Genomic DNA, 57671 nt, shown 5'->3' with positions numbered 1-57671 from the left:
GATAGATCAAAACTTACAATGAAATAATAAATTACTTAATCAGGACTAAAGTCTACATTATGAAGGTAAAATAAAAGTTAATGTTAAATTATTAAGTATTTTTTAGTAAAAACTACGCATTAGTATTCTATAAAAATGTTTCAATATCATATTGATTTATACACTTTTTTATTATGACATTGTGAAATGTCTTAGGGTATATGTTAAGAAATAATACTGCGCTTTATGTCGTATATGATCAACTAATTTTATCTGAAAACCTCATATAGTAGCTCTTGATTGTATTTAAATAATCTATACTGAGTCATATTTATTTTTTGACATTATAGTTTTGGGTAGCGTAATGTTTGTTTTTTAATAAATTGATTTAAAATAGTTTAGGTTATTTTTGAATGTAAAATCGATACCTTTTTAGTTTGTTTGTAAATACAATGTTAAGATTGTTATGTAGTAATTAATAATGGTGTATTGTTGTAATTTTATCAATGCTAGTATGTGAAAATCTAAAATATTTATTTACGTTTTATATAAAGAGTGAGTTAATATTTCATCAAAATAGTAAGCTAAATGTTTTTAATAAATTTTAACTAATAAAAAGAAGATCTGTGAAAGCTTTTAAACAATGGAATGTAAGGAATGTTAATTTAATAATGATTGCAGGGCTTTTTTTTATGTTGCCTGGGTTTAGTTTTGCTCAAAATACGGGAAGTAAAAAATCATCTGACAATATTGAGAAGAAAGTTGATTCTGTACTTTCTTTAATGACACTTAAAGAAAAAATTGGGCAGCTTGTATTATATAATGGAAGTTGGGATGTGACCGGACCCCCTTCTGATGTTGGTAATAAAGAGAAGTATCAAAAGTTGAAGAATGGTGAAGTTGGCGCTATGCTCAATGCAACCTCGGTAGCAGGAACTAAAGAATTACAAAAAACGGTAATCGAAAATTCAAGATTAAAAATACCATTGCTTTTTGGTTATGATGTTATACATGGTTTTAAAACTATTTTTCCTATTCCGCTAGGTGAAAGTGCAAGTTGGGATTTGGAAGCAATAAAAAAGTCTTCATCTATAGCGGCAAAAGAGGCGACCGCTTCGGGTATTAATTGGGCATTTGGACCGATGGTGGATATTTCAAGAGATGCTCGTTGGGGTAGAATCATGGAAGGAGCAGGAGAAGATCCTTTTCTGGCGTCAAAAATTGCGGTGGCAAGAATACATGGTTTTCAAGGAGATGACTTGTCCAAAAATAACACTTTAGCAGCATGTGCAAAGCATTTTGCAGCATATGGTTTTGCTGAAGGAGGGCGAGATTATAATACTGTAAGTATAGGTGAATATGAGTTGCATAATACTGTATTGCCTCCATTCAAGGCAGCGGTAGACGCAGGTGTAGCTTCTATGATGAGTGCTTTTAATGAGATTGATGGAATACCGGCTACCGGACATAAAGGATTACAAAGGGATATTCTGAAAAACACTTGGAATTGGGATGGTTTTGTAGTTTCAGATTGGGCATCTATTGCAGAAATGATATTTCATGGATATGCAAAGGATAAAACACAGGCTGCAGAATTAGCAATGAACGCGGGTAATGACATGGATATGGAAGGAAGAGCTTATGAAACCGGTTTAGAGCAGTTGGTAAAGGACGGAAAAGTAGATGAAAAATTAATAGACGAAGCAGCGAAGCGAATACTTCGTGTAAAATTTAAGTTAGGACTATTTGATGATCCTTTTAAATATTGTGATGAAGAGCGAGAGAAAAAAGATATATATACAAAAGAGAATTTAGAAGCTTCCAGAGATGTAGCAAAAAAGTCAATCGTTTTGCTGAAAAATGATAATAATGTATTACCTCTTAAAAAGGATGTAAAAAGCATTGCGGTAATTGGCCCGTTAGCGGATGATAAAGATACGCCAATCGGAAGCTGGAGAGGAATGGCAACACCCAATTCTGCAGTTTCACTTTTAGAAGGAATTAAAACAGCTGTTAATCAAAGTGTAAAAATATCGCACGCAAAAGGAGTGGAACTTGGAGTTGGCGAAAGAAGTTTTGTTCGTGATTTAAAGGTGAATAGAGAAGATTTTAAAGGTATTGAAGAAGCAGTAAAGATTGCAAAAGATGCAGAAGTTGTGGTTTTGGCAATTGGAGAAGAAGCTTTTCAATCTGGAGAGGCTAGAAGTCAGGTAAGCATAGAGCTAACAAAGCCTCAACAAAAGCTATTCGAAGCTGTGTATGCTGTTAATAAAAATATTGTGGTTGTTTTGATGAATGGTCGTCCAATGGCAATTAGTGATATAGCAGAAAAAGTACCTTCTATAGTTGAAACCTGGCATTTGGGATCGGCATCAGGTAATGCAATAGCAGATGTTTTATTTGGGGATTATAATCCTTCTGGTAAACTACCGGTTTCTTTTCCAAGACATGTTGGTCAGTTACCTTTATATTATAATGTAAAAAATACTGGAAGGCCTACAAATGCTGATGGAATGGTATTTTGGTCGCATTATACTGATGAGAAAAATGATGCTTTATTTCCATTTGGACATGGATTAAGTTATACAGAATTTGAATATAAAGATTTAAAGATAAGTGCACCATCTTTTAGTTCTGGAGGAAACATATCAGTTTCAGTTAAACTTACAAATAAAGGTAAGAGAAAAGGAAAAGAAGTGGTACAGTTATATATTCGAGATTTAATAGGAAGTCTGACTCGTCCGGTAAAGGAATTAAAAGGGTTTGAGTTAGTCGAGTTAGCACCTAATGAGAGCAAAACAATCACTTTTGAGATCAATGAGGAGACTATCCAATTTTATACAGCAAATAAAAAATGGGAAGCAGAACCAGGCGATTTTAAAGCGTTTGTAGGGGGAAGTTCAAATACAGATCTTGAAATTGATTTTACTTTTAAAAAATAAATAATGCGAAAATTATATATAGTTTTATTGATTCTAATTGTAGTAAGTTGCACATCAGAATCTAATAATGAGAATAAAAAATCCATGTCAGAAGTACCAGCAGTAAGCACAGAAGTAGATAAAAAAGTAGCGGCTTTGATTTCTGAAATGACCTTAGAAGAGAAGGTAGGTCAAATGACGCAGATTACCCTTGATGTTATAACCAAAGGTGATAATCAATATAGTTCATCACAACCTTATCAATTAGACTCTGCATTGGTTCATAAGGCTATCCACACTTATAAAGTTGGATCTATACTCAATACTCCGGGAGTGCCTTTGTCAAGACAAGATTGGTACAGCACAATTAAAACTTTTCAGGATGAGGCGGCAAAAACACCCAGACAGATTCCAATAATTTATGGGATCGATGCGATACACGGAGTAAACTACACAATCGGAGCGACATTATTTCCGCAGCAAATAGGATTAGCGGCAACTTTTAATAAAGACTTGGTAAAAGAGGCGGCAAAAATTTCTGCTTACGAAACCAGAGCATCTTCAATTCCCTGGAATTTTTCTCCGGTTTTAGGTTTAGGAAGAAATCCATTATGGCCACGATTATGGGAGACATTTGGAGAGGATGTGTATTTAGGAAAAACTATGGGCGTTGCCATGGTAGAAGGGTATCAAGGGACTTTGGGTGATCCAAATACAGTAGCCTCCTGTATGAAGCATTACCTAGGTTATAGTGTTCCACTTTCCGGAAAAGATCGTACACCCGCTTGGATACCAGAAAGAGAATTAAGACAATATTTTTTGCCGGCGTTTAAGGAAGCAGTAGATGCAGGATCGATTACATTAATGATTAATTCAGGAGAAATTAACGGAGTACCGGTACATGCCAGTAAGTTTTTACTAACCGATGTATTGAGAGGTGAATTAGGTTTTGAAGGCGTAGCGGTTACAGATTGGGCGGACATCAATTACCTTCATACGAGACATAAAGTGGCGGAAACGATAAAAGATGCTATCAAAATGTCTGTCAATGCAGGAATAGACATGAGTATGGTGCCACATGATTTTGAATTTGCTGAATTATTGGTGGAACTTGTAAAAGAAGGAAGTGTTTCAGAAGAAAGAATCAATAGTGCTGTGTCTCGTATACTAAAGGTTAAAATGCAATTAGGATTATTCGAAAACCCTGTGACAAATCCAAAAGATTATCCGGATTTTGGGTCTGATAAATTTGCAGCAGTAAGCAAAAGGGCCGCTTTAGAATCTTTTACCTTATTAAAAAATAAAGATAATATACTTCCTCTGGAAAAAGGAACCAAAATATTAGTAACCGGTCCAACAGCAAACACCATGAGATCGCTTAATGGAGGGTGGTCTTATAATTGGCAAGGAAGTGAGGCGGATAACTATGCAAAAGATATGAATACAATTTCGGAAGCTTTTACAAATTTTGGTAATGCTACATTTAAACAAGGAGTTTCTTTTGAAGGTGAAAATAATATTAATGCAGCGGTCAAAGCCGCAAAAGAAAGCGATGTAATATTATTATGCTTAGGCGAAAACTCATATACAGAAACACCTGGTAATACAAATTCTATTTTAATGCCTAAGGATCAAATAGAATTGGCAAAAGCACTCTCTAAAACAGGGAAGAAAATAGTTCTTGTCTTGTTAGAAGGACGACCAATTATTTTTAATGAAATAGAACCTTTAGTTGATGCGGTTTTTATGGGGTACTTACCAGGTAATTATGGAGCAGATGCTCTGGTTGATTTGTTATACGGAATAGAAAACCCGTCGGGAAGGTTGCCGATAAATTATCCGAAACATCCTCACGCGTTTGTAAATTATAATCATAAACATTCTGATAATATTGCTGTTCCTAATTATTATGAATCAGACTATGATCAACAGTATGAATTTGGAGACGGGATGTCCTATACCAATTTTGAATATTCGGATTTATCACTAAGTGCTGATGAAATGGATGAGGATGGATCCATTACAGTTTCTGTAAAGGTCACCAATACAGGTAAAAGAAAAGGAAAAGAAGCGGTGCTACTTTTTATTAGTGATTTATACGCTAGCATCACACCAGAAGTTCGTGCGCTCAAAGGATATGAAAAGATTCTATTGGAAGCGGGAGCGTCGAGAAAGGTTTCGTTTACCATCACAAAAGATGAACTATCCTTTGTGAATGAAAAATTAGAAACAGTTGCGGAGCCTGGTGATTTCGAAATTACGATTAGAGATTTAAAGAAAAAAATTAAGCTTAAATAATTATCAAGATTTAATAACTGAATTTTTAAATGTATTAGTATTGATTACTTATTAATATGTTGTAAACCACTTATCTGTAAAATTTGTTAAGATTTTAATGGTATATTTGATAAGCTTACTTATGTAAAAACTCATCCGATGTATCGTCTTTTTGTTATATTTTATTGTTTTTCCTTATCAATTTTTTCACAATCTATAAGGAATAAAACGCTACCTAGAATTACCCATTACGATACCAAAAACATGGGCTTTAACGCTCAATCATGGGATATTAAGCAAGATGAAAATGGCTTGATTTATATTGCTAATGGTCAGCAGGTCTTAATATTTGATGGTACGGATTGGATTTCGGTAGCTACCAATCCTGAAATGGTTAATAGAAGTTTATTTGTTAAGAATAAAGACACTATTTATTTTGGTGCAGATGGACATCACGGAATATTAATTAAGGATGATGATGATTATACTGTAGAACCGTTAAGAAATAATAAAAAAGATGTTGCTGCGGATATAGAAGAATACTGGAGAACACATTACATTAATAATGAGATTGTTTTTCAGACATTCAGAAATTTATATGTTAATCAAGGAAATATAATTACTAAAATTCCTGCTCCATATCGTTTTAAATGGAGTTATAAAGTAGACGATCAGATCTATGTTAATGATCTTAAATATGGAGTGTTTAAACTACAAGAGACTAATTTAATACCTGTTGTAAGTGATGCTAACCTAAACGAGAATATAATTGGAGTTACAAAAATTGATGGTGAATTAATTGTTATTACAGATACAAAAGGACTTTATAAGCTTTCTAATAACAGCCTTATTCCAGTTCGTTTTTCAACATCCGATGAAGTGCAAAAGGCACAGATTTTTTCCTTCCTTAAACTTAACGATAATAGGATCGCTCTGGGTACCGTTTCTAATGGCCTTTACATTTTGGATCTCAAATTAGGAAAAACAGAGAATATTAATAAAAAAAACGGATTACAGAATAATACAATTCTTTCGATATATCAGGATGATGAGGATAATCTTTGGTTAGCATTAGATTATGGAGTTGATCACATAAAATTAAACTCCCCTCTTACATATTATTATGATTATTACGGAGAACTAGGAACTACCTATGCTGTTGTAAAAAAAGGAAGTCTTTCTTATTTAGGAACCAATCAAGGGCTTTATATAACAGATAATAACTCTTTAAATCCTGATAATGAGTTTGAATTATTAATAAACGGACAGGTATGGAATATCGAAGAAGTTGACAGTAAAATTTATGTTGGACACGATAAAGGCGCATATGCTTTAGAAGGAAAGACTTTAACCAGAATGGGAGAGGATTTAGGAGCCTGGAATTTTAGAAGTTATTCCCTTCCTGGTCATAATGATGTTCTTGTTTCTGGAAATTATAATGGTATTTCCGTTTATGAAAAGATTGATGAACAATGGAAAGGATATAAACTAAAGGGTTTCGAAAAATCAGGAAGATATTTGGAAGTGGATGAGGACAATAATCTTTGGGTAGCTCTTGGAACAGATGGTGTTTTTAGGTTTAGTCTGGATTTTGATGCCAAAGAATTAATAAATCAGGCTTTTTATCCGGTAAGTGATTTTGATGGAGAAAGAATATCACTTTCGAAAGTCGGGAATAAGATTGTTGTAACCTCAAATTACCATTCATATACTTATAATGCCAGGGAAAGTAATTTTGTAAAATCTGAAATAGGTACAAATCGAGGATATGCTCCGCGAATATTTAAAAAAGAAGATGAAACCTGGTATTTGGATAACGATAAAGTAGTTGTAGAGGATAAAGACGATCTAATAGAACTTCATGAGCTCAAAGATCAGCTTGTGCCGGATGTACTTAATGTTTTTCCTTTAAATGGAGAACATAAAATCATTCCTGTTTTTAATGGTTTTGCTATGTATTCTAAAAAGAGAAAAGCAAATTCAGAAAGAATTAGAAGCGATATTCTTATTCGGGATTTTATTTCTGTAAATAGTGGAAAATCATATGTTTCGGGTTCCAAAATACCATTTTCTGAAAATGATCTTAAGATTAACTATGCACTGCCTATTTATGGCCAGCAAATAGAATATCAAACCAGTCTTAATGAACAAGAATGGAGTGAAAAAACTATAGCTACCGAGAAGACCTTGTTTAATCTTATAGAAGGAGATTATACGTTTAGGATAAGAGCAAAATATAATGGAGATTTTAGAGAAAGTAGTTTTGATTTTAGTATAAAACCGCCTATTTACAGAACTCCTTTAGCATATGTGTTATACTTGCTTTTGTTCTTGTTGTTGATTATTTCGGTAATCGGAATTAATCGATATAAAATGAAGAAGCAAGAAAGGGTTTTGTTGGAGGAAAAAGCAAAAAAACTTCAGAAGCAGGAAGAAGAGCACAAAGCACAGAAATTAGAACAGGAGCATAAAATTATTGAATTAAATAACTCTAAACTTCAAGATGAAATAAAAGCAAAAAGTAGAGAACTTACTCAGATTGCATATGTAAACCTAAACAAAAATAAAATCCTGAAGAAAATAAGGGATAAAATTATTAAGGTACAAGATGCTGCACCGCAGAAACTACCAACCAATAGCTATAATGAATTAATAAGGCTGGTAGATTATTACATAACGGATAAAGAAAGTAAGCTGTTTGAAATTAATTTTGATAAATCACATCAGGAGTTTTATGAAAAACTTTCTAAGAATTATCCGAACCTCACTTCCAAAGATTTACGGCTGTGCGCATACTTGAAAATGAATCTTTCTTCTAAAGAAATTGCGCCACTATTAGGAATAAGTTCACAAAGTGTTGATGTTAGCAGGCATAGATTAAGAAAAAAGCTTAATTTAGGCTCCAAAGATAATTTGACTAATATTCTTATAAGTCTTAAGTAAGAAATTTCTAATAGTAAGGTCATGAGGAAAAAGGTTACCCTAAAACAGCTTGCCAAAGAATTGAATTTATCCATCTCAACAGTTTCAAAATCCTTAAAAAATGATTCTGAAATAAGTGAGAAAACAATTAACAGAGTTCATGAATTAGCTAATTTTTACAATTATAAACCTAATGCACTAGCCGTAAGTTTAAAAAGTAATAAGACAAATACAATTGGAGTATTACTACCAGAAATTTTGAATCATTTTTATGCCAAAGTTTTATATGGAATTGAGCAGGAAGCATCCAAAAATGGATACAAGATTGTGACCTGCATAACAAATGAATCTTATGAAAAAGAAGTTGAATATGTAGAAATGCTGAATTATAGTAGTGTTGATGGTTTTATTTTGGCTCTAAGCAAAGAAACACAAATGCTTAATAAACTAGATCATTTTAAAGATTTGAAAAGAGACAATGTCCCATTGATCATGTTTGATCGGGTAAGTAATGAAGTAGACTGTGATAAGGTGATAGTAGATGATAAGGACGCATCAAAAACAGCAGTTCGGCATTTAATAAAAACAGGATGCAAAAAAATTGCGGTGATCTCTACCATCTTCGATTTAAGTGTTGGAAAACTAAGATTAGAAGGAGCTCGCGAAGAAGTATCTGCTAATCGTGGAGTATCATTAGTAGAGTTACCGATCAATAATATAGAAACAGAAGAAAAAGAAATAGAATCATTTCTTAAAAATAACGAGATAGATGCAGTACTTGGACTAGATGAGACGGCAGCCGCGATAGCGATAAACATGTCTCATAAATTGGGGTATAAAATACCAGAAAAAATTTCGGTAATTGGCTTCACTGACGGGTTGTTGGCTAAACACTCGTATCCAAAACTCACAATTATATCTCAACACGCAGAGGATTTAGGTGCAAAAGCTGCAAGAATATTACTTGAGCGATTATCTAATACTTCAGAGAATAGTTACAAAACAAAAACAGAAATTGTCAAGACTTCATTAATTCTTAGAGATTCTACCATTTAATTTTATTAGTAAAACTCTGTTTTGAAAAGTTGCATAGCAATGCATTCAAAATAGATAGTTGAATTAATCCCGCTTTTTCAGCGGGATCTCAGGGCCTTCTGCCGAGCCGGGTAGACTAATACCTCGAAGCTTGCTTCGGAACTTTAAAAACTATTTTCCATTGAATACCTCGTATGCTGGTAATGAGGTAGTTTATTCAATTACATACGTTTTCTTTTGAGGTCCAACTCCAGTAATAGTTAATTTTTTCCAGGTTTTTGGTAGTATTGGTTTTTTTTGAATAATTCCTTCGTCGGTAAGATGTAATCCACCAAAACCAAATATTACGGTTTGTAACATTCCTCCGGCTCCTGTTGCAAAATAGGGGTTGTTACTTGTAGCAGCTTCTGCCAATGCTCCGAAAGGAGGTCTTTTGTTAGGTTCATAACTTCTTTTAAAAAGCCTGAAAGCATTTTCTGCATCACCTAATCGAGCATAAATTACGGCAAATACACTTTGTGCCATGGCAGGACCTTCTTCTGCAAGTTTAGGTTCATAATAGGATAGGTCTTTTAATATTGTTTCTTGATCAGAGATAATATCTAGAGGATAAGCCAACAAATTTACATCTGCTTGTTTTATACGATCCCCATTATATGTACTATGTTCTTTGGTTGTTCCATCTTCAAATTTATGTATGGTAATATTTTCTGCAACCTCGATCCAGATATTTTCTGGTGTTAATCCTATTTCTTTTGCAGCAAGCGAAGCATATCGTAAACAAGTAATGGCTGAGCCATTGGTAAAAGCATTATCATCAACATTGGGAGCAAATTCATTGGCGCCTACCACATTTTTAATGGAATAAGACCCATTAGTATTTTTGGTAGCTCTGCTAACCCAGTAATCTGCTACTTCTTTAAGTAAAGGATACCCACGCTCTCGAAGCCATTTTTTATCTTTGGTTACTCGGTAATAATTCCAGAAAGCAATACCTATATCCGCGGTTATATGATGTTCAAAGGTTCCTGTTAATGCCCAGGCAGGTGTTGCCTCTTCTCCTGTATCATCACTTTCCCAAGGAAACATCGCACCTTTATACCCAAAATTAGTGGCTTTTCTTTTTGCAACATCAAGTCGGTCTGATCTATAGTTAACCAATGAACGTGCAATATCTTGATTTAATACTAATAACGGAGGATACATCCATAATTCGGTGTCCCAAAAAATATGTCCGTTATAGTTTTGAGAACTTAATCCCATTGGAGCAATACTGAGATTCGAGTCGCCTCTGGAGAATGCATACAGATGATACAGTGCAAGTCTTACATCTAATTGAGATTGTAAATCCCCTTCTATTATTATATCTCCTTCCCAAAGACCTTTCCATAAATCTTTATGTTGAGATAATAAATCTTTTCTAGGTGTAAGCAAATTGAATATTACAAACCGTTCACTCTCACTTTGTGGGTCAAAAAAATCCTGTGTAGAACATTGAGAAGCGGTCCAAGCAAATGAATAGTTTTCTGCTTTACTTATTTTCTTTCGAAATGAGAGCTGATTATTATATTCTGAAACTTTATTATGAGTCAGTTCTGGTCGCTGGTTCTCCCTTGTAGAATTAATATTGTGCCATATAAAAGTGGCAGATGTTCCTACGGTATGTCTGCCTAGTCTGCTTTTTGCAACGGTCTGTAGAATTGGCATGGTAGTCTCTGCATCTCTTAATACTCTGAAAGTACTCAATGGGTTTTGGTATTCTTCAGGAGTTGTGATTTTCCCAATGACCCTGATATCAATATCTTTTAATGCTTTGATTTCAAAATCTATGTATGCAGAGTAGGGTACATTTCTAAGAGCATATATAGTATAAGAAATTTCAGCTATTGAATTATAGTTAAATGAAGTAGTAAAGCTGGCTTCTTTCATATTCAATGTTTGTCGCCAATCACTAATATTACCATTGTTTAATTTGGTGTTGTTAATATATACATCGAGATTTCCAAAGTTCATTCCCAAAAGGATTCTACTTACACCAAGCGGAGACTCTTTGTCATATACATTGTTAAGAATGATTTTATCGGTTTCTAAAATTTTCGCAGAAGGAAGAATACCAATTCTTCCATTAGCAGATACAATGCCGGTATAATTTTGATTGTCAGTTGTGGTTAAAGTCCAACCATTTTTTTGTGCTATTCCTGGAATAGAAGCAAACAACAAGATGAAAGCAAATACAAAAAGAGTTTTAGTAATCTTAAACAACATAATAAAATGATTTTGTGAAGTGAAAATGTATTTGTCTATTAGTAAATACATTACACAATGTACTAAACAAATTTTGAAAATTGAAAACGAATAAGTGGATTAACTAATACAACCGTTTGTATTATGTTTTATTAAAGAAGGCTGATATTTTTTTTGAGGCCTAGAGATTTTTTTAAGTGCTTTCTCGTTCGGTAAGTTTGGTCTTAAGGTGAATAATTCTTTTCTGATGATCTACCTCATCGGATTCATTTAGTTGATTTATTAAAAGCTCTGCCGCTTTTTGTCCCATCTCAAAACTGGGTTGAGAGATGCACGTTAAAGTAGGGACGAATACTTCACCAAGTCCAAGATCTCCAAAGCCTATAACTGCTACTTCTTCAGGTATTTTTTTTCCAGTTTTTAATAGCGTTTTCATCGCTAATAAACCATAGTTATCTGTACAGGCAAAAACTGCATCAGGAGTTATGGATAGGTGTTTAAAAAAATCTAAGATTTCTTTATCTTCAAATTCTCGATCAAGAGAGTTGCAGTGTAAAACTAATTCATCGTATACAGGTATTTTGTATTTTGTTAATGCAGAAATAAATCCTTTATATCGGTCCTGAAAGACTTTTTTCTGCTTTATTCCACCAATAAATGCAATTTTTTTCTTTCCTTTTTTAATTAAGAATTCTACTGCAGAGAATGAGGCTTTTTCATCGTCGATCATTACGTGATCAGCACCAGAAACTTCTTCTCTTATATTATCAAATAATACCATTGGGATTCCTTTGTTGACCAAATTATTTAGATGAGCAACATTTTCGGTTTCATGAGTGGGGGATAAAATAATACCATCTACTAGACCTTTTTCAAAAGAAATAAGGTTTTCTTTTTCAAACTCATAAGAATTTCTTGATGAACTAATAAGTATTTTATAATTGTGCTTTCTGGCATATTGATCTATTCCCCTGCATACTTCAATAAAAAAAGGTTCATCGTATCGTGGGATCAAAACACCGATGATATTAGTTTTTCCCGAACTCAGGCTTTTGGCAATTTGATTAGGCATATACCCCATCAACTTCGCCATGTGAAATACTTTTTCTCTGGTGCTTTGTTTTACTCTGGGATTTTCATCTAACGCGCGAGATACTGTTGCAATAGAAATATTTAATTTTCTTGCGATATCTTCAAGTTTTACCCTTCTTTTTTTAAAACCCATTAAGATTAATATTAAAAAATTATCAATGAATCTTTAATTTTACTAAAAAAACAATAATACAAACGTTTGTATTTTTTTTAGTATAAGATTTGCTTTCCTGAGATGCTATTTGTTATGTAATTTGTAATAACATTAATTGTCAAGTAATTAAATAGTAACAAAATGTATAAAACAATACGTTTTATAAAACCTTTCCCAAAATTAATAATTCAAATTTCCCATTTGAAACACCTACGCTAATTTATGACAAATAATGTTAAAATATTTATTTTTTTAAGAAATTGAAATCTAGTTTGATAAGAAGTTTATAGGTTCTTTTTTAATGAAGGTATAGAAAAATGTTAAGCATATGTCTATATAAAATCTATACTTAATCGATTAAGTTTATTTGTTGTTACTTTTTCTTAGACTTGGGTTTTTTAAATTAAAATATTGGTATTCAGTTGTTTAAATTGATTTAAAAGTTGTTTACATTAAGATGTATAGGTAATGTTAAGATTTAGTTATTTAAAATTCTATATGAATAATATTGTAGATTTGTTAAAAAATCAGCTCAAAATACATTAATACAGATTTATTTTAACTGTTTTTTTGCGAAATCATTTTTGCAATACTGTCCCAAAAGAATGTTTGATAATAACCGATGTAAGATTATCTAAACCTATATAAAAGTTAAAATAAAATATTGTTAAAAGCTAAAATTATATTGAGTGAAACTTACTTGGTTTAGAAAAGGAACTATTTATCAAATATACCCTCGCAGTTTTAATGATAGTAACAATGATGGTGTCGGAGACTTAAGAGGGATAATCGAAAAATTAGATTATTTAAAAAGTTTACATATTGATATTATTTGGTTAAGTCCAATCTTTAGTTCACCGAACGATGATAATGGATATGATATCAGCGATTATTGCTCTATTATGCCAGAGTTTGGTACTATGGAGGATTTTGACGAATTATTAAGAGAAACGCATAAAAGGGGTATTAGGTTAATATTGGATTTGGTAGCTAATCATTGTTCTGATGAGCATAAGTGGTTCGAAGAAGCTAAAAAATCTAAGAACAACCCTTACAGAGATTATTTTCATTGGAGAAAACCAGCTTCTGATGGCGGACCTCCTAATAATTGGAAATCGTTCTTTGGAGGAAGCGCGTGGGAGTTTGATGAAGCTTCTGGAGAGTATTATTTGCATCTTTTTACCAGAAAACAACCCGATCTTAATTGGGAAAATCCTAAGGTTAGAGAGGAAATTTATGATGCAATGCGCTTTTGGTTAGATAAAGGGGTGGATGGATTTAGGATGGATGTTATTCCTTTGATATCAAAGCCAGTTGGGTATCCTGATGCACCTGATGTTGGATTCAGGAAGATCATTGAAGATGTATATGCAAACGGTCCGACTGTTCATCAATATTTAAAAGAGATGAATGAAAAAGTAATAAGTAAGTATGATGCTTTTTCTTTAGCAGAAGGAGTTGGGATTAATGAATCGATTGCGGGACTTTATGTGAATGAAGATAGAAAGGAATTAGATATGTTGTATCATTTCGATATTCTGGAATGTACCATCGTCAATGGAAAGTTTGAAGAGGTTTCTCCGTTTGATCTCGTTAATATGAAGAATATCTTTAAAAAATGGAGAGATGCCGTTCATGAAACTGGTTGGATAGCGAATGCTATGGGAAACCACGATTTTGCACGTATGGTATCCAGATTTGGAGACGATAAGAAGTATCATTCAGAGTCTGCAAAGATGTTGATAACAATGTTGTCTACTCAAAACGGTACTTTGAACATATATCAAGGCGATGAGATTGGTATGACCAATGTTTCACTACAACATATAGATGAAGTAAGAGATATACAGTCTTTAAATTTTTATAAAGAAAATAAAGTAACAAAGAGGTACTCAGAGGAATTAGCTTTGGAAATGATTAATAGAGAAGGAAGAGATAATGCTAGAACGCCTGTACAGTGGAATGATGAAATAAATGGAGGGTTTTCTGCCAAAGAACCTTGGTTAAAAGCAAATCCTAATTATGTCAATATTAATGTGGAAAATCAGGATAAAGACCCGGATTCTATATTAAATTTCTATAGAGGGTTGTTAAGTACAAGAAAAAAACATGATGTTTTTGTACACGGTAATTTCGAAGAGATAGCGTTTAATAACCCGAATCTCTATGTTTATAAGAAAACCCTTGATCAAAACACAATTATGGTAATACTCAATTTCAATAATACAGAAGAATTGTTTGATTCAGGGTATGACTTGAAAGGGATTGAAATTCTTGTAAATAATTATAAAAATCTTGAAATAGATAATGCCAGTATGACTCTAAAACCATATCAGGGAGTAGTACTGGATTTAAAATAAAATTAACGTATAGCAAATATGAATCGAGTAGAAAGTGAAATTAGTTTTTGTTTGTTAGCGAAGGAGTTTTTCTGATAGGACTCCTTTATAAGAGGTAACATAGGGGCATCTTAAAATTGTAACTTTTATTTTTTTAAATATATATAAGATGTTACTAATGAGTCAATTGTTCTAGTAAGACTGAGGCGCCCCTGTTACTTGTTTTTTTAAAGAAATATTAAAATTTTTAACGGTAAAAGTAACAATAATTCACAACTAATTATTTAAATTTAATCAAACTCTAAATTATGAAAAGTATGATACTTAAAAAACTCATGTTTCTTTTAGTATTTATCTCGGGGAATATGATGTTTGCACAAATCACGGTTACAGGGGTGATTTCTGATGCAAATGGTCCAGTACCAGGGGTAAATGTCCTTGTAAGGGGGACTCAAAATGGGGCGGTTTCTGATTTTGATGGAAACTATACACTAAACAATGTACCGGAAGACGCTACATTGATTTTTAGTTATGTTGGGTTTCAAACAAAGGCTATTGATGTTAATGGCCAAACAGTCATTAACATTACCATGACAGAAGATGCAGCCGAATTAGAAGCTGTAGTGGTAATTGGTTATGGAACACAATCCATCAAAGACGCTACCGGTTCGGTAGCTGTTGTTACCTCCGAAGATTTTAACAGAGGAGCCATTGTTTCTCCAGAAGAGCTAATCCAAGGTAAAACTGCAGGGGTGCAGATTACTCAAGCAAGTGGAGAGCCTGGGGCAGGAGTAGCTCTTAGAATTAGGGGAACAACTTCGGTTCGTTCTAATAACAATCCTCTTTTCGTGGTAGATGGAGTTCCTTTGGCAGGTGATGATACCGCAGCTGGAGGTGCTGATTTAGGATTAGGAACCAGTTCTGCAAGAAATCCGTTAAATTTCTTAAATCCTAATGACATAGAAAGTGTAAGTATTCTTAAAGACGCGTCTGCTACAGCGATATACGGATCCAGAGGGGCGAATGGTGTTGTTATAATTACTACAAAGACTGGTAGGGGAGCTCCAAAAGGAGTTTTTGAGTATTCTTCTTCTATTAGTATTGCAAAACCTGCACAGGAGTTTGATTTATTAAATAGACAGCAATATCTGGCAGCCATTGATCAGTTTGGTGGTAATGTTTCTGCACAGGATTTTGGAGCAAGTACAGATTGGCAAGATGTAATTACACGACAAGCCGAATCTACAATAAATAGTTTGTCATATTCTAATAATTACGATACCGGAAACGTTAGAGCTTCATTTGGATATAGTAAGCAATTCGGGGTTATAAAAAAGAGTTCATTAGAAAGAATTACAGGTAGGATCAATGCGACTCACAGATTTTTCAACGATAAGTTAAAATTAAATTTACAAGGTACGTTGTCAAGAGTAAACGATGAGGCACCACCTATAACAAACAATGCAGGATTTCAAGGAGATTTATTAGGAGCAGCTTATTCTGCTAACCCTACTTGGCCTGCTGAGACTGGTTTTGTGCCCGGAGGATCAAACATTAACCCTTTGGCATTGCTAAATTTTAGTCAAAACGAAACAAAGACGAATAGATATTTAATTAATTTTTCGGCAGAATATAATATTACATCCGAGTTAAGTGCAAAAGTGACTCTGGGGTATGACGATTCTGAGTCTACTGCGATAAATGTGTTATCTGGCGAAATTACAGGGTTTAACAACGGAGCCCCAGAAAATGGAAGAGGAGTTCTTAATGATATTGACGTAGAAAACAGACTTTTAGAAGTAACCTTAAACTACGAGAAGGAGTTTGGCAACTCTAAACTTTCTGCGTTAGCTGGGTTCTCATATCAGGATTTTGCTAGAAGCGGTAGAACCGTACAGGGTTTTGGATTCGGTACTACAAATTTAGATCGAATGGGCGATAGTTTGGAAGCAGCAGCTAATTTAATTGAAAGCTCAATTGAGGGGTCATACCAACAATATGGAGTAGCTCCAAATGGCTCTTTTGTAAATAGATTGTTTCCAGAGATAGTACAGGGCGAAGCTTTAAATGCACCTGCAATTCCTTTAACATCAGTGTTGGGTGATACCTTTGATTTTACGGATGAGTTACAATCATTTTTTGTAAGGGGTACGTATACCATTGCAGATAAGTATATTTTGACTGCAACGGTGCGTGCGGATGGTTCTTCTCGATTCGGGCCAAATAAAACTTATGGATATTTTCCATCTGGTGCATTTGCCTGGAAGTTAGACCAGGAAGATTTTATAGGAGATGCTTTTTCTACGTTAAAACTGAGACTTGGATATGGTGTTACAGGTAATCAGGACGGACTTGGTTTTGGTAATTTTACAATTAGACGTAGGTTTAATCCTGGAGGTATTGCGCAAGATGGTGTGATCAATGCTCCAGGAACAAGTCGTGTTTCTTTTCAGGATGATGATTTGCAGTGGGAATCAACAAGCCAGGCAAATGTTGGTATTGATTTTGGTTTCTTTGGAGATCGTTTATCAGGTACTATTGATTTTTATCATAAAGACACTCAGGAATTATTACTGAGTATTCCAAACGCACAACCGACTCCGCAACCATTTAATTTTACTAATATAGATGCAAATGTTATCAACCAAGGAGTAGAATTTGCAATTAATTATGATATTCTCCGACAAGAAGATCTAAATTGGAATTTTGGTTTTAATATAGCATATAATAAAAATGAACTCCAAAATTTTGATGGGCAGATTCCATCAGGACAAATAAGCGGGCAAGGATTGACAGGTGCTTTTGCTCAACTATTAGCAGAAGATCAACCGCTGTTTTCTTATTATTTGAGAGAATTTGCTGGATTTGATGCTAATGGACAATCCATTTACCCTAATGGAGATGTACAGGAGTTTGTAGGTAAAAGTGCTTTACCAGATATTAACTTAGGAATCTCTACTACATTTGATTATAAAAACTGGGATGCATCGTTATTCTTTGCAGGGCAGTTTGGTCACTACATTTATAATAATACGGCCAATGCATTTTTTACCGCTGGTAGTATCAATGGAGGTAGGAATGTTACTGTAGATGTTTTAACGAATGGAGAATCTGCTGCTAACGCTCCTGATGTATCTACTCGTTTTCTTGAAAAAGGAGATTTCTTAAGATTACAAACGGCTTCCTTGGGATATAATTGGCCACTATCTGGCGAAGGAGTTTTTAAAAGTCTTCGTATTTTTGCTACAGGTCAAAACCTTTTCGTAATAACTGACTATAGTGGTTTGGATCCTGAGGTAAACGTAAGTGCACCTCTAAATGGAGTGCCCACAGCAGGTATTGATTATACAGCCTTTCCAAGACCGAGAACCTATACATTTGGATTAAATGCAACGTTTTAAAAAATTAAGATTATGAAAGAAAAGAAATTTAAATTTGGATTATCGGCTTTAATGTCAATAATACTATTGATCTCCTGTACAGATCTGGAGATTGAACCTACGGATTCAGTTATTGAAAACCTTACCGGAGAATTTACAGGAGTTGGAGACGTAGATGCGGCTATAAGTAACGTGTACAACGCGGTGTATGGTCAGATTGGAAATCAAGCAGATTTATATGCATTGAATGAAGTAACTACTGATGAGCTATTAGTGCCAACAAGAGGTACAGACTGGGGGGATAATGGATTATGGAGAAATTTACACGAACATACGTGGACTGCCATTCACCCATTTGTATTGAATAACTGGAATAACTTAAATACCAATGTTTTCAATACCACAGAAATCATCGATCCAATAAGTGGAGCTGACGCTTCACAATTGGCAGAAGCAAAATTTCTAAGAGCATTTAGTATGTTTTGGATATTGGATATGTATGGACAAGTTCCATTTAGAGAAGCCGATGAGGGACCTGAAGTGGATCCAATAGTTCTTACTAGAACTGAAGCGGTTGATTTTGTAATTACAGATCTAAACGAAGCAATTCCAGATCTACCGACGGTAGGGCCAAGTGCATCAACCAATAAAGCATCCAGAGCAGCAGCAAATTATTTGTTGGCTAAAGTACTTTTAAACAAGCATATTTATAATGGAACGGGAACCCCGGATGCGGCAGATATGACAGCGGTTGTGAATGCCGTGGATGCGATTGCAGCAGATGGCTATTCATTACAAGCAGGTTATTTTGATATTTTTGAAGAAAGTGTAGATAATGAAACTATTTGGTTCGCAGAAACAGGTGTGGGAAACAGAATCTGGAATGGATTACACTATAATCAAAATGCACCGGGTAATGACGGTGGAGGATGGAACGGTTGGTCTACCTTGGCAGAGTTCTATGACTTATTTGAAGGAGATCCTAATACGAATGTACCAGGAAGTGGACAAGAAGAGCGAAGAGGTTTTGTTCCAACTGATGGGTCGAATCTTGGTATTGGATATGGATTCTTAATTGGGCAACAATATGATGAAACTGGAGCTGCGATGACAGATAGACCTGGACAACCATTAATATTTACTAAAGAATTCCCTGGATTATTAGGTAATGATGAACGTACAGGAATCCGTACAATAAAATATCACCCAGAAAATGGTTCTTTTACCAATCACGAGATTGTTTTTAGATATGCTGATGCTCATTTAATGAAAGCAGAAGCGATTTTTAGAGGAGGCACCTCTGGTGATGACGCATTAACTATGATTAATGATCTTAGAGCTATTAGAAATACCTCTACCAGTTTGACTGCTTTGACAGATCAAGATATACTGGATGAAAGAGGAAGGGAATTATATAAAGAATTCTGGAGACGTAATGACCAAATCCGTTTTGGAAAATTTGCAGAACCTTGGGGTCTAAAAAGTAGTACAGAGGATTTTAGGGTGTTGTTTCCTATTCCTGCAACGGCGTTGTTGTCAAACCCTAATTTAACACAAAACCCTGGTTACTAACATATTAAATTGCTAAGATTTGTTAGATCAGAGCCCTTCAAAAATTGAAGGGCTCTGCTAATTAAGGCATTTCAAACTAAAGGTTACGGTTGATCATTTCTTTTAAAAATATTGGTATTTACACGCTACTGTTACTTCTTTTTATATGTTGTAAAAGGGAGGAGAGGATATATCATTTTCAATTATTATCAGAGGAAAAAACTGGGATCAATTTTCAAAACAAACTAGAAGATACTCCAGAATTAAATATATTAACATATCTGTATTATTATAATGGAGCTGGTGTTGGAGTTGGGGATTTCAATAACGATGGTTGGGAGGATTTATATTTTGTTTCTAACCAAAATGAAAATCAATTATATATAAATCAAAAGAATTTTACATTTTCTGAAACAACTTCAGATCTTCTTAAGGATAATGAAGGATGGTCTACGGGCGTTACTATAGTAGATATTAATAATGACGGATTATTGGATATTTATGTATGTAAAGTTGGAAATTATAGAGGAATAAAAGGAAAGAATAAACTCTTTGTAAACCAAGGATTGGATACTAAAGGTGTCCCATATTTTAAGGAACAAGCAGAAGACTATAATCTGGATATATCTAGTTTTTCTACACAGGCTAGTTTTTTTGATTATGATCGTGATGGAGATTTGGATATGTATCTTCTAAATCACTCAGTTCATCCTAATCGCACCTATGGAAGAGGAGTTAAGAGAAATCAAGTAGATTCTCTATCCGGTGATCGATTATATCGTAATGATAATAATCTATTTGTAGATGTTTCTAAAGAAGCAGGGATTTTTCAAGGAGCTATAGGATATGGTTTAGGTATTGCCACCAGTGATATGAATAATGATGGATATCCTGATATATATATTGGGAATGATTTTTTTGAAAATGACTACTTCTATATCAACCAAAAGAACGGTACTTTCAAAGAAGTGATAACATCAGATTTGAATAAAATTCAGCATACCTCTCACTTCTCCATGGGAACAGATATTGCGGATATTAATAATGATGGATTTTCGGATATTTTATCATTGGATATGCTGCCGGAAGATTTAGCAACCTATAAATCATCCGGAACCGAGTATGGTTTTACAATTTATAATCAATATCTCAAAAACGGTTACCAACCTCAATACATGCAGAATGCTTTACAGATAAACAGAGGAAATGAAAACTTTAGTGAAGTTGCATTTTTTTCTGGGATTGCAGCTACAGAATGGAGTTGGGCACCATTACTGGCAGATTATGATAATGACGGGTTCAAAGATATTTTTATTTCTAATGGAATTAAAGGAGCAACTAACGATATGGACTTCATAAGCTTTATTGCCAATGATAATATCCAGAAACGAATCGATGCAGGAATGACTAAAGAAGATTTAGCTTTGATTAATGAGTTGCCCGATAAGAAAACTGCCAATTATTTCTATCGCAATAAAGGAGGTTTGACTTTTGATAATGTTTCTAACACTTGGTCAGATAATGTGCCATCTTATAGTAATGGAGCAGTATATGCAGATTTAGATAATGACGGTGATTTAGATATCGTAACCAATAACATTAATGAAAAGGCCTTTATTTACCAAAACCAGACAGATCAGTTAGAAAAGAATAACTATCTAAAAATACGATTGGATGGAACGGCGCAAAACCTACATGCGATTGGTGCCAAAGTAACTATTTTTACTGATAAGGGTTTGCAAACTTCAGAAGTGTATACCACCAGAGGATATTTATCTTCAGTCTCTTCTTCAGTACATTTTGGATTAGGAAATAGTTCTACTATAGACTCAATTAGCATACAGTGGCCGGATGGGGATACTTCTTTACATAAAAAGATACAAATAAACACAATAATGACTCTAAAGCAGGATAAGGTAAATAATACTTTAGATACTGCTAAAAAACCTTCCGATTTGTTTGAAAGTGATTCATTAGGCATAAAATTCAAACATCAGGATTACGAGACAAAAGATTTTAGTATAGAGCCTTTAGCTCCTTACGCTATTTCTAATGAAGGACCTCACATTTCGGTACAAGATATAAATAACGACGGGTTAGAGGATGTTTTTATACCTGGAGGAAGGTTTAAACCTGGAACATTGTTTTTACAAGAGAAATCAGGAAAATTTCATAAAACAGAGCAACCTGATTTAGAGCTCTATAAAAAGTACGAAGATGTTGATCAACACTTTTTTGATGCAGATTCGGATGGAGATTTGGATTTGATTACTATTTATGGAGGGAATGAAAATTATACCGGATATGAGACGGCTCCTGTAATATTCATGAACGAAAACGGTGAGTTTAAGGCTAAACCCGACACTTTTCCCAAAATAATAATAAATGCCTCTGTAGTGATCAGTTCAGATATAGATCAAGATGGTGATATGGATATTTTTATTGGTAGTAATAGTGTTGCAGGTTCTTATGGGGAGTCGCCAAAAAATTACCTTTTCGAAAATAATGGGGAAGGTATTTTCAAGGAGATAACGACAACAAGTGCCTCAGAGTTGTATACTACTGGTCAGGTATTCGATGCAAAATTTGAGGACGTTAATAACGATAATTTTCCCGATCTGATACTGGTAGGACATTATATTCCGATAACAATAATGGTTAATGACGGAAGAGGAAATTTTAGAAAAAAAGAGATACCTTCTTTAAAAAACACCAATGGTTGGTGGAATTGCATTGTGGTTCAGGATATGGACAAAGATGGTGATCTAGACATCATAGCTGGTAATTGGGGGCTAAACAGTCGCTTAAAAGCTTCGTTTGAAGAACCAATACAGTTATATCTGAATGATTTTGATGATAATGGAAAAGTAGATCCGATAGTGACCTATTTCTATCAGGGAAAAGAAACTCCAATTGCTACTAAGGATGAGCTAACAAAACAAATCCCTCAGCTTAATAAAAAGTTTCTCTCATATAAAGCTTTCGCAGAAGCAGATTTTAAAGATTATTTTTCAAAAGAAAAGATAAGTCAAGCTGAAAAAAAACAGGTATCCACGCTTGCTACCTTATATTTTGAAAACAAAGGCGATCTTGAATTTATAGAACATCAATTACCTTGGGAAGCGCAGATTTCCTCTGTACATGATATCTTAGTCCAGGATCTAAATGATGATCAATATCCTGATATCATTCTTGGGGGTAATACCTATGAGATAAACACCCAATTGAGTAGATTAGATGCCTCTTACGCAGAGGTGTTTCTAAATGATACTAAAGGGAACTTTAACAGTGTTAAAAATTCAGGCTTAAGCGTGAAAGGAGCAGTAAGATCTATAAAATCAATAATGGTTAAGGATTCAATGTATTTTCTATTTGGTGTCAATAATGATAGTATCCAAGTATTTAAAAAATTAAAAAAAGAACATGAATAAGCTTTTGTACATTGCTTTTGTAATATTCGTATGTATTTCTTGCGGAGAGGATAAACCTGTGGAAAAATTAATTAAAAAAAAGGATGTTTTATTTACTAAGTTAAATCCCGAAAAGACACATATTGATTTTATCAATCAAGTAAATAACGAAAAGGATTTTAATATTTTCACCTATAGAAATTTCTATAATGGTGGAGGAGTGGCTATTGGGGATATAAATAATGATGGATTACCTGATATATATTTAACAGCTAATAGAAAAGAAAATAAGCTCTATCTTAATAGAGGAGATTTTACATTCGAAGACATTTCTGAATCTTCTGGTACAACCGGCAAAAATTCCTGGTCCACAGGAGTTGTGATGGTAGACATTAACGCAGATGGATTATTAGATATTTATGTATGTAATGCAGGTAATGTAGAAGGCGATGATCAAAAGAATGAACTTTTTATTAATAATGGCCCATCAGCAGACTCTGGAACCATCACATTTACCGAAAAAGCAGAAGAATACAATCTTGCTGATAGCGGTTTTACCACACATGCCGCATTTTTTGACTATGATAAAGATGGTGATTTAGATGTATATATATTGAACAATAGTTTTATTCCGGTAAGTAGCTTAGGGTATGTAAATAAGCGAAATCTGAGAGCAAAGGATTGGGATATTCCTGAAATCTTAAAAGGAGGCGGAGACAAGTTGTTGAGAAATGATGATGGAGTCTTTATCGATGTTAGTGAAGAAGCAGGGATATTTGGAAGTTTGATTGGTTTTGGATTAGGAGTTACCATAGGAGATGTCAATAAGGATTTATTGCCGGATATATACGTGTCTAATGATTTCTATGAAAGAGATTATTTGTATATCAACAAAGGTGATGGAACATTCAGCGAAGAAATTAAGGATTGGGTAAAACACCTGAGTATCTCTTCGATGGGAGCGGATATGGCAGATGTTAATAATGACGGATATCCCGAGATTTTTGTTACCGATATGCTTCCCGAAGGAGATCAACGATTAAAAGAAACCAGTTCTTTTGAAAGTTATGATGTTTATCAATTAAAGAAAAGCAGGGATTTTTATAATCAATATATGCAAAATTCATTACAGCTAAATAATCAAGATGATACGTTTTCAGAAATTGCTTTTTATAGTGGTGTAGCAAAAACAGATTGGAGCTGGGGAGCTTTATTATTTGATATGGATAACGATGGGTATCGTGACATTTATGTTAGCAACGGAATTTACCACGATCTGACGGATCAGGATTTTATGAACTTTTTTGCCAACGATATCATACAGAAAATGACATTAACAGGTAAAAAAGAAGAAGTAGATTCGATTATTAATAAAATGCCCTCCACTCCCATTTCAAACTACGCATTTAAGAATAATGGAGACCTAAGTTTTGTGGATACCACAAAAGATTGGGGTTTTGAAGAACCTACATTTTCGAATGGATCCGCTTATGGAGATTTGGATAATGATGGTGATTTAGATTTGGTGGTTAATAATCTAAATATGCCAGTCGCTATTTATAAAAATAATAGCGAAAAGAACGGTAATAACTTTTTGAAAATCAAAATCAATGGGGACGTTAAAAATACCTTTGCGATCGGTAGTGTAGTCGAGGCATATATTGACGATACTATAATTAGACAAGAATTGATTCCTACTAGAGGTTTCCAATCTTCCGTTGAATACATCATGACCCTTGGTTTGGGTAACAATAACAAGATAGACTCTTTACGGGTTATTTATCCGGATGGAAAATCTCAACTAATGCAGGAGGTAGCATTAAATAAACAATTAGAATTTAGTTATCAAAATGCCGATCTGGATTTTACATACGCTCAGAAAAAAGAAGACAGATATTTTGAAGAAATCCCGCATACCTTGTTCCAACATAAAGAAGATGCATATGTAGATTTTGATTATGAAGGATTAATCTATAAAATGCAGTCCAAAGAAGGTCCTGCCCTGGCAATTGCAGATGTAAATAATGATGGTAATGATGACATTTTTATAGGTGGAGCATTTAATCAGACCGGAAAATTATATGTGCAGGATGATACAGGCAAATTGAAAGCGACCTCATTCGAAACTGAAGATATTTTTGAAGATGTAACAGCTGTTTTTGAAGATATCGATGGAGATCAGGATATGGATTTGGTTATTGGTTCCGGAGGAAATTTTAAAGGTGCCAGAACGGGTGTTAGAAGTTATTTGAATGATGGTAAAGGAAATTTCTCAAGAGGAAGCGTTATAAAACCAACCAATACCAATATTTCTGTATTAGCAGCTTATGATTATGATCAGGATGGAGATGTCGATATTTTTGCAGGAAGCCATAGTATTATAGGAACCTACGGAGTTTCACCACAAAGCTATCTTTTAGAAAATGATGGTAAGGGAAACTTTATAGATGTAACAGCAGCAAAGGGAAATGAAATTAAAACTGTCGGAATGGTTACGGATGCCACTTGGAACGATATAAATTCAGATGGTAAGAAAGATCTTATTATCGTTGGAGAATGGATGTCTCCTAAGATATTTATAAATGATGGGAATACACTAACTCTTGCCAAGACAAATCTGGATAAGACTTCAGGTTGGTTCAATACGGTAGAAGCAACTGATTTAGATGGTGATGGAGATATAGATTTAGTTCTTGGAAATCGAGGGTTGAATTCGATATATCAATGTAGTGCAGACGCTCCAACCAAAATGTATATCAATGATTTTGACAATAACGGTACAGTAGAGCAAATTGTTACGCAAACTATAAATGGAAAAGATGTTCCAATACATTTAAAGAAGGAAATAACAGCTCAAATTAATGTGTTGAAGAAACAAAATCTCAAATTTTCTGAATACGCAACTAAATCTATAGATGAATTATTTTCTAAAGAAACTATAGACAATACGACAATTAAAGAGGTAAACAATTTCGCCAATTTAATAGCTTTGAATAACGGGGATATGACTTTCGAGATTGGAGAACTTCCTAAAGAAACTCAACTATCTTGTATCTGCGATATTGAAACAGAAGATGTCAATAACGATGGTCATTTAGATTTAATCGTAGCAGGAAACAATTATAATTTTAAACCGCAGTTCTCCAGACTGGATGCCAGTCGTGGAAATGTTTTATTAGGTGATGGCAAAGGAAACTACACAGATCAAAAGTTTTCAGGATTTTTGGTAGAAAATGAAGTTAGGGCGATGCGTTGGGTGAAAAACAGAGCAGGAGAGAAATATTTACTGGTGGCGATTAATAATCAGACTCCAAAAATATTTAAAAAGAATAAATAGCAGAAGTTTAGATTTCGACAGAATGATCAAGCATATAACCATAGTAACTTTTGGGCTTTTACTCTTATCCGGATGTAAGGAAGAAAAACCATACCAAGGAGAAGTGTTTAATAAAGTTACTTCTGAGATTACGAATATAACTTTTCAGAATACCCTTAACCCTACCGAAGAACTCAATATTTTAGATTATCTGTATTACTATAATGGTGCTGGAGTTGCGGTAGGTGATATTAATCGAGATGATTTAGTTGATGTGTTTTTTACTTCTAATCAAGGTAAAAATAAATTGTACCTCAATAAAGGAAACTTTCAATTCGAAGATATTACAGAAAAAGCAGGAATAGCAGGAAATGCTGACTGGAATACGGGAACCGTAATGGCAGATATTAATGGAGATGGTTATTTGGATATCTATGTATGTGCAGTCGTTGGTCTTCAGGGCTTAAAAGGCAAAAATGAATTATTCATCAATAACGGTGATAACACATTTACAGAAAAAGCAGCTGATTATGGGTTAGATTTTAGAAATTATTCAACTTCTGCAGCCTTCTTTGATTATGATAATGATGGGGATTTGGATATGTATTTATTAAATCACGCAATTCATACTCAAAATTCTTTTGGTAGAGCATCACTCAGAAATCAAAGAAGCTCTGAGAGCGGTGATAAATTACTACGTAATGATGGTGATAAATTTACAGATATCAGTGCCACGGCAGGAATTTATGGTGGTGGAAATGGGTACGGTTTGGGATTAGCAACATCAGATTTTAATAACGATGGCTTTACAGATATTTATGTTAGTAACGATTTTCACGAAGATGATTATTACTATATCAATAATGGTGATGGAACGTTTAGTGAGTCTCTTAAAGAATATTTTGCTCATACCAGCCGTTTTTCAATGGGGAATGATGTAGCCGATATCAATCACGATGGATATACGGATATGCTGACCTTGGATATGACTCCAGGGGATGAAACTGTTCTTAAAGCCTCAGCAGGAGACGAGACGGTAGATATGTTACAAATGCGTATCAATCGTTTGGGATATCATTATCAATACGCTCGCAATATGCTTCAGATCAATCAAGGAGACTATTTTTCTGAAACAGCCTTATTGAGTGGTGTCGCAGCCACAGATTGGAGCTGGTCTGCGTTGTTTGCAGATTATGATCAAGATGGTGAACAAGATGTATTTATCTCTAATGGAATTCCAAAAAGGCCTAATGATCTGGATTATATAAAGTATATTTCTAACGAAAAAATCCAGAAAAAACTAAATAGTTCTAAGTTAGTAGACAATGAGGCGTTAAACATCATGCCTTCAGGAGAAGTACAGAATTATGTTTTCAAAGGAACTAGTGGAATAAACTTTATCGATATGTCTTCAGCCTGGCTTCCTGCAGAAAATACCGCTTCAACAGGAAGTGCATATGCAGATTTTGATAATGACGGGGATTTAGATATTGTAACCAATAACATCAATGCACCTGCCTCTTTTTATCAGAATAAGACAAACGAAAAAGGTAATTTTTTAAAACTGAAGTTTAGTTTTAAAGATCAAAACAAATACGGGATTGGAACCAAAGTAATCTCCTATCATCAAGGGATTGCACAATACAAGCAGTTATTTACTTCCAAAGGTTTTCAATCCTCTTCAGAACCTGTGATTCATTTTGGGTACGATACCATAGCAACGATCGATTCATTAAAAATTATATGGCCAGATAATACCATTCAGATTGCAGAAAATATCGTAACCAATCAAACGTTGACCATCAAATTATTGCACAAAAGGAACGCTGTTGATTATGAAAAGCTATTCCCAAAAAAGAAAGGTTGGTTTAAAAAAATGGACTCTATTCCTGGATTGCAGTATATTCATAAAGAGAATAACTATACTGATTTTAATCGTCAAAAGTTAATTCCATATAAAATTTCTGATCGAGGACCAGCTACTGCAATTGGTGATTTAAATAATGATGGGAAAGATGATGTTTTCTTCGGAAGTTCAAAGCTGGAGGCATCTAAAATATATATTCAAACTGCTACTGGTTTCGAAGAGCTGTTATCTGAGGTTTTAATAATGGATAAAAAGAAAGAAGATGTTGTGGCGATTATTGAAGATCTAAATAACGATTCAAAAAACGATCTGCTAGTGGCATCTGCTGGAGGAGAATTTTTTGGCACATCTAAAGAATTGGTAGATAGATTGTATCTTAATTCTGATAAAGGTTTATCTTCAGCTGATTTTCCGGAATTATATGAACATGAATCAGTAGTGAAACCTTATGATATGGATGGTGATGGAGACCTCGATCTTTTTGTTGGGGGTTATGCTGTTTCCAATGATTTTGGCAAAACGCCCAATTCATATCTTCTGATCAATGATAATGGAAGCTTTAGCGTTAAAGAACACCAAGGCTTACAGCAAATAGGAATGGTAACAGATGCTCTTTGGACTGATTTTAATGGTGATGGTGTAAAAGATTTAATCGTTGTGGGGGAATGGATGGCACCTCATTTTTTTAAAAATGAAAACGGTAATTTAACTGATGTTACCAAAGAGATTTCTAAAGAAAAATTAAAAGGACTTTGGCAATCAATCATAGATTTTGATATTGATAATGATGGCGATCCAGATTATCTATTAGGTAATTTTGGGCTCAATTCTAAACTTTCAGCATCATCAGACTTTCCATTAAGATTATATTATGCAGATTTTGATAATAATAAGAAAACGGAAACAATTTTAGCATTACCAAACAATGATAAGTACTATACCGCCCTAGGATTAGATGAACTTTCTGGTCAATTAAATTATCTAAAGAAAAAATTCACCACCTATAACAGCTTTGCTGGTAAAACGGTGGAAGAGATTTTTGGTCAAAAAGCATTAGAAAAGGCAGCGTTGTTGGAGGTACACCAGCTGGCTTCAGGATATTTAAAGAATGATAACGGAACATTTACGTTTGTTCCTTTTAAAAACTCACTTCAAATAGCACCAATAACCTCGATGCTTCGATATGATTTTGATAAAGATGATAAGGATGAAGTGCTACTGGCGGGTAATTATTTTGGAGTGATTCCTTATCACGGTAGATTTGATGGATTTGCAGGAGCGGTGTTAGAAGGAGACGCTTTTGTCATGGAAGCTCGAGAATTAGGTATTAACCTAAGTAAGAAGTCGGTTAGAGGTTTAAATATTATTAATTTTGTAAACAAGGATTATTTACTAGTCACTATAAACAATGGAAAAGCAGAAATTTATGAAATGCTTCAGTAAATCAGAAAATAAAACATTAGTTGCTATCAGTAAAGCTATGCCTATACTAGTGTTGCTTTTAGTATTATCTGTTTCTTGCCAAAAGGAAGTAAAAGAAATCGAGATTACCTCTGATGATTATCACAAAGCGGTGGATAAAGTAACAGAAGTGATGGTGCATGATATATTTTCTCCACCCGTTGCAAGTCGGATATACAACTATGCTAATATCGCAGCGTATGAAGTGATACGACAAGAAGGGAACAATTACAAAACTTTAGCTAGTCAATTACACGAGTTAAGACCCGTGCCGAAAGCAGATACCACAAAAAATATCAACTATAAACTTTCTGCGCTGGTAGCGTATTTAGAAGTAGGAAAATCATTACTTTTTTCTGAAGATCGTGTAGAGGCGTATCGAGATAGTTTATACAATTCCTGGAAGTTGCAGAATGAGGAAACGTTTAATGATTCTAAAACATATGGTTTACAAGTAGCAGAACATATCAAAAACTGGTATGCTACCGACAATTATGCCCAGACCAGAACCATGCCTAAGTTTTCTGTAAATACAGATGATCCTTCCAGATGGCAACCAACTCCACCGGATTATATGGATGGTATTGAACCTCATTGGAAAGAAATAAGACCTTCAATAATCGATTCTTCATCACAGTTTAAACCAGCTAGATATCCTGATTTTTCACTCGAAAAAGACACTCCATTCTACAAAGAACTGATGGAGACTTATGAGGTTGGTCAGAAAATTAAAGAAGAAGGAGAAGATTCAGAAAAACTGGAAATAGCGCAATTTTGGGATTGTAATCCTTATGTTTCAACGCATAAAGGTCATTTGATGTTTGCAACCAAAAAGATTACACCAGGCGCACATTGGATTGGAATCTGTAAGATAGCCTGTAAAAAAACCAATGCTGATTTTGCGAAAACCGTTTTTGCTTATACGAAAACATCAATTGCAATTGCAGATGCATTTATAAGCTGCTGGGATGAGAAATACAGAAGCAACCTGATTCGTCCAGAAACTTTGATCAATCAACATATTGATGAAAATTGGACACCGGTTTTACAAACACCACCTTTTCCTGAATATACTAGTGGGCACTCGGTAGTTTCCGGAGCTGCTTCTACCGTTCTAACGGATATTTTTGGAGATAACTTTGCCTTTGATGATGATACAGAATTACAATATGGATTGCCTGTTCGTTCATTTAAGTCCTTTAACAAAGCTGCAGATGAAGCTGCTATTAGTAGATTGTATGGAGGAATTCATTATAGGGCAGCTATTGACTTGGGATTAGACCAAGGACGTTCCTTAGGAAGTTTTGTAGTGCGTAAATTAAAAATGAACTCATCAAATTCTGGAGTAGCTAGTTCTAATTAACATGAAGAGAATTGTAGTTTTGATTCTAGTGATACTATCAGGATTATCAATCTGGTATTTATTTATTAAGAAATACGATTATCAAGTATCCTTTACAGCTAAAGGTTCACGAGGAAGCGTGTATCATCAAATAGTTGGTTGGGAGTCTTGGGGGAAGGATCCAAAAGTAAAAAATATTACTACGATGGATACTACCCTGTTTGAGGGCGTAGTACAACAGGTCAAATTAAGTGATACCATTCTTGATTTAGAGTGGACTTTAGAAAGTGTTAATGATTCTATAACCAAAATTAAGGTAGGTGCCATTTCTGGGAAACATGCTATAGCGAATCGATTACGAATTCTTGCAGGAGAAAGTCCATTCACAAGATCTTTAAAAAATGAATTAAAAGGTTTCGGAAAAGGAGTGAATAAATTTGCGGGGAACTTTAGGATACTAATAGAAGGAGAATCTGAAATACCGGCAGTAGAATATCTGTATGTTTCATCAACATCCAACCGACTGTCAAAAGCTGCCATGATGATGCAGACAAATACCGATCTTTACCCTAAAATAATAGAAAATCAAGTAAAGGTTAATGGAGCACCATTTGTAAAAATAAAAGAATGGAATACTGTGGATGATACCATTAAGTTTGATTTTGGTTTTCCAATAAAACATATGGATTCATTACCTATTAACTCACTAATAAGATATGATAAATCACCGGCAAAGAAGGCCTTAAAAGCTACTTTCTATGGTAATTACAGGAATAGTGATCAAGCGTGGTTTGCGCTCATACAATATGCAGAGGAAAGAAATATTCTGATAGAAAAAAAACCTTTGGAGATATTCTATAACAACCCTATGCAAGATGGGAATGCCTCACAATGGAAAGCAGAAATTTTTATGCCTTTGAAATAAATAATATTTGGAATGAATTTTACGGTCTTAAAAGCTGCCTACAACTCCTAATTGACCTGCACCAAGTTTCAGGTCCCATTTGATTTTAAATTTCTTACTGTCGTAAACATACCTTTCCTCCTTGTTAAGGTAGTTATCAATGCCATCCACAATAACCACGCTTAAAGCTACACCAAGGACAACATCCGTTAACCAATGTGCTCCACTCCATAAACGAGAAATAGGACTTATCAATCCTACAGCATAAAGCCCTCCTTTGATATAAGGGTTGTCGAATTGTTTGGCTATTGCATAAGCGGTGGTAAAGGATAAAATGGCGTGTCCAGAAGGAAAAGAATGATATTCGGCTTCGCTCGAATTAAAACGAAAACTTAAATTATCTTCTCCCGAGGTTGGTCTGGCGCGACCTGCCAGTGTTTTACTTACTGTCTGAAGAATTCCTCCGGCTGTCGCAGAAGCTATCAGTAAGACTCCTGTTTTTCTTATTTTTTCATCTTTTGTGATTAACCCCAAAGCATAAATACCGGTTGTTAATCCATAATTGAAAAGTGGTTTTCCAAAACGGAAACCGCTTTCTTTTATTATTTGAGGTACACCTTCACTCTGATTTGTAAAATAATCATTTGCCCGTTCATCGATTGCCAGTAAAATGGTACTACCGGCAATAATTCCGCCAAAAGTTGCCCAGTCTTTACCTTTCCATCTAAAAGGCTGAGTGTAGGCGTGTTTAACTCCTCCAAATGCAGAAATGCCATCATATTTTACCATTTGCCATCGGGTCATTTCATTTTTCGATTCCTCTTTTTCCTCAGGAGTAGTTTCTGACTGCTCTTCTTGTAATTGCCTTTCTAATTGTTCGTCTGATTTTTCTTGAGAGTAGGTAACAATCGAAAATAGAAAGAGCAATAAAAAAATGGGAAGTACTTGCATATATTTCATAAGCGGAATTTGGAATGTAAAAATAACAACTTATTCACAAACAAAAGTTAAATTATAGAACAGGCTTAGAGATTAAATAATGACAAGATTCAAATTGATAAACTCTATTAACGATAGTTTCTAAGTTCACAAAAGAAATTATTAGTGGTTATTGTTTTAGCTATAAATTTTATCGGGAGTTCCTGTAGGATAATTGGAAAAATTGTCATTCTCTACCTTGTCAAATTGACATTTTAAGCGCTAAATTTTAAATATTTATTAAGATGAAATCTTAAGTTTTTTTTAAAATTTATAAGGTTGAGCACTAAAGTTACGATTGGCATTTGATTTGTAAATATAAAGTTGATTTTTGAATTAATGTCTAACTTAAATTTTTGTAGTTATGAGTAATTTAGTAACAACGAAGAACGGAAGTACGGCAAGAACTAATTCGAACAGCCTTACTTTTCCAACTTGGTCTTCTTGGATTGACGAAATGTTTAACAGGGACCTACCTTCAGTATTTACTTCAAATTTTAATACAGGGTTAACACTTCCTAAGGTAAATATTAGGGAAACCAAGGATGCTTATTTTGTGGATATGGCAGCGCCAGGATTGAAAAAATCAGATTTTCATATAGATCTTGATAATCAAATACTTTCTATTTCCAGTGAAATGAAAGAGAGTGCTGAGCAGCAAGATGAAAACTATACGCGAAGAGAATTTGGTTACTCATCATTTAAAAGATCATTTTCCTTACCTGAGACTATAAAAGAGGATAAAATAAAAGCTGAATATACCAATGGTGTGCTTAGTATTCATATACCCAAGAAAGAAGAAGCTATACAAAAGCCTCCAAGAAGTATTAAAATTTCATAATTTATTTCAAAAGGGGTCAGTAATACTGGCCTCTTTTACTACTGTTTTTTTTAAAATTTGTGATATAGGTGCAAAGTTTAGGTAGCATTGAAATCAAATTACAATAAGATAAAATATTAATTTAAAAAAATAGCAACAATGAAAAAGTATGCAATTTGGATGTTTGCGGCTTTTTTGAGTATTAGCTGCAACAGTCAGGAGAAAAATCAAGAAAAATTAGAAGCGGATAAGAAAATAGAAGAAGAGATTCCAAAGGGAAGTTGGGAAGTAAATAAAGAATTTGATGAAGCAGGAAATTTGATACGTTACGATTCTATTTATTCCTGGTCTTCTGGTAATGATTTGAAAGACTTGGCTTTAAAGGATCGGGATAGTGTGCTAAAATCTTTAAAGTCGAGGTTTTATAGTAGTTTTTCAGGATTTGATTTCGAAAATCCAGAATTTGAAAACCTGTTTCAGGAGGATTCTCTGTTTACAAACCAATTCTTTAAGGATGATTTCTTTTCTAATGATTTCGGTAAGGATTTTATGGATTTAGACAATATGCGTGAACGAATGGAAGCCATTCAAAAACAGTTTTTGGAACGATATCGTTTAGAAATTAATACTCCGAAAGAAAAGGAAACTCAAAATCAAAAAGGGATATAGATGTTATAAGGCAACTAAGAATTAATTTGGAACAACCTCATTAAAATTGATTTAGAAAACAAAAAACCCGAACGTAAGTTCGGGTTTTTAAGGTGGTGCCTCCAGGAATCGAACCAGGGACACAAGGATTTTCAGTCCTTTGCTCTACCAACTGAGCTAAGGCACCTTGTTGTAAGCGGATGCAAATATAGAACGCTTTTTTTAATCCTCAAAAGAAAATTTTAAAAAAATCGTTTCGTACTTTTACTCACTTGTAAAAAGTGATATAAAATGAATCACAACCCTAAATTTACTGTTAATTTAAATAATTAGTGTTGAATTCTTTTAATTCGCTTAGAAACAATAAATAAGAACAGATGAATCTCGTTATTGATGTTGGCAATACCTCTATAAAGTTAGGAATTTTTGACGATAATTTAATTATCCATAAAGAAACACTGAGACCCCAGAATTTTTTAGGTATAATTAAAAGAATAAAAAAAGATTATTCTTTAATAAAAAGAGGAATTCTATCTTCGGTTTCCAATATGGATGAAGAAAATGTTGCTGTCGTAAAAGATTTATTTAATACTCTTATCCTGGATCATACGGTAAAGATGCCATTCACTAACCTATATGCTACCCCTACAACGCTTGGTGTGGATAGATTAGCATTAGTAGCGGGTGCGGTTCATCAATTTCCTGAAAGAGATGTATTGATAATTGATGCAGGAACCTGTATAACATATGATTTTAAAAACAAACAAGAAGAATATTTAGGAGGAGCCATTTCACCGGGACTTACATTAAGATACACAAGTTTAAATAACTTTACCTCAAAATTACCTTTATTGAATCTGGAATTCCCAAAAAATCATATTGGAGATACCACGAATCAAGCGATACATTCAGGTGTTGTAAATGGAGTTTTGTATGAAATTGATGGTGCAATTGACGAATATTGCAACACTTATCCCGATTTAACAGTTATTTTAACCGGAGGAGATGCACATTTTTTGTCTAAAAGATTAAAAAATAGCATATTTGCCACCTCTAATTTTTTATTGGAGGGACTAAATCACATTTTAGCTTTTAATAATAGTCAATGATAAAGAAGATTTTAGTAGTCATTCTGGTAATAGTTACCAGCGTATCTTATGCTCAGGAAGGAACCTCTTCGCCTTATTCTTTTTACGGAGTAGGATTGCAGAAGTTTAAAGGAACAGTAGAAAATAGATCGATGGGGGGATTGGGTATACTTACGGATAGTATTCACTTAAATCTTCAGAATCCGGCATCTTTTGGAGAATTGGGTTTAACAACCTACACAATAGGAGCCAATTATAATGGTTTAAATTTGGACAATGCAGCAGGCGATGATTCTTATAAAGATAATGCATCTTTAGATTACTTGGCGATAGGTATTCCAGCGGGTAAATTTGGTTTCGGTTTCGGAGTAATTCCGGTAAGTTCTGTAGGTTATCAAACAAATTCATTTAATGACGATGGCTCTGAGAATCAGTTCCTTGGAACGGGAGGTCTTAATAAAGTATTCGTGGCAGCAGGGTTTAAAGTTAACGAGAATTTAAGTGTTGGTTTGGATATTAATTATAACTTTGGGAATATTGAAAATAAGGCGCTTCTAAGAAGAGCAGAACTGGAATTTGATACCAGAGAAATTGATAATTCTGATTTATCAGGAGTAAGTCTGTCTTTTGGTGTTGCATACAAGACAATGTTAACCGAAAAGTTAGAATTAACCACATCGATAGTGTCTACTCCGTCATTTAAACTTAAATCAGAAAATACTCTGGAATTAGCGACAGTTCAGATAGCGGCTACAGGAGCAGAATTAGTTATAGAACGACAGGAGGTAGAAGTTGCTGATAGGGATTTAGATCTTCCTGCAGAGGTAAAAGTTGGTGGTGGAATTGGAGAACCTAAAAAATGGTTTATCGGAGCAGAGTATACATATCTTAATGCTAGTAATTTTGATAATAGATCATTTACCGCTGATAATGTAGTATATGATAATGCGTCAAAAGTTAGATTAGGAGGATATTACATACCTAAATATAACTCACTTACAAGCTATCTTAATAGGATTGTATATAGAGGTGGAATCAGGTATGAAGAGACAGGTTTGAATATTAATGGACAACCAATTAATGAGTTTGGCATATCTTTTGGAGTAGGGTTACCAGTCGGCAATTTATTCTCTAATGCTAATGTAGGTTTTGAGTTCGGTACACGTGGAACAACAGATGCAGGATTAGTAAAAGAAGAATTTTTTAATTTGTCATTAAGTTTATCGTTAAATGATAGATGGTTTAGAAAAGTGAAATTTAATTAACTACAATTATACAGCTATGAATACTAAAGTTTTATATACAATAGCAGCAGGATTAGTTTTAAGCACTACAAGTATTAGTGCTCAGGCTACTGACTGTGCCACAACGGCTTCTATTGCCTATGAGCACGCTAAAGTAAAAAATTATGAGGCTGCAGAGGAGCCTTTATGGAAAGTAAGAAAAGAGTGTCCTACGCATAGTCTTGCAACCTTTCAATTCGGTAAAAAATTACTTGAAAGCAAATATAAAAAAGCAGCAGGTGCGGAAAAAACAGCTATTGCTAATGAAATGATTGCTCTATGGAAAGAACGTCTTCAGTATTTTCCAGCTAAAACTAAAGTAGGTGATATGCATTCTGACATTGGTCAGATTATGTATGATAATAAGATCGGTAATGCAGAAAGTCAGTTCGCAGAATTTGATAAAGCATGGACAGAGGATAAAAAGAATTTCTCTAGCCCTAAAAAAGTATATACCTATTTTTCTTTATTAGTAGAGCTTCAGTCGGCAGGGAAGAAAGATCTTCAGGATGTTTTCGATTTGTATGATGAGGTAATAGAAAAGATTGAAGATGAAGAAAGTAAAAAAGCAAAAACTATTGCAGAATTAACTGAAAAAGAGGAATCCGGAGCTGCACTTTCTGGCAAAGAGAAAAAAAGATTAAAGACATACGATAAAATCTTAAACAATTATAGTAAAGTAAAAGGTGGTGTTAACCAAAAGCTTGGAGAATTGGCAGATTGTAAAAACTTAATTCCTTTATATAATGGTCAGTTTGAAGGGAAGAAAAATGATATCAATTGGTTAAAAGGAGCTGCTGGTAGAATGTCTGCAAAAGAATGTACAGATGATCCATTGTTCTTTAAGTTAGTAGAAGCGTTGCATAAAGCAGATCCTTCAGCAAAATCTGCATATTACTTAGGGATTCTTGCGTTGAAAGATAAGAAAACGTCTAAAGCTTTAGAATACTTTAATCAATCAGCGCAGCTGGAAACAAAAGCTAGTGATAAAGCAAAAGTATACTTTAGAATTGGTGAAGTAGTGAAAAAGCAAGGAAACTATTCAAAAGCTAGATCTTACTATAAAAAAGCATTAGCCAATAAGCCGTCTTATGGTACTGCTTATCTTAGAATAGCTTCTATGATCGCAAGTAGTGCAAATAACTGCGGTACGGATGTATTTAGTAAAAGAGCAGTATATTGGTTAGCAGAAAGATATGCGATAAAAGCTGGTAAGGTAGATCCAAGCCTTAAAAAGAATGCTAATGCAACTGCAGCTAATTACAGGGCAAAAGCTCCATCTAAAACAGATATCTTTAATAATCCTGGAGTTACTTCGGTAAAAATTGGATGTTGGATCGGTGAGACGGTAAAAGTACCGAAATTATAATGCAAAGAAAGAACCTATATATATTAGTGAACTTTGTCACAGCTTTTGCTGTGACATTGTTTTTTTCATGTCAATCCAATTCGTCAGAGACAAATAATTATCTCATAACAGAAGATGCTCCAATGGCTGAAGGTTATGAGCTTAATCTAAAATATACCGACTCTGGGAGGCTAACAGCAATCCTAAAAACGCCAAAAATTAAAGACTATTCTAATAAAAATTTCGGATACCAGGAATTTCCTGAAGGTATTATTTTGGATATCATTGACAAAGATGGTAAGATTAGTGTAGTTAAAGCAGATTATGCTATTTTTTATAAAGAAACGGGGCTTATTGATATGAGAGGCAATGTAGACGTAAAAACAGCCGATAGCACTCATTTAGAGGCTCGTCAACTGTATTGGGATCAGAGTATAAATTGGGTGTTTACAGATTTACCATATAAAAGCACCCTTGCTGATGGCACTGTAAACGAAGCTGATGGTTTTGATGCTAATCAGGATTTTACTATATTGAATTCTCGCGTCAATGAAGGAATAATGTTCATCGAGGAGTAATTTTATATGATGAAATGAGTATCAAAAAATGTTAATGGAAGAGTAAGGGGTTTACAACCGTTCTCAATGTTAAAATGTACCTACTACTAATCTTTAAAATATAAACGTGTGAAAATTTTTAGATTTTTTGAGCTTGCCTACCTGGCGATTATGTGTTTTTTCTTGTATCAGGCATATGAAGAATGGGGGAAGGAAGATAGTAGAAGTATTTTATATTTGTGTTTTGCCGGAGTAGCAGTTTTTATGTATTTCTTCAAAAGAAACTTTCGAAAAAGATTTGATGCTAATAACAAGGATAGTTAATGGAACTACAAATCATCGCTATTGTACTTTCAGTTATTTTTTCGGCCTTTTTTTCCGGTATGGAGATTGCGTACATCTCTTCTAATAAAATTCATATTGAAATAGAAAAAAAGCAAGATGGTTTCCTTGCGAACATTCTATCTAGGTTAACTAAAAAACCTTCAAAATTTATTGCTACCATGTTAGTAGGCAATAATATTGCTCTAGTAATCTATGGGTTTTATATGGGAGATTTATTGATGGGTGTTATAGAAGGCTATTATCCCAACTTGGTAGGTAGTGTTAACCTATTATTACAGACCATAATTTCTACCATGGTGATATTGCTAACGGCAGAGTTCCTTCCAAAAGTATTTTTTCAAATTTATGCCAATACACTACTCAAGTTTTTTTCATTTCCTGCTTATGTGTTTTATTTGATTTTTTGGCCCATTTCCTTCTTTGTTATTTGGGTGTCTGATTTTGTACTTAAAAAATTTCTTAAAACCGATGGTGATGAAGTTCAGCTAGCATTTACCAAAACCGAACTTGGTGATTATATTACAGAGCAAATGGAAACTGTCGAGGAACATGATGAGATTGATAGTGAGATTCAGATTTTTCAGAATGCATTAGATTTTTCGGATGTAAAATCCCGTGAAGTGATGATTCCGCGTACCGAAATTATTGCTATAGAAAAATCTCAATCCTTAGAAGAAGTCAGTCAACTTTTTATCGATACAGGACTTTCCAAAATATTAGTCTATAAAGGAACTATAGATGATATTATTGGATATGTACATTCTTTTGAATTGTTTAAAAAGCCCAAGTCTATTAGATCAATTTTACTTCCTGTAGTTTTTGTACCTGAAACGATGTATGTTAAAGATGTGCTTAATCTTTTAACCAAGAAACATAAAAGCATTGCGGTTGTTATAGATGAGTATGGCGGAACCAGCGGTATAATTACTGTAGAAGATATTGTAGAAGAACTCTTTGGCGAGATAGAAGATGAGCACGATTCAATAGATCTTATAGAGGATAAATTAGGAGAAAATCATTATCGGTTTTCTGCCAGAATGGAAGTTGATTACATTAACGAAACATATAAATTAAATCTTCCTGAAAGTGAATATTACGAAACGCTTGGAGGAATGATTGTAAATCATACAGAAGAAATTCCCCAACAAGGAGATATCGTACATATTGATTCTGTTATTATAGACATTATTGAAACTTCAAACACAAAAATTGAGATAGTAGAATTAAAGGTTTTATTAGAAGAATAATATTTGTGTTCTACATAAGTCTTGAAACATATCTCGTATAGTTTTTTCCCGTTTAATCAGAAACCTTGGAATTATATTTTCTATGTAGTTGATTGTTTTTTGGTGATGTATTATGTTTTAAATCAGGAAGATAGGAGCTGGTGTTTAGTTGAGATCCTGTTGAATTTAGACTTCAGAAGACCTTTAAAAATAAAAAGCAAAAAAAGTTGTAAAGACTTTCTGTCTTTAATTGGTAATATTCTAATAAAATGGTATTTTCGCCCACTATATTTGAATAAATTAAACTTATAATGGCAGTTTTAAATAAAATCAGACAAAGATCCGTTTTCTTAATTGTGATTATCGCTCTAGCGCTTTTCTCTTTTGTATTAGCGGATTTGATTCGAAATGGAGGAGCTATTTCTCAAAAAGCAGCAAATACGATCGCTACCATAAATGGGAAGGAAATTGATAGAACTGATTTTGCAAGAAAAGTAGAAGCAGCATCAAGAAATTTTGGATCCAACGGATCTAACCTTCAGACAGTAAACTTTGTTTGGAATCAGGAAGTGAGACAAATAGTTTTTGATGGCCAATTTGAAGAATTAGGAATTAGAGCGGGTGCTGATGAAGTGAATCAATTACTAGAAGAAGGATTAGCTAATAATCCAACTTTCCAAAATGAAGCAGGTGTATTTGATAAAGCAAAAATGCAGGAGTATGTAGCTAGTATTAAATCAAACCCCGTAGCTTATCAACAATGGCAAGATTATAAAATTTCTTTAGGAAAAGGAGCTTTAGAGCAAACCTATCTTAATATGATTAAAGCTGGAGTTGGCGCAACGCTTAAAGAAGGAGAATTAGCTTATAAAATGGAAAACGATGTTGTAGATATTAAATATGTTCAACTTCCATTTTCAGGAATTCAAGATACCGAAGTAAGCGTATCTGATGCAGAGATTCAGTCATACATAGATAAACACCCTGATTTGTATCAGGCAGAGGCTTCTAGGAATATGAGATTCGTGTTCTTTAAAGAAGAGCCTAGTCAAGAAGATGAAGATCAATTGATAGCAGAGGTAGCTAAAGATGTTGAAGGTTTAAAAACAGCTGAGAATATTGAAGAGTTTATCAATCTGGATAAAGGTTCTGCATTAAAATATGATGACCGTTTTGTATTCAAAAAAGATTTACCTGCTACTGTTGCTGATACATTGTATAATGTTCCTGTAGGAGAAGTATTTGGACCTTATAAAGATGGAAAGTACATAAAGATATCTAAAGTTATTGCGCAGAAACAACAACATGATTCTTTAAAAGCAAGTCATATATTAATCTCTTGGAAAGGTTTAGGTACTGCTGGAACTACAGAAAGAACAAAAGAAGAAGCCAAAACGCTTGCCGATAGCTTGCTTAATGTTGTTAAAGCTGATAAATCTAAGTTTGTAACCTTAGCCAAAGATTTTTCTGCAGACACTTCAAATAAAGATAAAGGAGGAGATCTTGGTTATTTTGGTCCTGGAAGAATGGTACCTGCATTCAATGATTATATAGTAAATAATAATGTTGGAGATATGGGAGTTGTAGAGACTGCTTTTGGATATCATATTATTACTATCGAGGATAAAAAGAATGAACAGAAAGCTGTAAAGGTTGGAACTATTGCCAGAGAAATTGAGGCTAGTGAAAAAACAATAAATTCTATATTTACGGAAACTACCAAATTTCAGATTGCTACAAAGGATGCGGATTTTGCTGAGAAAGCAAAAGAGAGTGAGTTTGTGGTGCGTCCTGTTAATAAGATCAGTGAGTTGGCAGAAAATATTCCTGGATTAGGGTCTCAAAGATCTATTGTACAATGGGCATTTAAAGAAGAAACTAAAGTAGGAGATGTAAAACGTTTTGATGTAACTGATGGATATGCTGTAGTGCAGTTAACGGCAAAAGCTTCTAAAGGTCTTCAAAAAGTTGAAGATGCAAGTACTTCTGTAAAACCAATTCTTATTAAAGAGAAAAAAGCAGAAATGCTTAAAAAGAAAATATCAGGAAGTACATTAGAGGATATCGCTAAAAACCAATCTCAAACGGTTAAAACAGCTACTGCTTTAAATATGAAAACTCCAACGATAAGTGGTGCAGGAACAGAACCAAAAGTAGTGGGAGCCGCTTTTGCTCTAGAAGCTGGAGAGATTTCTGAGCCGATTGTGGGTAATAACGGAGTATATGTTGTAGAAGTGACAAAGAAAACACCTGCGAGTGGATTGGATACGTATATGAGTTACTCAGCACAAGAATCTAAGAGTCAGGCTAACGCTGTAAATACCAGAGTATTTAATGCACTTAAGGAGGCTGCAGAAATAGAAGATAAAAGAGCTAATTTCTACTAAGAAATAGGCAAGAAAATAACGATAAATAAAAATCCTGAAGAAATTTTCTTCAGGATTTTTTTTATGTTGACACTTCATCATCTTCTACTTCTTATGTCTAACTTTTTGTTCCCATTTCCAAGCAGAAGACAAAGCTTCATCAAGACTGCTTTTTGCCTTCCATCCTAATTCATTATTTGCCTTATCGGTATTGGCATAAGCAGCTGTAATATCTCCCTCTCTTCTATCTACAATTTTATAGTTTAATTTTTGATTAGATACTTTCTCAAATGATTGTATAACTTCTAATACAGAGCTCCCTGTTCCTGTCCCAACATTAAAGACTTCATAATTAGAGGTGTTCTTATCACTAAGCAGACGTTGCAATGCAACCACGTGAGCTTTTGCCAGATCAACTACGTGAATATAATCGCGTATACAAGTTCCATCTTCAGTAGGATAGTCATCCCCGAAAACAGAAAGTTGTTCTCTAAGTCCAATACCCGTTTGTGTAATAAACGGAACTAAATTCTGAGGCACCCCAATAGGTAACTCACCAATTTCTGCAGAAGGATGTGCTCCGATAGGATTAAAATATCTCAATGCGATAGCATTAAGGTTAGGTTTTACCTTGCAGGTATCTTGTATAATTTCTTCTCCGATTTGCTTAGTATTTCCATATGGAGATTCTGCGATTTTTACAGGTGCATTTTCAGTAATAGGTAGTTCATCTGCCTGTCCATAGACAGTACAAGATGAACTGAATATAAAATTGGTTTTATTTTTCTTTTGTAGCTCTTGTAGAATATAAACCAGTACACTTATATTGTTCTCGTAGTACAAAAGAGGTTTTTCAACACTTTCACCAACTGCCTTGGACGCAGCAAAATGAATTACTCCTGCAATATCATCATGACGAGAAAAGAAATCCTGAACTTTATCTTTTTCTCTAAGATCGAAATTTTCGAAAATAGGTTGCTTTCCTGTGATAGCCTCAATGCCTTTTAGAACCTCTGTAGAAGAATTAGAACAGTTGTCAATAATAACCACCTCATATCCCTCGTTTTGTAATTCTACAGTAGTGTGGGATCCGATAAATCCTAATCCACCTGTTACCAGTATTTTCATTTTTTTGTTTTCAAGAGTATTAAATATCTACAATACATAGATATACTAAAAGCAAATTTATACAATTGATAAGTAATCTAAAAGATATTATTGAAATGACTGACTTAAAACATGATAGCAACAAAACTATGTAATTTCGTTTTCATAATATGTAGAGGCATCTTGTAATAGTAAATCTAAATATTCATTTTCGTTTTCGAGACGCTTTTCATCCCATCCCAGATATTTTATAAGATCTTCCTGGACAATAGAGCGATATTGCCATACACTTTGAATATCAAAATATAATCTCCCTGTTCTTCTTACAAAAAAATCAGCTAGACTATTCACCATTTCGTGATGTACTCCGTACCAAACTTCTGCCCGTATTAATTTTTCCTCTACAGAATCGTTTAGGAAATAGTTTACTTTATTGATAACGATGTCGGCTTGTTTTCCATAGGTGGTAGCTAGATACCATCCATAATATTGATCCTGAACTCCTATATCTTTAAGTTGTTGATTAATTTCCTCCAGATATTGATCTACCGCATCTTTGTTTTTTAAAGGCTCACTGGTAAGTGGGATGTTTTGTGTAAATGATTTAGAAAATTGTTCTCGTCTCTTGCTACTCATTGTTTTTAAAACTGCATCAATGACTCGTTGAGCCATTTTACGATATCCTGTGAGTTTACCTCCTGCAATAGAAATTAACCCTGTTTTAGAAACAAAGATTTCATCTTTTCTTGATAATTCTGAAGGATCTTTTCCATCCTCGTGAATTAAAGGTCTGAGACCAGCCCAGTTGGATTCTATGTCTTCCAGAGAAAGATTCACTGTGGGAAACATGTTGTTTACTGCATCTAATAGATATTTTGCATCATCTATGGTCGCTACTACACGATTAAGGTTGGCATTATAATTAGTATCCGTAGTTCCTACATAAGTGGCTCGTCCTCTTGGGATGGCAAAAATCATTCTTCCATCAGGAACATCAAAATAAATAGATTGCGTCAACGGGAACCTTTCTCTGGAAAATACAATATGTACACCTTTTGTTAGATGCAGGTGTTTACTATTCATGGAGTCATCTTTCTCTCTTAACAAATCTACCCAAGGTCCGGCTGCCGAGACATAATTTCTGGATTTGATAACGAACCGTTTTTTTAGATTATGGTCTAAGCATTCTAAGCTTCGTATTTTTCCTTCATCATCATAATTAAAAGAGGTCATCTCACAATAGTTAATGATATCTGCCCCATAGGAGGCCGCCTTTTTGAGGAGTTCTATAGTGAGTCTGGCATCATCTGTTCGGTATTCTGCATAATATCCCCCACCTGTAAGTCCTTTTTTATTAAGTAATGGTTCTTTGCTAGCTGTTTCTTCAACGCTAAGCATTTTACGTTTGTCATCTCCTTCTACATTGGCCAGGAAATCATATACTTTTAACCCAATTGCAGTCATCATTTTGCCATAGGTCCCACCTTCAATTAACGGTAATAACATCTTTTCAGGTACTACCAGGTGTGGGGCAAGCTTATGGACCATTGCCCGTTCACTTCCTGATTCCTTTACTAATGCAATTTCCATTTGTTTCAGATATCGTAATCCACCATGAATGAGTTTGGTTGATTTATTGCTGGTTCCAGAGGCAAAGTCATTTTTTTCTACAAGACAAACTTTTAACCCTCGTGAGGCTGCATCCAAAGCAATTCCTGCTCCGGTTACGCCACCACCAATAATAATTAGATCATATTTGGTGGTTTGAACTCTTTGTAATTGTCTTTCACGATCCAAAACAGAAAACCTAATTGGACCTTCTTCTTTTACCGAAAGCATATTTTTGTTTACTGTTTTGGTGCGCTCTACAGCTTCCTTCCATCCACTATATTTTCGGTTTCGTTGATGTTCTGTAATTTGGGGTTTAAACCTGATGTCTGTGACTCTAATTTTCGAAATATCCTTTTTAGTCCAAACTCCAGCTTTTATTCCTGCCAGAAATGCAGCACCTAATGCTGTTACTTCTAGCATTTCAGGCCTATCGACTTCTACATTAAGAATATCTGCCTGAAATTGCATTAAGTAGTCGTTGGCAGATGCTCCACCGTCTACTTTGAGTTCTTTCATTAGTTTTCCACTATCTTCTACCATAGCATCTAATACATCCCTGGTTTGGTATGCTAAGGCTTCAACTGTAGCTTTGATAATATCATTTTTACCGGAATCTAAAGTTAATCCATAAATAGCTCCTTTGGCATTCATATCCCAATGCGGTGCGCCAAGACCGGCAAATGCCGGAACGACATATAAATCCTCAGATGATGGAGTGGATTTACAAATTTCTTCGGTTTCTGAGGCTTTTGTGATTACCTGTAATTTATCACGAAGCCATTGTATAGAAGCACCACCAACAAAAACACTTCCTTCTAGAGCATATTTTATGTTATCACCTGGCAAACTACAACATAAAGTCGTCAATAAACCATTCTTAGATTGATATGCTTTTTTTCCTGTGTTTAATAATAAGAAACAACCGGTCCCGTAGGTGTTTTTGGCGATTCCGGATTTGTAACCTCCTTGCCCAAATAATGAAGCTTGCTGATCGCCTGCCACCCCGAAAATCGAAATGTCATTTCCCATATATGAAATACTGCCAAAATCAGATGAAGAATGCTGAACTTTTGGAAGCACATTTTCAGGAATATTTAATTCGGTTAATATCTTCTTGTCCCATTCAAGTTGCACAATGTTGTATAACATTGTTCTGGAGGCATTAGAGTGGTCGGTAACATGCTTTTTTCCTTTTGTAAATTTCCAGATAAGCCAAGTGTCAATTGTGCCGAACAAAAGATCTCCCCTTTCTGCTTTTTCTCGAGCATCCTTTACATTATCTAATATCCATTTTAATTTAGTTCCTGAGAAATAAGAGTCTATTCTTAGTCCTGTATTTTTGGAGATATAATCTTCAAAGCCTTTTTCTTTTAAGTTTTCACAAATTTTGGATGTTCGCTTGTCTAACCAAACGATTGCATTATGAATAGGATCACCTGTAGTTTTATCCCAAACAACCGTAGTTTCTCTTTGATTAGTAATCCCAATTCCCGCAATTTCATCAATAGCTATTTTGGATGTTTGTAATACTTCTTCAAAAACTTCTTGTTGATGCTTAAAAATTTCTAGAGGATCGTGCTCTACCCATCCCGATTTGGGATAATGTTGGGTCAATTCCTTTTGAGAAATACCACAAATGCCACCATTATTATCAAAAATAATTGCTCTGGTACTTGTTGTTCCCTGGTCAAATGCTATAATATACTTTTTACTCATCAGAAGATATTTGGCTTTATTTTCTATTAACAAATTTCTCTAGAATTGTCTTAAAAAATATCATATTCGATAGAGAAATAGCAATATGAATATAAATATCCTAAATATAAGATCGATAGAAAAGATATTTTTCAATTTAAAATAATGCAATCGTTTGTATTATTTTTTATGTATTGAATAGCAGTTTTTATTGATTTTCTTTAAAAAGAAAAGTTCTATGAGCGATTATAGGAGGTATAAAATATAGCACAAAGAAAAAACTAGAAAATAAGATTCTTTAGTAGTTGATTACTTAAGCTAATTTAGGAATGTATGTTTTACTCTAAAATTTTAGCAACCTCTTGGTTTACAAATTCTAGAAATCTTTCATCTTTTTCTGTAAATGGATCCGGGGTTTCAGAATCAATATCAATTTGCCCGATGTTTTCTCCATTTTTAAATAGTGGTATAACAATTTCTGATTTAACTGTAAAACTACAAGCTATATAATTGTCTTGAGCCTGAACATCGGGAACTACAAAATTCTCATTAGATACAGCTACTTGTCCGCAGATTCCTTTTCCAAATGGAATGATGGTGTGATCAGTTTCTTCACCTACATAAGTGCGTAGCTTCAATTCTTCTTTGTCACCATTTTTGAAATAAAAACCAACCCAATCATAATATGTTATGGTTTTATTAAGCAATTGACAAATTTGGTGTAATCTATCGGTAACAGAATTACTTTCATTTTTAAGTATGTCAACAACCTTTGGTTTTAAATCTTCAAATAGCATTCCTTACAATTTTTCGGCAAAAGTATTTAAAATATTTAAAAACAAAGGTTTTTTTGAATGGTATTGTTTTGTTAAAAATCTCTAAGGGAAATATAAAAAAATACTTTTTTTATAATTATTACGTACTTTTGTTAACGAATGAAAGACATGGTTAAGAAAATAGCATCTTTTCTACTAGCCTTTATAGTATTGTTTTCTACAGTGTCCTTCACAGTAGAAAAGCACTACTGTGGAAGATTCTTAGTGGATGTTGCGGTATTTTCTAAAGCCAAAAATTGTGGGATGGATATGATGAATCACTACGATGATCAAGAGTCAGAGGTGAAGAAACCTTCTTGCTGCAAAGATGAGATTATCGTTGTAGAAGGTCAGGATGAACTTAAAACGTCTTTTGATCAGATAGCTTTTCCGCAGCAAATATTCATTACGTCGTTTTTTCATTCCTATATAAGTCTCTTTACAATAAGTGAAGAGAAAAATACTACTTATAAAGAGTATGATCCACCAGAACTTGTCAGGGACATACTAACGCTTGACGAGACTTTCTTAATTTGATATAGTTGATGTTTTTAAACAGACACGGTTACAATTGCAATTGTGACGTTGTCCTATTGGTTCTTGTTTTCATTTTGATGAATCTAAGGAACTTCATAATCATCAGCTAAATCAAACAACTATGCTAAACAAAAGCATTAAATTTTTAATAGAAAATAAACTTGTAGCAGTTTTGCTATTGTTGATTTTTGTGGGATGGGGTCTTATTCATTCTCCTTTTCAATCAGAGTATAACTTTTTACCCGGTAATCCGATCGCAGTAGATGCGATTCCCGATATTGGCGAGAATCAACAGATTGTATTTACTAAATGGATGGGAAGATCTCCTCAAGATATCGAAGATCAGATCACTTATCCATTAACAAGCACTTTATTAGGAATACCTGGTGTCAAAACTATTCGTAGTTCGTCCATGTTCGGGTTTTCTAGTATTTATATCATTTTTGAAGAAGATATAGAGTTCTATTGGAGTCGTAGCCGTATTTTAGAAAAACTGAATTCTTTACCTAATGGGTTGTTGCCAAACGGGGTTAAACCTATGTTAGGTCCCGATGCTACGGGTTTAGGTCAGATATTCTGGTATACTTTAGAAGGCAGGGATGAAAATGGAAAAGTAACCGGTGGTTGGGACTTACAAGAATTAAGAAGTATACAGGATTACTATGTGAAATATGCATTATCCTCGGCTAATGGGGTGTCTGAGGTGGCTTCTATAGGCGGATACGTTCAGGAATATCAGGTTGATGTAAATCCCGAACTAATGAAGCAATATAACATTGGGTTACATCAGGTAGTAAAAGCGGTGAAAGAATCAAATCGTGATATTGGAGCTCAAACACTAGAGATTAATCAGGTGGAATATCTGGTTCGTGGTTTGGGATATGTTAAATCAATCGCCGATATAGAAAATGCTGTTGTAGCTTCTGAAGACTATATTGCTATTAGAGTAAAAGATATCGCTAACGTTTCTCTTGGCCCCAAAACCAGAAGAGGTATTCTCGATAAAGAAGGTGCAGAGGTTGTGGGAGGAGTAGTGGTTGCCAGATATGGAGCGAATCCGCTGGAAGTGATTACAAATATTAAGGACAAAATAAAAGAATTAAGTACCGGATTACCCTCTAAAATACTAGAAGATGGTCGAACATCTCAATTAACCATTATTCCTTTTTACGATAGAACCGAATTGATTCAGGAAACTCTGGGAACCTTAAAAGAGGCATTAACGCTGGAGATATTGATTACAGTTTTAGTGATTATCATTATGGTTTTTAACCTAAGAGCTTCGATTTTAATTTCTGGATTATTACCAGTTGCTGTTTTGATGGTTTTCATTACGATGAAAATCTTTGGAGTTGATGCAAATATAGTGGCGTTATCCGGTATTGCGATTGCCATAGGAACCATGGTAGATGTAGGTGTCATACTTTCAGAAAACATCATACGTCATATAGACGAAAACAAAAATAATATACCTATAAACAAGGTTGTTTATAATGCTACCAGTGAAGTTTCGGGAGCTATAGTAACTGCTGTGCTAACCACAATTATAAGTTTTATTCCTGTTTTTACGATGATCGGTGCAGAAGGAAAACTTTTTCGTCCCTTGGCATTTACAAAAACCATGGCACTTGTTTCATCCATTGTCATTGCGCTGTTTTTAATTCCGCCCTTTGCAGCATTTTTATTTAGAAAACGTACTACTAAAAAAGCCATCAGCTATGTAATTAGTGTTCTGCTGATGATGTCTGGATTATTTGCGATTTTTTATGGCACTTTTTTAGGGGTTATTTTAATTGCATTTGGTGTTACCAGAGTTTTACAGCTTAGAGAAAAGCTTTCTGAAAAGAAATCCAACTTGGTTAATAATACAGTTTCAGGAATAGCTATAGTTTTTTTGCTGGCAGAATATTGGAGACCATTGGGAGTTGACAAAAATATATTTTGGAATCTAATTTTTGTTGGTCTCATTTGCTTCGGATTGTTAGGAGTGTTTAGTGTATTTAGAAAGTATTATACCAGAATCCTGACTTGGGCACTAAACAATAAGTTATTGTTTTTGTCCTTGCCAGTTGCGATGATGATTGCCGGGGTACTGATATTTCAAAATACGGGCAAAGAATTTATGCCATCTCTTAATGAAGGTTCGTTTCTTTTAATGCCTACATCTTTACCTCATTCTGGAGTAGAAGAAAATAAGCGAGTGCTACAACAATTGGATATGGCAGTTGCAACCATTCCGGAGGTAGAAACCGTGGTAGGCAAAGCAGGAAGAACAGAATCAGCATTAGACCCGGCTCCTTTATCAATGTATGAAAATATTATTTTGTATAAGCCGGAATACGTTATGGATGATCATGGCGAACGTCAACGTTTTAAAATAAATAATGATGGATTATTCGAATTGAAAAATGGTACCTACGTTTCTAATGCAAGTGTCGATAAAAATTTATTAATTCCTGATGATAATGGAGAATACTACAGAAATTGGCGTTCTCATGTTAAATCACCAGATGATATCTGGAAAGAAATTGTAAAAGCAACAAAACTTCCAGGAGTAACTTCTGCTCCAAAACTACAGCCTATTGAGACAAGGTTAATTATGCTTCAAACAGGAATGAGAGCTCCAATGGGTATCAAGGTTAAAGGACAAGATCTGGCGTCGATTGAGGCTTTTGGGATTCAACTAGAAAATATTCTTAAACAAGTAGAAGGGGTTAAAGATGAAGCGGTTTTTGCTGATAGGATCGTGGGGAAACCTTATTTGTTAATCGACATAAATCGTGATCGTATTGCTCGATATGGGATTTCTATCGAACAAGTTCAACAAGTATTGGAAGTAGCACTAGGAGGTAAAGAACTTACACAAACTATAGAAGGAAGAGAACGATACGGTATTAGAGTGCGTTATCCTCGTGAATTGCGCTCTAATCCAAGCGCTATTGGTGATATTTATATTCCCGTTGCAAAAGGTAGTTCTATTCCGCTTAGTGAGCTGGCAACAATTAAATATGAGCGAGGACCCCAAGTGATAAAGAGTGAAGATACATTTTTAGTGGGTTATGTGTTATTTGATAAATTGAATGAATATGCAGAAGTTAATGTGGTAGAAAGCGCCCAGCAATTAATTAACGATAAAATTGAGCGTAAAGAACTAATGGTACCAAAAGGAATTACCTATCAATTTACAGGGTCTTATGAAAATCAACTGCGAGCAGAAAAATCATTGTCGTTAGTAGTACCTTTGGCCTTGGTTATTATCTTTTTGATATTGTATTTTCAGTTTAGATCGGTAACCACATCTCTTATGGTATTTACAGGAATTGCGGTGGCTTTTGCCGGAGGATTTTTGATGATTTGGTTGTATGGACAAGATTGGTTTTTAAATATTGATTTCTTTGGTAAAAATTTAAGAGAGCTTTTCCAAATGCAAACTGTGAACCTAAGTGTAGCCGTATGGGTTGGGTTTATTGCATTGTTTGGAATTGCAACAGATGATGGCGTCGTGATGGCAACATATCTGACCCAAACTTTTAAAAGAAACAACCCAAAAACATTTGTAGAAGTTCATCGTTCTGTGTTAGAAGCTGGTGAAAAAAGAATACGTCCTTGTTTAATGACCACTGCAACAACCATACTGGCATTATTACCGATATTAACATCAACAGGAAGAGGAAGCGATATTATGATTCCAATGGCCATACCTAGTTTTGGAGGGATGCTAATTGCTTTGATAACATTGTTTGTGGTGCCGGTATTATTTAGCTGGAGAGAAGAGTTTTTGTTAAGAAAAGTGGAAAGTTAATAAGGAGTAAAGATAAAAGAATAAAGAATAGTGAGAATTGGCAAAATGTGCTGTAATATGAAAATAAAAATGGTTTGGTATAGTAGTTTTTTGAATCCGGATTTTAGAATAAGAAAGAAGCAGTCTTTGATTCTTTTATCTTTGCTCTCTTTTCTTTTTTCAAATGGACAAACATTACAAGAGTATATAAAAGAGGCACAGAAAAATAACCCGGAACTTAAGGCTTTTCAGAATGCATTAGATGCAAGTATAGAAAAAGTAAATGAAGCCGGAAGCTTGCCAAATACTAAAATAGGAACAGGATATTTCATTAGTGAACCCGAAACCAGAACCGGAGCTCAAAAAGCTAAATTTACAGCTCAACAGAACATTCCATGGTTTGGTACTATAAAAGCAAGAAAAGAATCGGCCTCTTTAGAAAGTGATGTGCATAAAAATAAATTAGAAATTGTAAAAAGAAAGATCACTTTACAAGTTGAGCAAAAGTATTATAAATTATATGAATTAAAGGCCACTCAGAATGTATTGGAGGAACAAGATAAACTGCTAGACACCTACATTGAGATTGCACTTAAAGGAGTAGAAAATAATCGAGCCTCAACTGTTGATGTTTTAAAATTAAATATTGCCAAAAATAATCTTCAAAATCAGAAAGAAATACTAAAAGGTGAAATCCTTACGGCAGAAACTGCATTAAATCAATTATTACATAGAGACGGCTTTGATCCTTTGATGATTCCTGATAATTTATTTATTCCAGAAGAAGAACCTACCATGATGTTGGATGACATTATTTATCACCCGGAATTACTTACATATGATCACCTAAATGATCTTTTAGAAAAAAAAGAAGTGGTAAACACTAAAGAAGCGTTACCATCTATAGGTCTTGGATTAGACTATGTAGTTGTTCAGGAACGTCCTGATGTAAGTTTTTCTGATAATGGTAAAGATATAGTGATGCCAATGCTTTCCTTCTCGATTCCACTTTTCTCTAAAAAATATAGCTCTCGATCTAAGCAATATGAGCTTCAGAAAGAAGAAGTGTTTCAGAAAAGAGAAGCTTCTCAGAATAATTTAGAAAACCTACTGGAAGAAGCTATAAATAACAGAATTACAGCTCGAATTAATTATAACACACAACAAAAAAATTTAGAGCAGGCAAAGCAAGCAGAAAAAGTACTATTGTCCGAATATCAAACGGCACAAATAGATTTTGAAGAAATATTAGACATTCAGCAAATGTTATTGGATTTTGAAAGTAAAAAGATACAAGCGATATCCATGTATTTTATGCAAACTGCTGTTCTTAATTATTTGCGTTAAAAATATAAAAAGTATAACCCTTAAAAATTAATAAAAATGAAAAAAATAGTTTTAAATATCACTGTTCTGGCAATAATCTTATCCATAATATCTTGCGGAAAAGATAAAAAAGAGGAAACAAAAATAATCCCTGAGACAGAGGAAACGGCTGCTACTTCTAAGGTGGATCTAAATGAAACTGATACCAGAAGTAACGTTGTTTTTACCGATGAACACATTGACAAAATATACAGTCAGTACCTAATGATAAAAAAAGGGTTGGTAAATTCTAATCCTAAACTGGTACAACAGGAAGCAAAAAAGCTTAATACTCTCCTTGACGACTCTGAAGAAAAGAAGCAACTAAAAGCAACAACAGAGTTGATTTCTCTTACGAAGGAAATTAAAAAACAAAGAGATTTTTTTGTAACCCTAACCGCAGAAACAGAAAAGTTGATTAGCAAAGCAGATATTACTTCGGGAGAAGTGTATAAACAGTTTTGCCCAATGGCTTTTGAAGGCAATGGAGGATATTGGTTATCCGACTCCAAAGAAGTTCGTAATCCATATTATGGAAATAAAATGTTGAAATGTGGTAGTGTGAACCAAACGATACAATGAAAAATCAATATCATATAGAAGGAATGACTTGCGAAGGATGCAGATCTGGTGTAGAAAACATTCTGAAATCGATTCCGGAAGTAACAAGTGCTGAAGTACATCTTGAAAGGAAAGAAGCCACTATTACGTCAAAAAAGCTTTTGGATATCGAAGTTTTTGAAAAAGCGTTACCGGATAAATATACAATTACTGAGAAAGGTAATAACATAACTGATTTTTCTGAATCTGGTATTGAAATTTCAGCGGGAAAAAGTGAATTACGGCAACTATTTCCACTTTTTCTGATTTTTGCATATATAACTATTACATCAGTATTACTTAATTATAATCCCTGGAGCACTGATGATTTCATGTTAGACTTTATGGGTTTGTTTTATGTGGTGTTCAGTTTTTTTAAAATACTTGATCTGAAAGGATTTCCTCAATCTTTTAGGATGTATGATCCTTTGGCAAAGGTATTACCGGTATATGGATGGGTATATCCTTTTATAGAAGTAGGATTGGGATTTATGTTTTTAATGCGTTTTAATATTCATATAGCATTAATTGTAACGGTTTTTGTGTTGGGGATTACTACGATTGGTGTAACCAAAGTACTCCTGGATAAAAAAAGTATTCAATGTGCGTGTTTAGGTACTGCGTTAAAATTACCAATGACCAAAGCTACATTTATAGAAAATGCTATTATGCTGGTAATGGCGATCTGGATGCTTGCAAAAAATTATTCTTAAAGAAATTATATACAGATAATGGTTAAAAGAAAAACTGCAATACTTATAAGAAAATCGCATCGGTATCTAGGGATATTTCTGGGCTTGCAGTTTCTAATGTGGACGATTAGTGGATTATATTTTAGCTGGACCAATATTGACGAAATACACGGAGATCAGTTTAAAAAGGAAGTAAAACCAGTTGTCCATAATGATCTGTTAGGATTGGATATTGTTGCATCTGGATTGAAGGTAACCAGTTTAGAATTAAGAACCATTGCTGATCAGCCTTACTATTGGATTAACGATAGTGTATTGATGGACGCAAAATCCGGAATAGTAAAGCCCAAAATCTCTAAAGAAGAAGCATTAAAAGTTGCTTCAGCATATATGTTAGAAAGTTTAGAAGTTGCTTCGGTTGATCTAATAACCGAAGTAGGAAAACATCATGAATATAGAGAAAGGCCACTTCCGGCTTATGTAATTAGCTATAATCATCCAGAGAACATAAAGGCATACGTGTCGGCAGTTGATGGCACATTTCAACGTGTACGACATAGATCCTGGCGATGGTTTGACTTTTTGTGGATGACACACACTATGGATTATGAGGGCAGAGATAATTTTAATACGATTGTACTCAGGGCTTTTTCATTGTTAGGTTTGGTAACGGTACTAAGTGGTTTTGTACTTTGGTATGTGTCCTCTCCAACAATCAGAAAAGTTTTAAAAAAATAAGTAAGATGAAAAAGAATGTTGTTTATATAGGTATTGCATTATTGATCGGATTGTTTGCGGGATATCTAATTTTTGGGAGTAAAACTGTAGAAGAGCTATCAGAAAAACACGATCATACGATGGATACCTCTGATCAAATGTGGACCTGCTCTATGCATCCTCAGATTATACAATCAGAATCAGGCGATTGCCCTATATGCGGTATGGACTTAATTCCCGCAGAAACCAATGCAGATGGTCTTAGACCAGATCAGTTTAGGATGACAGAAAATGCGGTGGCGTTAGCCAACGTACAAACTTTAGTGATAGGTGAAAACCGATTGGATTCTGAGATGGTAAAACTATCTGGTAAGATTGAAGAAAATGAAGAGGCTAATGCAGTGCAAGTAGCCTATTTTGGGGGAAGAATAGAAAGGCTTTTTGTCAATTCTACCGGTGAATACGTAAAGAATGGTCAATTATTGGCCACAATTTACTCTCCGGAATTAGTGGCTTCTCAACAAGAGTTATTGACTGCATTATCGTTAAAAAAATCTCAACCAGAATTATATAAAGCTGTTCGTAATAAGTTGAAATTATGGAAGCTTTCAGAGAATCAGATTAATCAAATAGAAGCTTCAGGAAAGGTAAAAGAAAACTTTCCGGTGTATGCTAAGGTTTCAGGAACAGTTGCTTCAAAAATGGTGGAAGCAGGTGATTACGTAAAACAAGGACAGATTTTATATAAGATTGCAGATCTTAGTACGGTTTGGGCATCTTTTGACGCATATGAGAATCAAATTTCCTTATTGAAGGAAGGTCAAAAGATTAAAATCAAAACAAAGGCATATCCTAACAAAGATGTTGAAACTGAAATTTCTTTTATAGATCCTGTTTTAAATACAAATACGAGAACGTTTAAGGTAAGAACCATATTAAAAAATAGCAATTCAATTTTTAAACCGGGAATGTTTGTGGAAGGAATGATTTCTGTATCGGATAGTGAAAATAATTCAGTGATCACAATTCCTAAAAGCGCTGTCTTATGGACAGGTGAGCGATCTGTTGTTTATGTTAAAATGGAGTCTGATGAACCTGTTTTTGAAATGAAAGAAGTAACATTAGGGAATGCAAACGCTGATTCTTACCAGATTCTTGATGGTCTTAGTAATGATGAAGAAATTGTTATTAATGGAACATTTACTGTAGATGCTGCAGCACAATTACAAGGAAAAAAATCTATGATGAAGCGTAATGAGATGTTGGATAAGTTAGGAACTGAAAATGAAAGTGAGAAAGTGAGCTTGTCTGGTGATTTTCAGAAAGAACTTATGGAGTCTTTATCAACTTACTTTCTTTTGAAAGATGCTTTGGTAGCGAGTAATGCAAATGATGTTTCGAAGTTTTCTGAACAAATGTTCAATCAATTGAAGCGTGTTAATACACTCAATTTACAACCTGCTGAATCGGGATATGCCAATGCAATTATGAAGACTTTAGCGATGATTGCTAAAAAAGAAGACTTAGTAGGGCAAAGAGATCATTTTATAAAACTGAATGAAGATTTACAGGCTTTGATTAAAAACCTGGATCATTTGTCGGATGAAATCTATATTCAAAAATGCCCTATGGCTAATAACAATAAAGGTGCAACATGGTTAAGCAAAGAAAAGAAAATTAGAAACCCTTATTTTGGAGATCAAATGCTTACCTGTGGGAGCGTAATTGATTCTTTAGGAAAGGGTTGATTGGATAAGAAGAAATATATTTAACTGTTAAAATATTAACGTTTTTTTTTAATTGTAAGTCAAAACAACGTATCTTTAATTTAGGGAAATATTGGATTACGTTTTTTATTGGATCGCAATTGTTAGTGTTGAATGGTGTATTTTTTAGTA

At 34.2% G+C, this 57671-nt stretch carries 34 protein-coding genes and 1 tRNA gene; 28 read left to right on the top strand and 7 right to left on the bottom strand.

Annotated features, from left to right (window positions below):
* The first annotated feature begins 671 nt into the window (after nt 1–671).
* The 4 genes from bglX to ACFSR1_RS10290 all read left to right on the top strand — a co-directional run bounded on the left by bglX (nt 672) and on the right by ACFSR1_RS10290 (nt 9155).
* Entirely contained in the window at nt 672–2921 is a 2250-nt protein-coding gene (gene bglX, locus ACFSR1_RS10305; RefSeq protein WP_378294492.1) for a beta-glucosidase BglX, read from the top strand.
* Nucleotides 2922–2924: 3 nt separating this feature from the next.
* The gene (locus ACFSR1_RS10300; RefSeq protein WP_378292163.1) at nt 2925–5198 is read left to right on the top strand and encodes a glycoside hydrolase family 3 N-terminal domain-containing protein; all 2274 of its coding nucleotides are present in this window, start codon (nt 2925–2927) and stop codon (nt 5196–5198) included.
* 243 nt (nt 5199–5441) lie between these two features.
* Nucleotides 5442–8120, top strand: a complete 2679-nt coding sequence (locus tag ACFSR1_RS10295) for a two-component regulator propeller domain-containing protein (RefSeq protein WP_378292161.1) — start codon at nt 5442–5444, stop codon at nt 8118–8120.
* Between the two features lie 21 nt (nt 8121–8141).
* Nucleotides 8142–9155: a LacI family DNA-binding transcriptional regulator gene (locus ACFSR1_RS10290; RefSeq protein ID WP_378292160.1), complete on the top strand. Its 1014-nt coding sequence runs from the start codon at nt 8142–8144 to the stop codon at nt 9153–9155.
* A gap of 192 nt (nt 9156–9347) precedes the next feature.
* Here the strand turns inward: ACFSR1_RS10290 and ACFSR1_RS10285 are convergent, their stop codons facing one another.
* A complete protein-coding gene (locus ACFSR1_RS10285) occupies nt 9348–11399 on the bottom strand; it encodes a glycosyl hydrolase family 95 catalytic domain-containing protein (protein WP_378292158.1) in 2052 nt (683 codons plus the stop codon).
* A 172-nt stretch (nt 11400–11571) separates the two neighbouring features.
* A complete protein-coding gene (locus ACFSR1_RS10280; RefSeq protein ID WP_378292156.1) occupies nt 11572–12603 on the bottom strand; it encodes a LacI family DNA-binding transcriptional regulator in 1032 nt (343 codons plus the stop codon).
* A 710-nt stretch (nt 12604–13313) separates the two neighbouring features.
* Here ACFSR1_RS10280 and ACFSR1_RS10275 point away from each other — a divergent pair.
* The 8 genes from ACFSR1_RS10275 (at nt 13314) to ACFSR1_RS10240 (ending at nt 32215) form a co-directional block, all read left to right on the top strand.
* The gene (locus ACFSR1_RS10275) at nt 13314–14984 is read left to right on the top strand and encodes an alpha-glucosidase (RefSeq protein WP_378292154.1); all 1671 of its coding nucleotides are present in this window, start codon (nt 13314–13316) and stop codon (nt 14982–14984) included.
* A 287-nt stretch (nt 14985–15271) separates the two neighbouring features.
* On the top strand, nt 15272–18364 hold the full coding sequence (locus tag ACFSR1_RS10270) for a SusC/RagA family TonB-linked outer membrane protein (RefSeq protein ID WP_378292152.1): 3093 nt from the start codon (nt 15272–15274) through the stop codon (nt 18362–18364).
* A gap of 12 nt (nt 18365–18376) precedes the next feature.
* Nucleotides 18377–19915 (top strand): RagB/SusD family nutrient uptake outer membrane protein, encoded by a 1539-nt coding sequence (locus tag ACFSR1_RS10265; RefSeq protein ID WP_378292150.1) that lies wholly within the window; start codon nt 18377–18379, stop codon nt 19913–19915.
* Nucleotides 19916–20004: 89 nt separating this feature from the next.
* Nucleotides 20005–23325, top strand: a complete 3321-nt coding sequence (locus tag ACFSR1_RS10260; protein ID WP_378292148.1) for a VCBS repeat-containing protein — start codon at nt 20005–20007, stop codon at nt 23323–23325.
* On the top strand, nt 23318–26641 hold the full coding sequence (locus tag ACFSR1_RS10255) for a VCBS repeat-containing protein (protein ID WP_378292147.1): 3324 nt from the start codon (nt 23318–23320) through the stop codon (nt 26639–26641). The genes ACFSR1_RS10260 and ACFSR1_RS10255 overlap by 8 nt, the downstream gene beginning before the upstream one ends.
* Before the next feature lie 22 nt (nt 26642–26663).
* A complete protein-coding gene (locus tag ACFSR1_RS10250) occupies nt 26664–29930 on the top strand; it encodes a VCBS repeat-containing protein (protein WP_378292145.1) in 3267 nt (1088 codons plus the stop codon).
* Complete coding sequence (locus ACFSR1_RS10245; RefSeq protein ID WP_378292143.1) at nt 29896–31311, top strand: vanadium-dependent haloperoxidase; 1416 nt, start codon at nt 29896–29898, stop codon at nt 31309–31311. The genes ACFSR1_RS10250 and ACFSR1_RS10245 overlap by 35 nt, the downstream gene beginning before the upstream one ends.
* 1 nt (nt 31312) lies before the next feature.
* Nucleotides 31313–32215, top strand: a complete 903-nt coding sequence (locus tag ACFSR1_RS10240; RefSeq protein ID WP_378292141.1) for a GyrI-like domain-containing protein — start codon at nt 31313–31315, stop codon at nt 32213–32215.
* A 27-nt stretch (nt 32216–32242) separates the two neighbouring features.
* On the opposite strand, the gene ACFSR1_RS10235 is transcribed toward ACFSR1_RS10240, so the two are convergent.
* A complete protein-coding gene (locus ACFSR1_RS10235) occupies nt 32243–33154 on the bottom strand; it encodes a phosphatase PAP2 family protein (RefSeq protein WP_378292139.1) in 912 nt (303 codons plus the stop codon).
* A 382-nt stretch (nt 33155–33536) separates the two neighbouring features.
* On the opposite strand from ACFSR1_RS10235, the gene ACFSR1_RS10230 reads away from it, so the two are divergent.
* Both ACFSR1_RS10230 and ACFSR1_RS10225 read left to right on the top strand, forming a co-directional pair.
* A complete protein-coding gene (locus ACFSR1_RS10230; RefSeq protein WP_378292137.1) occupies nt 33537–34013 on the top strand; it encodes an Hsp20/alpha crystallin family protein in 477 nt (158 codons plus the stop codon).
* Nucleotides 34014–34151: 138 nt separating this feature from the next.
* Nucleotides 34152–34661, top strand: a complete 510-nt coding sequence (locus ACFSR1_RS10225) for a hypothetical protein (protein ID WP_378292135.1) — start codon at nt 34152–34154, stop codon at nt 34659–34661.
* Nucleotides 34662–34754: 93 nt separating this feature from the next.
* On the opposite strand, the gene ACFSR1_RS10220 is transcribed toward ACFSR1_RS10225, so the two are convergent.
* A tRNA-Phe gene (locus ACFSR1_RS10220) sits at nt 34755–34827 on the bottom strand.
* 190 nt (nt 34828–35017) lie between these two features.
* On the opposite strand from ACFSR1_RS10220, the gene ACFSR1_RS10215 reads away from it, so the two are divergent.
* The 7 genes from ACFSR1_RS10215 (at nt 35018) to ACFSR1_RS10185 (ending at nt 42874) form a co-directional block, all read left to right on the top strand.
* The gene (locus ACFSR1_RS10215) at nt 35018–35749 is read left to right on the top strand and encodes a type III pantothenate kinase (protein ID WP_378292133.1); all 732 of its coding nucleotides are present in this window, start codon (nt 35018–35020) and stop codon (nt 35747–35749) included.
* A complete protein-coding gene (locus ACFSR1_RS10210; RefSeq protein WP_378292131.1) occupies nt 35746–36993 on the top strand; it encodes a hypothetical protein in 1248 nt (415 codons plus the stop codon). The genes ACFSR1_RS10215 and ACFSR1_RS10210 overlap by 4 nt, the downstream gene beginning before the upstream one ends.
* Before the next feature lie 16 nt (nt 36994–37009).
* On the top strand, nt 37010–38380 hold the full coding sequence (locus ACFSR1_RS10205; protein ID WP_378292130.1) for a tetratricopeptide repeat protein: 1371 nt from the start codon (nt 37010–37012) through the stop codon (nt 38378–38380).
* Nucleotides 38380–38937: an LPS export ABC transporter periplasmic protein LptC gene (gene lptC / locus ACFSR1_RS10200; RefSeq protein WP_378292128.1), complete on the top strand. Its 558-nt coding sequence runs from the start codon at nt 38380–38382 to the stop codon at nt 38935–38937. The genes ACFSR1_RS10205 and lptC overlap by 1 nt, the downstream gene beginning before the upstream one ends.
* A gap of 108 nt (nt 38938–39045) precedes the next feature.
* Nucleotides 39046–39240 carry a hypothetical protein gene (locus ACFSR1_RS10195; RefSeq protein WP_378292126.1) on the top strand — a complete coding sequence of 65 codons (195 nt, stop codon included), beginning with the start codon at nt 39046–39048 and terminating at the stop codon, nt 39238–39240.
* Nucleotides 39240–40508: a hemolysin family protein gene (locus ACFSR1_RS10190; RefSeq protein ID WP_378292124.1), complete on the top strand. Its 1269-nt coding sequence runs from the start codon at nt 39240–39242 to the stop codon at nt 40506–40508. The genes ACFSR1_RS10195 and ACFSR1_RS10190 overlap by 1 nt, the downstream gene beginning before the upstream one ends.
* A 290-nt stretch (nt 40509–40798) precedes the next feature.
* A complete protein-coding gene (locus ACFSR1_RS10185; protein ID WP_378292122.1) occupies nt 40799–42874 on the top strand; it encodes a peptidylprolyl isomerase in 2076 nt (691 codons plus the stop codon).
* Between the two features lie 84 nt (nt 42875–42958).
* Here ACFSR1_RS10185 and galE read toward each other — a convergent pair whose 3' ends face one another.
* The 3 genes from galE to ACFSR1_RS10170 all read right to left on the bottom strand — a co-directional run bounded on the left by galE (nt 42959) and on the right by ACFSR1_RS10170 (nt 48063).
* Nucleotides 42959–43981 (bottom strand): UDP-glucose 4-epimerase GalE, encoded by a 1023-nt coding sequence (gene galE / locus ACFSR1_RS10180; RefSeq protein WP_378292121.1) that lies wholly within the window; start codon nt 43979–43981, stop codon nt 42959–42961.
* A gap of 126 nt (nt 43982–44107) precedes the next feature.
* Nucleotides 44108–47287, bottom strand: coding sequence for a glycerol kinase GlpK (gene glpK, locus ACFSR1_RS10175; RefSeq protein WP_378292119.1), 3180 nt, complete (start codon nt 47285–47287; stop codon nt 44108–44110).
* Nucleotides 47288–47604: 317 nt separating this feature from the next.
* The gene (locus ACFSR1_RS10170; RefSeq protein ID WP_378292117.1) at nt 47605–48063 is read right to left on the bottom strand and encodes a GAF domain-containing protein; all 459 of its coding nucleotides are present in this window, start codon (nt 48061–48063) and stop codon (nt 47605–47607) included.
* 138 nt (nt 48064–48201) lie between these two features.
* Here ACFSR1_RS10170 and ACFSR1_RS10165 point away from each other — a divergent pair, with 138 nt between their 5' ends.
* The 7 genes from ACFSR1_RS10165 (at nt 48202) to ACFSR1_RS10135 (ending at nt 57521) form a co-directional block, all read left to right on the top strand.
* Nucleotides 48202–48618, top strand: coding sequence for an HYC_CC_PP family protein (locus ACFSR1_RS10165; RefSeq protein WP_378292115.1), 417 nt, complete (start codon nt 48202–48204; stop codon nt 48616–48618).
* Between the two features lie 121 nt (nt 48619–48739).
* Complete coding sequence (locus ACFSR1_RS10160) at nt 48740–52420, top strand: efflux RND transporter permease subunit (protein ID WP_378292113.1); 3681 nt, start codon at nt 48740–48742, stop codon at nt 52418–52420.
* Between the two features lie 57 nt (nt 52421–52477).
* The gene (locus ACFSR1_RS10155; protein WP_378292111.1) at nt 52478–53746 is read left to right on the top strand and encodes a TolC family protein; all 1269 of its coding nucleotides are present in this window, start codon (nt 52478–52480) and stop codon (nt 53744–53746) included.
* Between the two features lie 36 nt (nt 53747–53782).
* Complete coding sequence (locus ACFSR1_RS10150) at nt 53783–54346, top strand: DUF3347 domain-containing protein (protein WP_378292110.1); 564 nt, start codon at nt 53783–53785, stop codon at nt 54344–54346.
* Nucleotides 54343–55077 carry a heavy-metal-associated domain-containing protein gene (locus tag ACFSR1_RS10145; RefSeq protein WP_378292108.1) on the top strand — a complete coding sequence of 245 codons (735 nt, stop codon included), beginning with the start codon at nt 54343–54345 and terminating at the stop codon, nt 55075–55077. The genes ACFSR1_RS10150 and ACFSR1_RS10145 overlap by 4 nt, the downstream gene beginning before the upstream one ends.
* Nucleotides 55078–55095: 18 nt before the next feature.
* Complete coding sequence (locus ACFSR1_RS10140; RefSeq protein WP_378292106.1) at nt 55096–55794, top strand: PepSY domain-containing protein; 699 nt, start codon at nt 55096–55098, stop codon at nt 55792–55794.
* Nucleotides 55795–55799: 5 nt separating this feature from the next.
* Nucleotides 55800–57521 carry an efflux RND transporter periplasmic adaptor subunit gene (locus tag ACFSR1_RS10135; protein ID WP_378292104.1) on the top strand — a complete coding sequence of 574 codons (1722 nt, stop codon included), beginning with the start codon at nt 55800–55802 and terminating at the stop codon, nt 57519–57521.
* Nucleotides 57522–57671 lie beyond the last annotated feature (150 nt).

It is taken from the genome of Aquimarina rubra, from assembly GCF_042684305.1.
GTDB lineage: Bacteria > Bacteroidota > Bacteroidia > Flavobacteriales > Flavobacteriaceae > Aquimarina > Aquimarina rubra.
Note: the sequence above shows the minus strand (reverse complement) of the source record. Positions and strands in the feature narration are given on the sequence as shown.

Bases quoted from the DNA above. Each gene is read 5' to 3' on its own strand.
- ACFSR1_RS10165 (WP_378292115.1), top strand. From the start codon at position 48,202: ATGAAAGACATGGTTAAGAAAATAGCATCTTTTCTACTAGCCTTTATA.
- ACFSR1_RS10155 (WP_378292111.1), top strand. From the start codon at position 52,478: ATGAAAATAAAAATGGTTTGGTATAGTAGTTTTTTGAATCCGGATTTT.
- ACFSR1_RS10280 (WP_378292156.1), bottom strand. From the start codon at position 12,603: ATGGGTTTTAAAAAAAGAAGGGTAAAACTTGAAGATATCGCAAGAAAA.
- ACFSR1_RS10265 (WP_378292150.1), top strand. From the start codon at position 18,377: ATGAAAGAAAAGAAATTTAAATTTGGATTATCGGCTTTAATGTCAATA.
- ACFSR1_RS10300 (WP_378292163.1), top strand. From the start codon at position 2,925: ATGCGAAAATTATATATAGTTTTATTGATTCTAATTGTAGTAAGTTGC.
- ACFSR1_RS10245 (WP_378292143.1), top strand. From the start codon at position 29,896: ATGGAAAAGCAGAAATTTATGAAATGCTTCAGTAAATCAGAAAATAAA.
- ACFSR1_RS10230 (WP_378292137.1), top strand. From the start codon at position 33,537: ATGAGTAATTTAGTAACAACGAAGAACGGAAGTACGGCAAGAACTAAT.
- ACFSR1_RS10210 (WP_378292131.1), top strand. From the start codon at position 35,746: ATGATAAAGAAGATTTTAGTAGTCATTCTGGTAATAGTTACCAGCGTA.
- ACFSR1_RS10240 (WP_378292141.1), top strand. From the start codon at position 31,313: ATGAAGAGAATTGTAGTTTTGATTCTAGTGATACTATCAGGATTATCA.
- ACFSR1_RS10225 (WP_378292135.1), top strand. From the start codon at position 34,152: ATGAAAAAGTATGCAATTTGGATGTTTGCGGCTTTTTTGAGTATTAGC.
- ACFSR1_RS10170 (WP_378292117.1), bottom strand. From the start codon at position 48,063: ATGCTATTTGAAGATTTAAAACCAAAGGTTGTTGACATACTTAAAAAT.
- ACFSR1_RS10185 (WP_378292122.1), top strand. From the start codon at position 40,799: ATGGCAGTTTTAAATAAAATCAGACAAAGATCCGTTTTCTTAATTGTG.
- ACFSR1_RS10140 (WP_378292106.1), top strand. From the start codon at position 55,096: ATGGTTAAAAGAAAAACTGCAATACTTATAAGAAAATCGCATCGGTAT.
- ACFSR1_RS10255 (WP_378292147.1), top strand. From the start codon at position 23,318: ATGAATAAGCTTTTGTACATTGCTTTTGTAATATTCGTATGTATTTCT.
- ACFSR1_RS10285 (WP_378292158.1), bottom strand. From the start codon at position 11,399: ATGTTGTTTAAGATTACTAAAACTCTTTTTGTATTTGCTTTCATCTTG.
- ACFSR1_RS10270 (WP_378292152.1), top strand. From the start codon at position 15,272: ATGAAAAGTATGATACTTAAAAAACTCATGTTTCTTTTAGTATTTATC.
- ACFSR1_RS10205 (WP_378292130.1), top strand. From the start codon at position 37,010: ATGAATACTAAAGTTTTATATACAATAGCAGCAGGATTAGTTTTAAGC.
- ACFSR1_RS10145 (WP_378292108.1), top strand. From the start codon at position 54,343: ATGAAAAATCAATATCATATAGAAGGAATGACTTGCGAAGGATGCAGA.
- ACFSR1_RS10235 (WP_378292139.1), bottom strand. From the start codon at position 33,154: ATGAAATATATGCAAGTACTTCCCATTTTTTTATTGCTCTTTCTATTT.
- ACFSR1_RS10290 (WP_378292160.1), top strand. From the start codon at position 8,142: ATGAGGAAAAAGGTTACCCTAAAACAGCTTGCCAAAGAATTGAATTTA.
- lptC (WP_378292128.1), top strand. From the start codon at position 38,380: ATGCAAAGAAAGAACCTATATATATTAGTGAACTTTGTCACAGCTTTT.
- ACFSR1_RS10250 (WP_378292145.1), top strand. From the start codon at position 26,664: ATGATCAAGCATATAACCATAGTAACTTTTGGGCTTTTACTCTTATCC.
- ACFSR1_RS10150 (WP_378292110.1), top strand. From the start codon at position 53,783: ATGAAAAAAATAGTTTTAAATATCACTGTTCTGGCAATAATCTTATCC.
- ACFSR1_RS10295 (WP_378292161.1), top strand. From the start codon at position 5,442: ATGGGCTTTAACGCTCAATCATGGGATATTAAGCAAGATGAAAATGGC.
- glpK (WP_378292119.1), bottom strand. From the start codon at position 47,287: ATGAGTAAAAAGTATATTATAGCATTTGACCAGGGAACAACAAGTACC.
- ACFSR1_RS10160 (WP_378292113.1), top strand. From the start codon at position 48,740: ATGCTAAACAAAAGCATTAAATTTTTAATAGAAAATAAACTTGTAGCA.
- bglX (WP_378294492.1), top strand. From the start codon at position 672: ATGTTGCCTGGGTTTAGTTTTGCTCAAAATACGGGAAGTAAAAAATCA.
- ACFSR1_RS10215 (WP_378292133.1), top strand. From the start codon at position 35,018: ATGAATCTCGTTATTGATGTTGGCAATACCTCTATAAAGTTAGGAATT.
- galE (WP_378292121.1), bottom strand. From the start codon at position 43,981: ATGAAAATACTGGTAACAGGTGGATTAGGATTTATCGGATCCCACACT.
- ACFSR1_RS10190 (WP_378292124.1), top strand. From the start codon at position 39,240: ATGGAACTACAAATCATCGCTATTGTACTTTCAGTTATTTTTTCGGCC.
- ACFSR1_RS10135 (WP_378292104.1), top strand. From the start codon at position 55,800: ATGAAAAAGAATGTTGTTTATATAGGTATTGCATTATTGATCGGATTG.